This window comes from Trueperella sp. LYQ141 (assembly GCF_046599555.1).
Classification (GTDB): domain Bacteria; phylum Actinomycetota; class Actinomycetes; order Actinomycetales; family Actinomycetaceae; genus Trueperella.
In genome coordinates, this window is the sequence record NZ_JBKIWQ010000004.1 from 57,672 (window position 1) to 115,342 (window position 57,671).

The following is a 57,671-nucleotide window of genomic DNA, read 5'->3' on the forward strand; positions in this document are numbered from 1 at the left end:
CAATCCGTTGCTAACCGCCACGATCCGCCCTCAGCAAGAACGTGATGGACGGTTCGAGCAAATTCTGGATTCACAATGCGCCGTTTATGATGCCGCTTCTTACGCCACGGATCCGGGAAGAAGGTCCACACCTGCGCAACCTGTGGGCGGGGTGCCCTTTGATGCGCACCGAATAATACGGGCAAGCCTTGCGCCGCATCTAGCTCCATCATGCGCACATTCGATACCCCAGCACGCACGATAGCACTGACGCATCGAGCCACCCCCGGCCCCCACGCCTCAAGCCCTAAGAAGTTCCACTCCGGATGCTGCTGTGCAGCACTGATGAGCTGTTCTCCCGATCCTGGGCCGACTTCAATAATCATGGGAGCTTGGGTACCGAACTGTGCTGAGAGGTCAATCTGTGCGTCGGGAGCAATCGCCGCAACCGCCGCCCCAGCCGGATAATCAATAACGAACTGTTCTCGATATTGCTCCATAAGATCTCGGTATTTATCTCCAAGCCGAGAACCACGACGTGAAAACGAGACAATCCGACCGTAGTGAATATTGCGACCAGTGATCGACTCACCATCTGCTGCCGAAATGACGTGCGAGTCATTTTCGCATCCGGACCCGCTATCCGATGTTACTTGTGAATCATCAGCACAATCCACAACAGGTAGAGCATCCTCAGAAGCCGCTTTCACTGCATCGGCGGATACGCCCACTGAGCTTGTGCTGTGGCGCACCTGCGCCTGATCCTGATTCTCACTGCTCATTTCGCCCTACTTTCGCGCTCTGCCTACCCAGCCGGCAACGACTTAGTTATTCCCAGCCATCCATGCACCTAGCTACCCGCTGAGCGTGTGCTACGCATTATCGGCTAGCTGTTATTTCTTCTTCGCCGTCGGCATATCCGAGGAGAGCGCCGCCACAAAGGCCTCCTGTGGAACGTCCACCCGACCAATCGACTTCATCCGCTTCTTTCCCTCTTTCTGCTTCTCCAATAGCTTGCGCTTACGGGTAATATCGCCGCCGTAACACTTCGCGAGCATATCTTTACGCAGGGCCTTGATCGTCTCACGCGCAATCACACGCGAACCGATAGCGGCCTGAACTGGAATTTCAAACTGCTGACGCGGAATGAGCCCCTTGAGTTTCGTCGTCATTTCTACGCCATAGTGGTACGCATTATCGCGATGCACAATGGCAGAAAAGGCATCCACTTGCTCATGGTTGAGAAGAATATCGACTTTAACCAAATCAGCCTCTTGCGAGCCTTCCTCTTTGTAATCCAGCGAGGCATAGCCTTTCGTCCGAGATTTCAACTGATCGAAGAAATCCGTCACGATCTCTGCCAACGGCAGACGATAACGCAGCTCTACCCGATCCTCAGACAGATAATCCATCCCCTGCAAGGCCCCTCGGCGTTGCTGGCACAGTTCCATCACCGCTCCGACGTAATCTGTTGGCGCCAGAATCGTCGCATTGACCATCGGCTCGTAGATCGCTCGGACTTTCCCTTCCGGGAATTCTGACGGGTTAGACACCACCAGCTCTTCCCCAGATTCGCTTACCACTCGGAAAACAACCGACGGCGCTGTGGCAATTAAATCTAGATCGAATTCACGTTGCAGCCGCTCAGTAATAATCTCCAAATGCAATAGCCCCAAGAAACCACACCGGAAACCGAAGCCTAAAGCGAGCGAATTCTCCGGCTCATACGTCAAAGCCGCATCGTTGAGCTTGAGTTTATCGAGAGCGTCACGCAGCGCCGGATAATCTGAACCATCAATCGGATAAAGGCCAGAAAACACCATCGGTTTCGGATCGCGATACCCAGCTAACGCAACCTTCGCCGGGACCTTCAAATCTGTAACCGTATCACCGACTCGCGACTGGCGAACGTCCTTCACGCCAGTAATCAAATATCCCACTTCACCAGCCGATAAACCCGCAGAGGGCCGTGGCTCCGGAGAAATAATGCCAATCTCTAATAACTCATGAGCCGCGCCGGTAGACATCATTTGTACGCGCTGACGAGGACTGAGCACACCGTCAACCACTCGCACGTAGGTCACTACGCCACGGTAGGAATCGTAGACCGAATCAAAAATCATGGCGCGAGCGCATCCACTCGGATCACCCGTCGGCGCCGGAATCTCCCGCACAATCCGATCGAGAAGCTGCTCGACTCCCTCGCCCGTCTTGCCGGATACCCGCAAACAATCTTCTGGCTCACAGCCAATCAAACTCGCCAGCTCGGCCGCAAATTTATCGGGATTGGCGGCCGGCAGATCAATCTTGTTGAGCACCGGAATAATCGTCAGATCGTTTTCTAAAGCCATATAGAGATTCGCTAGCGTCTGCGCTTCAATCCCCTGAGCCGCATCCACAAGAAGGATTGCCCCCTCACAGGCAGCCAGAGAGCGGGAGACTTCGTAAGCGAAATCCACATGCCCCGGAGTGTCAATCATATTTAGCGCGTATGCACTGCCCGCGACCGTCCACGGCATTCGGACGGCTTGCGATTTAATGGTGATACCGCGCTCGCGTTCAATATCCATTCGATCAAGATATTGGGCGCGCATATCACGTTCACTCACCACATTGGTCAGTTGTAACATGCGGTCAGCAAGCGTCGATTTGCCGTGGTCAATATGGGCAATAATGCAGAAGTTGCGGATACGATCCTGCGGCGTTGTAGCCGGTTGGATCTCTGCTAACTCGGTGGCGGTCGATACGGGCACGGAACTCCTTTTCACATAATCTGCATTAACGATACCAGCGTGCCGTTCTTCCTTCGACGCCGCACGTCTTTTGGCGGGGCGTGCCACACTTGAGATATGACATATCGACATGTGATCTGGGATCTCGGCGGCACTCTGGTAGACACCTATCCAGAGGTCGATATGGCTTTAGCTCATGCCACATTCTCCTCCCATCCCACCGATACGCAGCTCCATGAGGTACGCCAGCTGCGCGCTATCTCCATCCGCCATGCGATAATCACGCTAACTCAGCGCTACCACCTGCATCCCGATATTCTCAATCGGGCATATCACGAGGTATTAGAGCGGTGGGAGCATACCCCCGCCCCATTAATGCCGGGCGCCCGCCAGGTACTTGACGCGGTTCATCGTGGCAATGGACTCAACCTCATCGTCACCCATCGGGATTCCTCCAGCGCTCAGCTTCTGCTGGACGGATTACGTATCGACGCGAGCATTGACGATATGATCTGTGCCCCATCCGGCTGGCCCCGCAAGCCAGATCCGACGATGTTGTGCGAATTACTGGCTCGCCATCATATCGACCCCTCACAGACGATAGGGGTCGGCGATCGACTGATTGATGGGCAGGCCGCCCGAGCTGCTGGGTGCCGTGGAATTCTTTTCGATCCTGATAGTTCCTCCGATTCGCCCGACGCTATCAGAGAACTTAGTGCCCTATTACCCCTCATGACTCGTTAGGATGGCGCCATGAATCGTGCGACTGGATCACTACGTCATTACTTACCCATTGCTGAGCGCGTGGCACGCTTACCTGGCCGAGCACTCATTGCATTGGCGGGAATAACTGACGGGTTACTCTTGCTTGTCGGCTTTCTCTCCGCACGCTCTCACCGTTCCTTCGTCGGCTGGTTTCCGTTTTCCTGCGGGGTGGTTCTCAGCGTCATCCTGATTATCTTTGCGGTTCGCTGGTATCGCCTGAGCAGCGCTATAACCGCAACATACGGAGCAGCTATAGATCGTTTTACTGCACGAGGGGCAAGACCAGGATCGCACGTACCTCATACCTATACTGAGCGCTCTACCAGTTCCACATCCCAGCAACCGACGGAAACAGGCACAGATTTTGCAACGCAATCTGCCGCACACTCCACTGCAGATTCTGCCGAATATCCGCCGCAGTATTCCGACGCAGAACCCACGTCAGATAATACCGGAGCCGGTATTGTTATTGATGAAGACGGCAATATCCTCAATGGGCTTCACGGGCCAGACCCGGAGGGATTACAACGGGAAGCCGCACGCCTTGCCGCTAAAGAACGCGCTGCCGCCGCACAACGAGAAGCCGCTATCCGCAAAGACACATTCTTCCCGCGCATTGAGCAAGCCCAACGGGTAGCGATTGCGGCTGCTGGCGGGGTGGATAAGGTTCCCTATCTACGTGATGATCTACGCTGGACTCTGCTCAGCGGAATTATCACTCTCGCCGCGATCCCATTGACAGCTTTCCTCATCCTGTGGGCGCTGCTGATGTGGGCGTAGCTCTCACACAATCGAGTAGATAAAAATCCGCTACTGAATCACAATAGGCTTCGCTACAGATCAGCCCGTTGGAGTTACTGTAGATCAGTCATAATGGCGCCTTTGCTAGCAACTCCGCTATTACCGCAAACCTTTAGCCGGCGTTATTTGGCAGGCATACGCCCTCATACCACACAGCAGCATAAAGGTATCGGCTCATTGTTTTGCCTGCCTACGGCATTATACGTTCACCTTTTGGCACCACTACATGTACATATCTCCTGCCTCAGCTACATATATCCTGCCTCAGCCGGCGCAGGATCCCTCAGCCTCCCCAGGTACATCCGTTCTGTGGACCATTCGCGCTCCTTAGATGCAGTGCATCGCCCAGTCATCTCGGTACATACTCTCAGAGCATCCAAGACAACACGAGAGCGCCTCTGGTTTCCGTCGGGCTCACCTTACCTGGAGTTACCGCCCGAATCAGGGCTAACCTTTCTCGTTCCGTCAGATTCCCATTAGCTTCGCGCCTCACAGCACTGTAACTCGTATCCTTGCCATTCCAAGCCTGAGAGTACCGAAACTACCTGCTACACCATTAGCCCCGCTTCGGCAATCTTCGGCTTTGGCGTTATTTTCAATGGGTTTTCGTCAGCTTCAGGAAAATATGACGACACACTGCGAGGGCTAATATATGGCAAAATAACCCCATGGGTTTCTCACAGTCTCTTCTCGGTCGTGATGAATACGTCGTCCGACACATGCATGAACATCCTAAAGCGCTCATTAGCAACGTACTTGGGCTCATTGTGGTGCTAGCCGGAATGATTGCCGCGCTCATTTTCTTACCGGATTCATTCTCCCCGTGGGGGCATTGGGCAGTCGTGATTCTCGCCCTGATTCTCATTATTTTGGTTTTCGTCTATCCCTACCTACAGTGGTGGACCTCCACATATACCGTTACCAACCGGCGGATCATCACCCGTCAGGGAATCTTCGCCAAAACGGGTCACGATATCCCCTTGGCGCGTATCTCCAACGTCTCCTACGATCTCGACCTCATTGATCGTATTTTCCGGTGCGGCACTCTCATTCTAGAAACCTCCGCAAGCGATCCGTTGATTCTTAAAGATATTCCCGACGTCGAACGGATGCACGTTGAGCTAACTGAGCTACTCAACGATAGCTCCGCAGCGCCTACCGCATAATCTGTATCCCTTAGTATTTAGGTATTCCCTATGGCCTTGTCAGATTTTCTTCAACGTACCGTTCGCTCTGTTGCTCGCGCAGTTGGGCGGGATCTCAGCCGCCAATTGCGCCGCTCTGCAGGGGCATCCGCACCTGCTTCCAGGTCATCTTCCAGGCGCTCATCCACGTCGTCATCACCAGAGCATCCACATCACCCAGGCCCTGGCAAATCTTCTAATCACACCTCCGGGCATATCCCAAACGCGAATGAACCTGCGACAGAATACGACGTCGAAACTTTTGGATTACCCACTTTTAGGTATAGTCCGGCAGATAACGGAATGCCAGATCCAGGGGAAGTCGTGTGGACCTGGGTTCCGTTCGAGGAGCACGACGGGCGAGGTAAAGATCGTCCAGTGCTCGTCCTCGCCCACCGCGACCGCCACATCATTTTTATCCAGATGACCTCGCAAGATAATACCCGCGATGCCGCGCATGAAGCCCATTGGGGACGCTATTGGATGGATGTTGGTAGCGGAGATTGGGATCCGAAAGGGCGCCCATCTGAGGTGCGGCTAGATCGCCTACTTATCGCACATGAGAGTGTGATCCGGCGCGAAGGGTCATTCCTCGATCGCGCTATCTATGACAAAGTGTGCCAGGCAGTGCGAGAAATCCATCGTCGTTAACGCGTGTTTCCGTCAGTTTCTTCAAACCATATTTGCCTGCCGATTTACCTCATATATAGCTAAAACCTTCGATATGCTCGCGCCATACGAGCTACCAGCTATCAGGCACGGTCATGCGCAGAAGCAGAACCAGAGCAACAGTGCCGCACTACCTTGGATTTGCGCGTTGAGCATAACGCAATTGAATCGAATAACGCGCGCTTTAGCGTCCTGCCCTCTATAGTGAGTCAGGTAAGGGCTTCGGTAATCACTGAAGCCAACAGTCAACGAAAGGAGGCTCATAATGGGTTTCACTGACGATATCAAGCATGGTGCCGAAGATCTGGCTGGCAAGGCAAAGGAATTTGCTGGCAAGGCAACCGACGACAAGGGCTTGGAAGCCGAAGGCAAGGCCGATCAGGCCTCGGCCAGCCTCAAGGATAAGCTCTCCGATTTGGGCGATAAGGCCAAGGAGACCTTCGACAACATCAAGGATAAGCTGACCGACTAGAATCTTCTTTCGGACAGCAATCGCGTTAATCGCGTGAAACTCCTGCTCGACCCCATGAACGTGATCTGATCCACCTCCACGGTGGCGATGAAAACTAACATGGGGTCGAGTGCTTTGCTAGACTAACCAATTGGACTTTGAACACCTGGTCGGGTGAAAAGGTCCAGCCATCCTCCTCGCACGGGTGCCCCACGCCTTACAGTCCGGAGATGGCACGCCCTCACCGACCGACGGCCGTTCACCGGCCACCATTCAAACGAAAGAGTTACCAGTGGCAAATATTAAGTCCCAGATCAAGCGGAACAAGACCAACGAGAAGCGCCGGCTGCGCAACAAGGCCTACAAGTCTGAATTGAAGACTTTGGTGCGTAAGACTCGGGAAGCGGTTGAGGCTGGCGAGGCAGCGGAGGCTACCCAGGCTCTGCGCATTGCAAGCCGCAAGCTCGATAAGGCTGTTTCCAAGGGAATTATTCACCGCAACCAGGCAGCGAATCGCAAGTCGAAGCTCGCCAAGCTGGTTGCAAAACTGGGCGACTAAGTCGCGAGAATCCCTCAGCCCCCGGATGATCTATCATTCGGGGGCTGTTTTATTATGCCTATTAGAGTTATAGGACACGAGGTGTTGCTGTTTTTCGGGTTTTTCGTTGTTCTGGTGTGGGGAAAGTCGGTGTGTTAGTTGGTGGTGGTCAACTAACTGGTTGGACAGAATGTGTTGTTGATGTCTCGGGTTTTTGGTGTTGTGACAGGGAAAATGGGTGTTGTAGTTGGTGTTTGTGAAGGGTTTGGCAGTCTGTGGTGAATGACGACTTTGAAAAGCCCTCATAGACAGGATTACCACTCAACGCCTGGCGGCATAGAAAAATAAACAAGGAATTAACAAATCAACGAGCAACAGAAAATGTCCTATAACCCTCGTATTATGCCGCCGCCGGCCTATAACTCTTTCTTCCTCCTTTTTTCCCCCCCCGCAAAAAGCAGTACACCGCTACGTGATCTAATCCCGCCTGCCACCTTCCACCATTAGCGACGCAGAATATTGAGATGACAAAGGCGCTGATGGGTGCCTGTGTGTATCGCACAAGACACCCATCAGCGCCTATACAGCCAGACTTATCGAGACGTTCTACTATCGCAACGATCTGCCACCGCGCGGCTATCCCGTCTCGCCATTAATACAGCTTAAGCAATAGCCGCGTTGATTTGATCGACGGAATCCTTCGCATCCCCCAACAACATGTAGGTGTTGTCATTGAAGAACAAGGGGTTTTGCACGCCGGCATAGCCAGCATTGCCCATTGAGCGTTTGAATACCACGACGGTTTCCGCTTCCCAGACCTTAATCACCGGCATACCGGCAATCGGCGATCCGGGTTCTTCCGCAGCCGGATTCACCGTATCATTTGCGCCAATTACCAGGACAACATCAACGCTACCGAAATCCTCATTGACCTCATCCATCTCAAAGACGATATCGTAAGGAACTTTCGCCTCAGCCAGGAGCACATTCATATGCCCAGGCAATCGCCCAGCTACCGGATGAATCGCGAAAGAGACGTCAACCCCGCGCTCACGCAACCGCTTCGTCAACTCAGCAACCGGATATTGTGCCTGTGCCACCGCCATACCATAACCCGGTGTGATGACCACTTTCTTCGCATCGAGCAGCATCTGAGCAACCTCCTGCGCATTTGCTTCCCGATGTTCGCCATAATCACGCGCCTGCGCTACTGTCCCGTCGGATCCAAAACCACCAAGAATGACCGAAATAAACGACCGATTCATGGCCTTGCACATGATGTACGACAGGTAAGCACCCGAAGAACCGACAAGCGCTCCGGTAATAATCAACAAATCATTCGACAACGTAAAGCCAGCCATTGCCGCCGCCCAGCCAGAATAGGAATTCAGCATAGAGACGACCACCGGCATATCGCCACCGCCAATCGCGGCAACCAAATGGAACCCCAAAGCCAAGGCAATAAGGGTGAGCAATACCAGCGGAATCATGCCCGCACCCAAGGAACGAGTCCGAATCAACCAGGCAATCAAACCAATCGAAACCACTATTGCGGCAAGATTAAGCCAATTTCGCCCAGGAATAACCAGGGGCCGCCCACTCATCTTTCCGGCAAGCTTCAAGAACGCCACAATCGACCCAGTTAAAGTCACTGCGCCAATGAAAATCGCCAAACCAACTTCACCCAAATGGAAGGTGTTATAAATCGAATTCTCGCCCGGAGTGATAATGAAAGAGTTAAAGCCAACAATCACAGCCGCCGCACCGACAAAAGAGTGCAACATAGCGATAAGCTGCGGCATCTCCGTCATTTCTACTTTGCGAGCCAACGGGATCCCAACACCAGCCCCGATTGCCAAAGCAAAAACGATCAGGCACACCGGCACAACCTTTTGCCCCTGTGCGAAAGCGACGACAACCCACACAGTAGCCAACAAGGCCAGGACCATGCCGATCATGCCGAGTTTATTCCCACGCGCCGCCGTCGTTTGCCGAGATAACCCTGCTAACGCCAAAATGAACAGCAAAGCTGCTGCGATATACGCCAAAGACTGGAATCGAACCTCAATCGAGGACACATAATTCACGACATCAGACACGTCTTAACTCCTCTGGAACATCTTGAGCATACGGGCTGTAACCGTAAAGCCGCCAAAGATATTGATCGACGCAACAGCTAGGGCGATAAACGACAGCACTTGAACCGCAACATTATGTGACGTTACTTGGATTAACGCCCCGACGACGATAATTCCCGAAACAGCATTCGTCACCGACATCAACGGGGTGTGCAAAGAATGAGTCACTGCAGTAATAACATAGAAGCCCACCACAACAGAGAGCGCAAAAACAATGAAATGCGTACTCATTCCAGGCGGTGCAAGCATAATGAGCGCCGCAAACAAGGCAACCGCTGCGAGTTTCCACCAGTGCCGCAATATCGAGCCAGACGGAGCATTCCCCGCCTCCACGGCCGAATCTGCAGGCTTATCGTGAATCGTGCGTAGTCTATCGGGCGCCCCAGCACCGGCAGCAGGCACAGGCGCCGCTGATACCCGAACTGGTGGTGGCGGATAGAGGACCTCGCCATTCAAAGTCACGATCATCTGACGAACAATCTCGTCATCCAAATCGAGAACGAGCAAGCCATCCTTCGCAGGCGTGGTTAGTTTGAAGAAATTGACAATATTCTGCCCGTAGAGCTGGGAAGACTGGGCGGGAAGCCGACCGGCAAGCTCGGTGTACCCGATAATCGTTACCCCGTTTTCCGTGACCACTACTTCGTCTGGACGCGAACCAACGACGTTTCCTCCGTTAGCAGCCCCCATATCCACCACAACAGATCCTGGCTTCATCCCTGCCACTGCCTGTTCATCAAGCAAAATAGGAGAACGCCGCCCGGGGATAGCAGCGGTAGTAATGACAATATCGGCTTGCGCTGCCTGCTGGGCGTACAGTGCCGCTGCCGCGCGAGCCTGTTCTTGCCCCATCTCTTTGGCGTAGCCGTCAGAGGATTCCTGAGCTGCCACAGGTATCGGGATGAACTGCGCTCCCATAGATTCAACTTGTTCGGCCGTCTCTGCCCGGACGTCGGTCGCCGTCACCACAGCACCCATTGAGTTCGCTGTTCCGATTGCTGCCAGGCCTGCCACGCCCGCGCCAATAACATAGACCCGAGCTGGCGGGAACTTCCCTGCCGCAGTCACTTGCCCGCTAAACAATCGCCCAAAAGCGTTGGCCGCCTCAATAACAGCGCGATAGCCAGCAACATTGGCCTGCGAGGATAGAACGTCCATAGACTGCGCGCGCGAGATTCGCGGCACCATATCCATCGCTAATCCAGTAATACCGCGATCTCGTAATGCGTCAATGGTTTCGGGATGACGTCCCGGTGCCATACGTGAGATCAGTGTGGCGCCCTGCTGCATCATGTCCAAGACGTCATTCGGTGGAGTGTCCAGAGAAATAACAATGTCACTCCCCCACGCTTCCTGCGTGCTAACGATACGCGCCCCACTCTTCTCGTACAGAGAGTCGGGAAAACTCGCCTGATCTCCAGCGCCGCCTTCGACCAAGACGTCATAGCCAAGCTGAATGAGTTTTCCGACAGTATCGGGGGTCGCTGCTACGAGAGCCTGTTTATCCGACGGCTCGCGCGGTACACCTATGCGCAACTTAACTCCTCTGTTATGTCACCTGATTCAGAAGATCATGGCCCGCGACGATGCGGGTCAGTACCGTCTTAAGCATAGCCGAGGTGAACGATCTTCTGGATATGTGCACGCTATCACATCACACAATTATTTCCCTACGAACCGAGAGATCCCCATATAGAGGCAATAGGCAATAACTCCGATACGACACGTGCCATTTTCGTAGCACAACGATTAGCAAGGACGTAAGGTAGAGACATGACACAGCTCACGATGAATGCACAACTCTCCGCGCTTGAGGACCTGCGTCGCCGCCCAGATGACGTTGATATTCTCACACTGACCCGCGAAGATATACCCACTCTCGCCTCGCTCTATCTGGTGGCCTACAATTCACCAGAAATTGCTGAGAACCTGATTGAAGCTGTTGAAGAGATGCAGATGAGTTTCGATGGCGCTTTCGGCGATCCTATGAAGGATGGTTTTATCGGAGCCTGGCGTTCTGGCAAACTCGTTGGAGCTATTTTGGTTACGACGAATACCCCGTGGGAAGACGTTGATGACGGACCATTCATCATTGATCTCATGGTTGATCCCGAACATCGAGGTCAAGGGATCGCTACTGCGTTAATCGGCAAGGCGGCTCGTCGTGCCGGTCGGCAGGGCTTTGATAATATCGGTCTGCGCGTTGATCTTCGGCAAGCTAAAGCTGCTGCTCGACTCTACGATTATCTTGGTTTTGCTGAAGTAGATTAAAAACAGTAGCGCCAGTTGCACCGATTGCGAGTCGGGTTATGAGTCGTGTTGCGTTGCGTATTGCGTTTTCCTGCAGGCACGTTTTGTCGTGCATCCGCCTTGCTACTACGCCTTGCTACTACGCTTTGCTACTGCCTGTCACATTGCACCTCGCACGCCGTGCGTTATTCATTATTGCGGGCTGTCTTTTTACTACGAAGCGCGCATTGTTTATGGTTCTTACACTGCTCATACCGCAAACGCGTACTCAGGAACAACAGATATGAACCCGACGTTTAAACCGGCACTTGCCTGCATAGCGATATGATCCCGTACTACTCGCCTACCGTCAGCACATCTTTCAGGGAATAGACCTGGCTAATTCGGGTAATACGCCTAGCTAATTAGAATAATACGTTCGACCAAATTGCCCCTAGCTTACCGCTCCGATTGGCAGCTACTCCCCATTCCCGTTATCTAACGTTCCTACGTGCCGCTTTAATACCTGCTACCTAACAGTTCTCATTCTCTCATTCCGTTTTCCAAAGCCGGTAGGAGCACAGAGCACCTACCGGCTGCGGGGAGAGCATACTGCTAAGATTGCTCGCTCTAGAGCATAATTCGGATCTCGGGAGCCACCTTTCACATCCGCATCGCTTTGCGCCATGATCTCCACAGCCCGTTCAATCTCTGGCGCCTTCCAACGAGCTAAATCCCGCTTTGCTCGGTCTACCTGCCAGGAACTGAGTTTTGTTTTTGCTGGAATTCTTCCCGAGCGCTGCCCCAGCACTTGAGTCATAGCCCGCAGTTTTGCTGCAATAGCGGCATTGATAGCGACAGCGCTACATCCCGTGGCAAGGGCATGACGCATTAGTTCTACTGCGCGGGCTGCATTCTTTGCGATCACCGCATCCGCCACTTGAAAAGCATTCGCCTCAACTCGTCCAGAAAAATACGTGTACACATGGGCGTCTGTAATCATCCCGGGGATGTCATCCAGTAACTGCGTCGTACTCGCAATCAGCTCTCGCAGATCCGAACCACAGGCATCGACCAATCCGGCAACTGCTTCGCTCGTTATCTTACGCCGAGCAGATCGCACAATATCTTGCACTATCCGCGCTTTTTCATTTGGATAGCTCACTTTTGCAATGTTGTGTGTAGGGAGTTTGTACCGACGCGCAGCTTCGAGGATCTTTTTTCCTCCATTCCCCCCGTTATGCCGCAAAATCAGTACGGAAGCCGGATCAGGGTGGGCCATATACTCCACAATCTCATCTCGAAAAGCAATATTCGACCGCTCGACATTGCGGGCAATTACTGCACGCGACTCATCAAACAGCGAGGGCGAAAGCAACACCGCAAGTTGCCCAGGCATATAATTGGCACAATCCAAATCCACAATATCCACATGCGGATCTCGACGACGCAGCTCTTGACGAAGCTGGTCAATCAGACGATCCCCCAAGGCTGGCTCGGCACACGTCATGACAAGAATAGGTGCTAGTTCAATTCCCGACGGCATAGTTGCCATTATTCCACCTCTCGGCTCGGAAGCCAGTTTGCCGATATGCCAATTATCAACGAAGGATCACACCTTATGTTACGGGCACCGTGAGAGAACGTCCGTATCAGTTATAACGATGTCTGAGCATTGATCGGTGCGCTGTTGAATTGGGGCCTGCCAGATTCGCAACGCGTCAGGATGCGGATGCCCATAAGTGTTGGTTGCACCTACCGAAAAAATAGTGATCTGCGCCCGCAGCTCATCAGCAAGTTCCTGACTTTGATCGCGCGCCCCATGATGCCCAGCAACCACAATATCCACCTCTCCTACCTGCCCGCGCAAAAGGCGCTGACGCTGGGCGGGAGCATCAGCCAAAATCAGCACAGAGTGATCGGCTGTATGTGCCAAAACAACAAGCGAATCATCGTTAGTGCTCTGCGCATCGCCCGTTATGACTAATGGGCCGACAATACGTAACCATTTCTCTCCGGAAATATCCGCTAGCTCTTCTCCCACAACGACTTCTCGCCCAGGAATACCGTATGAACTGAGCAAGTAGGTGATCCACTGGGAGTTACGATACGGATACATATTCGGCGAATACCAGACCTGGCCGATGTGCGTTTCACGCGCCAACTCATCAAAACCGCGAACATGATCTGAATCGAAATGACTCAAGATAACGAGATCCAATTTGGTGACACCAGCCTGAGTCACACAATCTCCAATATGCCCGTCTGCCGGACCGACATCAACGAGAACAATTTGCTCCTTATGCCGCAGCAGCATCGCCGATCCTTGCCCCACATCGCATTGCACAATCTGCCAATCATCAGCAAAAACAGTGGCAGTATTGGGGCGGGAAACAGCCATAACGCCAAAGACACTCAGACCTGCGACAGCCCCAACCGCACATATCCATGCCCGATCAAAATAAATAAAGACGCATATTCCCGCCACAAGACCAGCATTGACTGCTAATGCCAGCGGAGTTGGGAGATGCGATCCAGGCAAATGTGCCAGATGGATAACCACCTCATATATCCACGCGGTACAACAGCGGCAGACGAGGAGACACAGCTGCGCCACCGGAACAGCCCAAGGAGCGCATATAGCTGCCATCATCCCGAAAATCGTAATCGGCGCTATGACTGGCGAAATAATAATGTTGGCCAGACATAACCACACCGAACTTTCCGGCTGAATCCGAACGACAATCGGACCCGTCGCTAAACTGGCCACCAGTGAAATTGCCAGTATTTGCGCTAATGCTCGTGGCATTCCACGAGCCAACCATCGCGATAGCGGCGGACCAGCCAAAACAATAGCTAATGTGGCACATACCGATAGTTGAAATCCGATCCGGTTTGCCAATTGCGGAGCAAGCAAACACACCGTCATAATGCAAATATTGATAAGCGGCATGGCACTGCTCGGGCGCCGCATCCCGACCGCAATACAGACAAACACTCCCATGATTGCCGCTCGGACAACGGACGGCTCAAGACCAACAAGAAACACTAAATCAGCTAATGTCGCAATGCTCAATACGGCCGCACATCGATTCCTTCGCCGGCCAATAATCAGAAAAATTACCGATAACAAGATGGAGATATGAGCGCCAGAAACCGCGGTAATATGAGATAGTCCTTCTTGGCGCATAGCTGTAACAAGTTCGGCTGGTATCTGCGAATCGTCGCCTAATACAATCCCAGGAACAAGCTGTAGATGTTGCGGTCCAGAAGCGATGAGATCGCCAAGGGCCGAACGAATCCTTGCCGGAAGCGCTGCTCCCGATTGCACGTCAATGTCTTGAGCGATCAACCGCGCCGCAACGTAGTCAGAGCTCTGTGCCGAGATCAATCGGCCGTGCGCACGGATACGATCTCCTCGCTGTACTTTCTGGTTAAACCAGCTAATACGAATACGTTGAGTAGATCCTTGTTCGTAATCACCGCGCCGAAAACTCCTCACCTGAGCGATAGCCGATCCCTGTTCACCGCGATATTCCGGATAGCTCTGCACATCAGCCACAACCATTATCGAATCGGACGGTATAGCTCGGATAAGCGGATCAGAATCATGGGCATAACGGTGTAGGCTTCCCGAAATACAACCCGCCAGGATAACCGAACCCAGCACAATGGCAAGACCGCAATGCCGGAGCGTGGCAACAATTAGTATGCCCACTGCGAGCAGCACATAAGGGAAATAACTAGACGGGTCAACTATGACCATAAGCCATAACACGCCAGCTGGTAACGTCAAACGGTAGTCATGCATCGAAAACGTGCCTGCAATTTATCGGACTGTCACGCTATCGCGGATGCGGTTAAGCGTCCGTTCTCCAATACCGTCGATTTCCACTAGCTGGTCCACTGAAGTAAAGCGACCGTGGGCTTGACGCCACGCCACAATAGCTTGTGCAGTCACTGGCCGATTCCGCTGATTTGTTGCAGATCAGTTGCACTAGCGTGATTGAGGTCAATTGGATGCTTTGCCGCACCTGGCTGTGCCGTAGCTCCGCCGGAATTACCAGAAGCATTATTTGGTGCTGCCACAGGCGCTTCCCCCACTGCTGGAACATGGATATGGGCACCATCCACAAGAAAATCAGCTAGGTTAATCGCCGATAAATCTGCCGCACTATTGGCTCCGCCCGCAGCCGCAATCGCATCGTTAACCCGACGCGAGGTATCCAGCTCAACGATACCGGGCGCATTGACTTGCCCCGAGACGTGCACGATAACCTTCTCTTTTGTTGCACCTGCCGTCGTTTCATCAAAGTTTTGAGTTCCTATTTCGCTATGTGACAACCGCCCAATTCGCGCACCCGTCGTATCTGGCGTAGATTGCGAACCGTGCGCTGTCCCCTCGCGATTTTTCGTTTCTTTTTCTCCTGACGCCGGATCAGATACGTCGGCAATAGAGCGACACTGCGGCTGAGTAGCTATCATGCGCGAGTGTTGTAGGTAGACACCAATACCTGCAAAAACAACTAATACGAGGACAAAGACGATAACAACCCGCTGGGCACTAGGGTTGATACGATAGCGATTCTTTCTTCCGCTTACCGTCAGCGCTGAAATATCTTCCCCCGCCCCCATACGTAATGCAGACTGAATAAATGAACGACTCGGATCAGATGAGTGGGGACGCGTGCGTGGCGAACGCCGACTCGGCAAGCGGCGCGGTGGCGGGTTAACATGCGATTCCGTATTCATACCGGCATTATTAAGTGCTTGCTATTCGCTGCGTATCAGAGCAGGAAAACTAGTGGAAAATCCCGACAAGAACACGGTTGTGGAAAGCTTTTTCGTCAGAACCTATCCACTGTCCCGCTCCATGTTTATCTTGGGGAAATATCAACCTCACTGCCCACGGCGCGGCGTAAGATGTCCCCATGGATAATGAGATTGCACGGTTAAAGGCAGAAGCACTTCGAGCTCAAGCAGCCGCAGCAGAAGCACGCGCGGCCGCTGCACAGGCCGAATTAGAGGCCGCCCTTGCAGCCCAAGAAGGCACACATGATTCGGAGGCTACCCGCACAACACAGCCAGCTTCTGAGGCCTCAACTACTCGCGCTTCAGCAGATGCTGTACCGGATCAAGAATCCCACTCTGCACCATCCGCGAGCAGTACCTCTGATACGGCAACAAATAGCACTGCCACTTCACCTGCCCCCTCAGCTTCTCCAGAGCAAGCCAGTGCCAAGCAATCCGAAGCACACTCCGAAGCATACTCTTCCCATGCCTCTCCTTGTGAATTACCGCCACTAGCTCTCAGTATTCGCGAAGCCTACAATCTGCCTGATCCAACAATCACCGTTGGCTCGTATATGGATGATTCGGGAGTGTATCCCGAGGTTCCCATTAAGCTGTCATTGGGCATGCTGAATCGTCATGCCCTCGTCACCGGAGCTACCGGCACGGGAAAAACTCGCACCTTACAGTTACTCGCTGAAGGGCTATCTGACCACGGAGTTCCCTGCTTCGTCACAGATATTAAAGGCGATCTTTCCGGCCTTATGGAGCCCGGGGCTTCTTCTGAAAAGCTACTAGCCCGCACCACAGAACAGGGGCAACAGTGGCAGAGTTCCGCATTCCCCACCGAGCTATACGCCCTAGGCGGTGTCGGTAATGGCACCCCCATTCGCACTACCGTCACCGATTTCGGTCCCATCCTGCTCGCAAAAGTCCTCGGTCTTAACAGCACTCAAGAATCAGCGCTCTCTCTAATATTCAACTGGGCCGACACTAATAAACTAGCCTTGATTGATCTCACTGATCTGCGAGCAGTTATCCAATACCTCTCCGATGAAGGCAAAGACGAACTCGCTGAAATTGGCGGCGTTGCACCGGCTACCGCAGGTGTTATTCTGCGCAAGGTTGCCGAATTACAGTCTCAAGGTGGAGCAGAATTCTTCGGAGAAACAGCCTTTAACGTCAGCGAGTTTCTCCAAACTCGCGATTCTCGCGGCGTGATCTCCGCTCTGGAATTACCAGACGTTCAAGCACGCCCAGCACTATTCTCCACTTTTATCATGTGGCTACTGGCAGATCTTTTCCATGAGCTACCTGAAGTTGGCGATCTAGATAAACCCAAACTCGTCTTTTTCTTTGATGAGGCACATCTCCTCTTTGCCGACGCCTCACCAGAATTCCTCACCCAGGTTATTCAAACAGTGCGGTTGATCCGGTCAAAAGGGGTAGGCATCGTGTTTATCACGCAGACCCCTAAAGACATTCCCGACGATGTGCTGGCACAACTAGGATCACGCATCCAGCATGCTTTGCGCGCACATACACCAAATGACGCCAAGAAACTCAAGGCAACTATTGCTACTTTCCCCACCACCGAGCTACCTCTGGCAGAGATTATTCCAGCACTTGGTACCGGCGAAGCAGTCGTCACTGTTACCGATCCCAAAGGGCGCCCATCGCCGGTAGCTCCAACGCGAATCTGGGCACCGGCAGCCGTCATGGGCCCAGCTTCCGCACAAAAAGTAGCTGAATCCATACAGTCCTCCCAGATCTACCCGAAATACTGCGAGGCTGTTGACCCAGAATCAGCCGCTGAATTACTCGAGGCACGCATTGCCGCCGAGCAGGAAGCCAAAGCCGCTGCCGAAGAGGCACAGCGGGTAGCCAAAGAGCAAGAAGCAAAAGAAAAAGCTGAACAGAAAGCAGCAGAGAAAGAAATAGAGCAAGCCCGACGGGTAGCCCAAAAAGAACAAGAACGCCTCGAACGTCAAGCTGAACGCGAGGAAGAACGGGCTAGCCGACGCAAGGAACGCCTCATGGATTCTATCCTAGCTACCGCGGGGCGCACGATCAGCCGCGAAATTACTCGATCTATCTTTGGCATACGGCGTCGCTAGCACGCTCATAGCACCTATGGACAGGCATACCACGCTGACACATTCGATGAATCGAGCAACTGCCCGATTCATCGAATAATTGCGAGCAGTAACCCCTCAATTAATTACCGATTGATAGTGAGCGCGCGTCATCGTACCGGCAGATATGCGGTGTAGCGCCACGCTATTTTGCTTCTTAGCAGGATAGCGCGTATCTCCTTTTTCGCCCCCGTCAGTCATACTGTCTTAACATCGCTATGTTGTGCTATGCCTACTTCCTGCCGAAGCTACCTGCCTACTTCCGCTTTATACGTCACAACAATAAGCGGGAGATTGCCCTACCCAATCCCCCGCCATTAGGCCTTTTCTCCTGACTTAACTATTGACGCGATAGGTCAACGTCGCTGTCATCTGACGAAGTTGCCCAGGAGCAACACAGACATCACCAGCCGAATCTGGCCGATTGAACGCGTCGGGCACATGCGACATCGGGGCTAAAGCCAATGCGCTACGCGGTTCGCGTTCGAGATTATCACCGGAATAAACGTGAACAACCGGCGCTTCGCCGGGCTCTTGCGTCAGTTCAATTGAAGCCGACGATGCCGGATCACTCACTCGCGTTGTCACCACCCCATAGCTATCCGGGACGAGATCACGGTAGAAATCATCCAAACGTCGCGCACCAATATAATCAATTTCCACAGGATTGCTAACGCCAGACTGAGCTGACTCCCCCGGCAGCGGCACCCCAAAATGATCGGTCAAGATCTTGGTACGCGCCGGAACCCGCACCGCCAAATTAGAGATGCTCGCACGTGCCGGCAGATTGATATATGGATGCCACCCCAAGGTTATTGGCGCAGGTCGATCCGAGGTATTGCGCGCCCACACGGTCAACGATAAATGCTCTTCACCATCTGACCCAGAATCCAAGGAATAATGCGCAGAGATCTCACACGACCACGGATACGCATCCGTCGGTTCAATACTCGTTGTCAAACTTAACGTCGAATCCGTTGCCGTGGCATGAAAATCATGAGCATACGCCAACCCATTCGTACATGCCTCAACGGGAACACTATAGCTCTGCCCATCAAAACGATATGACGCCCACGTCATCGCCCCAGCCCACGGCGCCATCACAATACCGCGAGCGCCAACACCGGCAAAAAGTTCTTCCGCTGTCGCATATCCGCGAATCAACTCCGCTTCTGGCGTCGGCTGCCAGGAAAGAAGAGCTGCACCGCGCTCCGAGATCAATGCCTGCGCTCCAGTCGGCGACGTCAGTTGCCATGCCGGAAGCCCCAATGCACTCGTAGCCGTGATCTCAGTTTTTACCATGCTGCCTCTCCTCATTTAGTTCTCCATGAAGTATTAACCCGACGCCGGCAAAATAAAACATCCGTCCATCATCCGGACGGATTGCTGTGATACAGATAATCAGAAGCGTGATATGTGCGTGTATTACCCGAGGAATACACTGTGCAAGCTACCATCTACATCGCGCTCAATCATCCGCGCTGAGATCATCCATCTGTGCAACACTGAGGTATATTGCGTTCATTTATCTGCTCGGCAAAGCGCACACGCAGATGTGCCTCGGCTACGTATTTCTTTTCGATTCGGCTCCCGCCCGCAGGCACACATTCAGTAGTAATGACGGAAAACGCTCCCACGCTTAACCGCTTAACACTGGGGAGAATCGCCGAATATATGTACGACGGGCACCCACATTAGCTCATTGCGGTGCCCGTCGTGCATGCGGTCGCTCACGTGCTAGGGAACGATATTAACCAAGTTCGGCTCGCGAACAATAACCTTCCGCGGCTCACCCGACAAAAACTTGGTGATACGCTCTGAAGCTAAGGCACGTTTCTCCAGCTCCTCAGCCGAAATATTCGCTGGAACGTCCAAACGATCACGTACTTTTCCTTGGACCTGCACAACGCACGTAACCGTATCATCTACGAGAAGGGATTCATCAGTTACGACGGGGAATGGTTCGTATGCAATAGATTCCGTATGCCCCAACCGAGTCCACAGCTCTTCAGCAATATGTGGAGCGACAGGGTTGACCATCTTAACTAAAATCTCTGCGACCTCTCGCGTGACCGGGCGGGTCGTCAGATGGTTGTTCAATACAATCATCTTCGCAATCGCCGTATTAATACGCAGATTGTCGTAGTCTTCTGTCACGCCAGCGATCGTCCGGGCAACCAATTTCTCTGTTTCTGGATCAACGGCCTCATCAACAACGACCAGCTCGCCCGTCTGCTCATCAATGATGTTACGCCATAACCGCTGCAAGAACCGATAGGACCCAACAATAGCCCGAACTTCCCACGGACGGTCTACATCGAGTGGTCCCATCGACATTTCGTAGACTCGGAACGTATCTGCGCCGTACTCGTCAGCAACATCATCAGGGCTGATGATATTCTTCAGCGATTTCCCAATCTTGCCGTACTCACGGTTCACCACCTGCCCGTTCCACTCATACGTCACCCGATGTGAGCCATCAGCAGCCGGGACTTCCACTACCTCATCAGCCGGTACATACTGCCCGCGCGAATCGGTGTAGGCGTATGCCTGGACGTACCCCTGGTTATACAGCTTGTGGAATGGTTCGCTGGACGATAGATAGCCCAAATCGAACAGGACTTTGTGCCAGAATCGAGCGTAAAGCAGATGCAAAACCGCATGTTCCACCCCGCCGACGTACAGATCCACGCCACCGAGTTTCTTACTCTCGCACGGCCCCATCCAATACTCTTCCACCTGCGGGTCAACGAAGGCTTCATCGTTATCTGGATCAAGATAACGCAGCTCGTACCAACACGATCCAGCCCAATTCGGCATCGTATTCATTTCACGCGTATATGGACGCAGACCGTCGCCCAAATCCAACTCCAGGTTCACCCAGTCTTGCAGACGACCCAACGGCGGTTCTGGATTAGAGTTAGCGTCGTGCGGATCAAAGGATCGCGGCAAATAATCCGGGGTATCCGGTAGCTCGACAGGTAACATCGTCTCCGGCAAACCACGAGCACGCCCCTCGTCGTCATAAACAATCGGGAACGGCTCACCCCAATAGCGTTGCCGAGCAAAAAGCCAATCGCGCAAACGGTACGACACTGCCTCACGCCCAAAACCACGCTCAGAGAGCCACTGAGTCATCCGCGATTTAGCTTCACCTTTGAAAAGACCATTGAGCGAGATCTCGTCATTTGCGGAATCAATAACCTCGCCATCCTCAACCCATGCTGATGACCAATCAAAACCATCGGCCGGTTTCATCGTCGGGACAATATCAAGATCGTATGCCTGGGCGAAATCGAAATCTCGCTGATCGTGCGCCGGAACAGCCATAATTGCGCCAGTTCCGTATCCCATCATGACGTAATCAGCAGTGAACACCGGAATTCGCTTATCGTTGACCGGATTCACAGCATAAATGCCCGTGAAAACGCCCGTCTTTACTCGCTCAGTATCCGCACGGTCCATTTCTGACTTCAGCGCTGCCGCCGCTTGGTACTCTCGCACTGCCTGAACTGGCGTCTGTGCGCCTCCCGTCCAACTATCCTTAGTTCCGCTCGGCCATTGCGCCGGAATCGCCGTTTCGTCCAGCATGGGATGCTCAGGCGAAACAACCATAAACGTCGCCCCAAATAGGGTATCTGGACGTGTGGTAAAGACCGTTAACAGGTGTTCCCCGCACTCGGTTTGTGCTCGGAAATCAACTTTCGCACCTACCGAACGGCCAATCCAATGCCGTTGCATAAGACGGACTTTCTCCGGCCAATCAACCGCATCGAGATCGCGTGCGAGGCGCTCACCATAAGCGGTAATACGCATCATCCATTGGCGCAATTTACGGGAAAATACCGGGAAGTTCCCTCGTTCAGATTTACCTTCCGACGTCACTTCCTCATTTGCCAAAACAGTACCGAGCCCCGGGCACCAATTCACCGGCGCATAGTCAACATAGGCTAGGCGACGCGCATTAACGGCTTCATCTTGTTCAGCCGCACTCAGCTCCGCCCACGCACGCCCATCCGGGGTTGGAATCGTCCCATCTTCGTATCCGGCAATAAGCTCAGAGATGTGGCGCGCCCGCCCCGTCGTTCCGGCAATGCGCCCGGGAGCAGTTTCGTCATACCAGGCATTGAAGATTTGTAGGAAAATCCACTGCGTCCACCGCACAAATTCATCATCGGTGGTTGCCAATGAACGCCGACGCTCGTGCGACATCCCCAGACGGCGCAATTGCCGACGCATATTCGCAATGTTCTTTTCCGTGGTCACTCGCGGATGCGTACCTGTTTCGATGGCATATTGTTCAGCCGGAAGACCGAAGGCGTCATAGCCCATGGTGTACAGTACGTTTTTCCCGCGCATCCGCTGGAAACGAGCCACGGTATCGGTTGCGATATACCCTAATGGATGCCCAACGTGCAGCCCTTTTCCTGATGGATAGGGGAACATATCCGCGACGTAGAAGGACTCACGCGGAAGCTCTTCGCCAGATGACGGAGCAAATTTTCCAACCGGATTCGGCGCGCGGAACGTCTCGCGCTCATCCCATGCATCTTGCCATTTTGATTCGATTTTATTGGCGAGTGCAGCATCGTAGCGATAGGGAAAACTTTCCGGCACATGAGTGGTCATGATTCTCCTTCCACACTTTCTCCCTGCCATCCTAGCTGACAAAACCGAACAATCTCAGGTGCGCACACTGTGAGAGAGAACGCCTATGCTGGAGATATGGCTAGTATTTTTTCTCAGATTATCGCCGGGCAGATCCCCGGAACTTTTGTGTGGGCTGACGAGGTATGCGTCGCAATGGCAACAATTTGCCCGTCACGTCCTGGGCACGTAATGGTTATCCCACGAGCAGAGGTCGCCAAATTTACGGATGTCCACCCTGACACTTTCGCTCATGTAATGAAAGTTGCACAGATTATCGGGCATGCACAGGAGCAGGCTTTCGGTGTTCCTCGATCAATTCTTGCAATTTTGGGCTTTGAAGTACCCCACACCCATATTCACGTCGTTCCTGCAGATAGCGAAGAGGCCGCCAACTTCCACGATATTCCGCAAGCTAGCGGAGCCGAGATCGACGCAGCGATGGAGAAATTGCGCGCCGCTCTTAGCGATTTGGGTCATAGTGACCACATCCCCGAGCTACACAGATTGCCAGAGATGAGCTAGACCTGCTCCTGCCCTGCCGGTACGCAGACCGTTACCGACATCGCATAGCCGCGTAGAGCGTTCGCAGGCAATGATCACATAACTCAACCGCCTATCACGTCTATCTACTTTGTTATTCGAAAACATCACTGCTACGCACTAAAAACACCACCTGCTATTGACCTTTGTTTCTATAGCAGGTGGTGTTTTTATATGTTCTTTACAGATAAAACGAACGGCTCATGCCGCCCAGGCACAGTTTCTCACAACACTAGTGCCCATGAATCCCAAAACCATACGACCGTAAAAATAATGAGCAACGCATAGATCAGACCAATAATCAGCCAACGGTTACGCACCAAAACTGATCCTGCACTCATCGCCCCGCGCCCTATATGACCGGCTTGGAGCGTTCGAGCAAGAAGGTGAACAAACAACGGGATCGTCACACACCATACAACGACGCAGTACGGGCATAGCGACCCTTCTACCAGGTAAGACTGATACGCAAACCACAATACCCAGATAATTCCACAGCTTGCACCCGCGAGCGCCGCTACCCAGAGATATCGTGATAGCCGGCTGCCAGTCAAGAGCACACATCCCAAAGTAGCTATCGCCGCAAAGAAGAGCGCCCCCAATAGCGCATTAGGAATTCCAAAGAATACCTCGCTTTGCCAACGCCCCATCCATTTTGAACAGCCAATTAATGGGTTAATATCGCATACCAGGTGCGAATCAGGGTAGGCGAGATGATGCCGCTCGGATAAGATAAGCCCCGAGGACGCAAGTACTCCTATTACCCCGCTACCTAACAGTACTCCTGCGGTCTCTTTTCCAGCTCCACCTGCACGTTCATGCTCATTGGCTCGCGCTTCATATCGCGATATTTTACGATCCATGCGGGCTAGTTCTTCCTCGCTTGGGAGGTCGCCGTCATCTTCACTAATAGGATCTGACATATTCGCCGCCTCATAGTCATGATCGGGGGTCTCGTCAGCCCTATCTACGTCATGGTGCGGGCGGTGTGCCGAACGCTTCATGTTATACCCTCCTCAGCATTGACCGTCAGGAAGAAATGATTCTCCCCGCACGATTCCATCTCAGATCTCTGTAGTGACGACGAGCCTCAAACGAAATCCGTGTTCGACGAACGCGTTTCTGCCCGCCTTCTCGGTTTCGTTGCTCGCCATAAGCTCTTGCTCCTTCACCCCATCGCAACTGGCGCTCAGGCGCTATCTTCCGATGGAACGATCACTGATGTTCCCGAACATACATTTCGATGAAATTTGCAGTATCTTCCCAGTCTCTCACTGCATGAGTGTCAATTCCTAGTCGAGTGACCGGATAATCATTTCCGCCTTCATCTAAACGATCCCCAATAAAGAGCATCTGTGAGATACGGATGCCTGTGGCGTGTGCGAGCTTCTCTATTCCGTATGCTTTATCAACGCCTTTAAGAGTGATATCCACTGACGTTGACCCACCTGAACGTACCTCTAGATCAGGGATCAACTGTGCCACGGCAGCTCGTAGCTGTTCTTTCTTTTCCCCGTTAGGATCCCAGGCTTTCTTTGCAGTTAGCGGTGCCTGCTGGCCGAGGGCTGAAAAAGTAATTTGGGAGCCACGGTCTTCAATAATCTCACCATACGGGTGGCTTTCCCACAGGCCTAAACGTTTCGCTTCTTCTTCTAGGCATGTTATCGCGTGCCTGCGCTGCGCTTCGCTAAGGTCATGCACATATTCCGCGTTCCATCTGCCATCACGATAACGCATATATCGCGTGCCACAGGTCGGCATGAGATGTAGCCGCTCTAAATGAACGCCAGGATCAGTTAATCCAGCAAGTAACTGGGTCGTGAACTGTTCAAAATTTCCTCCGGAAATCACGCATACATCGTGGAGTGCTAACAACTGCGTTAATGCTGCTGCCATCCGAGACGGTAAGGGTGATTTTGATGGTGCCAGGGTGTCATCAAGATCAAAGGCAATCAAACGATATGTCATCATCTTTTCCATCATAAATATACAAACTGAGCGGCTGCGAAGAGCTTTTCTGAGCACGCGGCGCTTCTAACGATAGATACCTCTAGGTGAGAATGGATACTCTGCCGCACCGTAATACGTACTGACGTTATCTCCGTGATACGCCAGGGCTATGCCCAACAACGCACATCAAAACAATCTACCGTTTATATAACATGGCACATTGCCGATTGATTGAGGCGGTATTCCGTTCCTTGCAGCATCCGACACAGTGCCTTGACAGTGGTGGGGTGCCACCTTAGGCGACACCCCACCTGTTAGAGTCAAGAAGTCTTCTCAGACATCCGGTAACTTACTTATCTTCTTTCTGGGATTGACCAACGAAGTATTCCAGCATGACCCGCGAAGCGCCCATAATCAACAGACCCATCGAGATCTTGACAACTGTATCGAACAAGCTACCGATGATAACCATTGCCGACGGGGAGGAGTATTCCGTACCCGAAGCCAGGACGATGAATCCCCATACCGAGGTGACGCAAAAACCGATGCCGACGATAATGGCAACGATCTGAACGAGCTTAGCTAATACTGGGGTGAAGGTGCGCTTGAAATCCACAGAGAATAAGGCGCCAAAAGCCGAAGGAGCGGCCGGTTGCTGTTGCGGATACCCATAACCGGGCTGCGGCGGATACGGCTGCTGGTAAGCACCAGGCTGCGCAGTGGGCTGCTGCCCGCCCTGAGGCATCGGCTGTTCGTTATTTTCAGGCTGATACATGAAAGCAAACCTTTCCTAAATGCATTGACACATGTAACCCTGTTATTATCCCTCATTCCACCGCCTGTGCCTAGTTTGCTTCAGATTCTTGCGTGTCATCAGCCTATTTCCACAGGCTATTTCTCATATCGACGTAACCATACGGGTCGCGATGCGCTATCTCATGAGTTATCAGGTGTGGATCGCTGTTTTCTCCGTCATACCACGTCAAATATGATCCGTATTTCCTGCCCGACATAGGAACATCGATATTTTTTTCTTACAGAGCTATCTACTGACGGTAGTTTTAGACAATAATAGCTAAGTAACACTGAACGATGACAAAGGAGTTTTCATGGCAACCCCGCACATTAACGCTGAAAATGGCGCGTTCGCACCGGCCGTAATCATGCCTGGCGATCCTAAGCGCGCTGAGCGTATGGCCCAGTTACTTATGCCAGATGCGAAAGTTGTTTCAGATGTGCGTGGCATCAAAGCATATACCGGAACCGTTGACGGAAAACCGCTATCTATCATGGCTTCTGGAATGGGGCAGCCCTCGCTCTCGATTTACGTCAGCGAGCTGTTCATGCATTTTGGTGTCGAGCGCATTATCCGAGTGGGGACGTGTGGTGGCTTATCACCGCGAGTTGCTATCGGTGATGTCATCATTGCCAATGGTGCGCACTATGAGGGCGTCATCAATACCTACCTCATTCCTGAGACTCACTTCTCCGCAGTTGCCTCGCATAATTTAGTACAGGCAGCTTTCGCTGCTGCCGATGGCGATGATCGCGTAGTCGTCGCTCCGGTTATCTCTCGCGATCGTTTCTATGACGTTCCACAGGAAGTCAACGAAGCTGCTGCTCGCGTCGGAACTGCAGGTGCAGAGATGGAAGCTGGCGCTCTTTATGGCCTCGCTGCCCGCCACGGAAAGGAAGCCCTGGCAGTGCTAACTGTGTCGGATCACATCACTGTTCCGTCAGAGGATATGAGCCCCGAAGATCGCGAGACAAACTTCCAGCGCGCTCTCAAGCTCGCAGTAGCTGCTGCTCTTTCCTAATCGCATTACGATGGAGAACCTCTCACAACCAGCAGAGGATTATCTCAAGTCCATCTGGCTCATCTCGGAGTGGGACGGAAAGGATGCCGTCCCAACCGAGTTGGCCAGACGGATGGGCTTGAGCCCCTCAACCGTCACTGAAGCGATCAAAAAACTTGCTAACGCAGGTTACGTGACGCATCGCCGCTATGGTCCAATTTTCCTCACTGAAGCAGGACGCCGCCAGGCGGTACGTATTGTGCGTAAACATCGCCTCATTGAAACGTTCTTACACGTGACGTTGGGATATTCCTGGGAAGATCTCCACGCAGAAGCAGAAGCATTAGAGCATAGCGTCTCCGATCAATTTATTGAGGCAATCGATAAAATTCTCGAACACCCGCATTATGATCCGCACGGTGATCCGATCCCCCAAGCTGACGGTTCTATCCCTGAATTACATTTATTACTGCTCACCGAGACGACTCCCGGCCAAAGAATTCGCATCTGCCAAGTGGATGACAACGCCGAAATTTTAGTGTTTTTAGCTGAGAACAATATTGGCCTGCATGCGCAAGGCACAGTTATCTCCCATACCCCCACGCTTGGTCTTACGATGGTCCAGCTCGCGGAACATCCCGTAGCGATCCCGCAACTCGTAGCACAACGTATTCGGGTTCAAGTTCTGACATAACGCCGTATGGCATGCCATTAACGATTTCGCCATCGGTGGGCGAGATCATTGCCTCTCGCCACGAAAAGCGTTGTAGGTGACGCACTAACCATCTTAGAGAAGGTAGGGCGCAAGGGTATCGCGTAAAACCAGGAAGAGAATGTGTTGTAGACATATTTCTAGTATGACCACACCGTCATTAAGGAATAATTACTGCAGAAAACAGCTTCGCGTTTGTGGAAAGTTCCCAGCTATAACCGAACTCTCAATCTCGTATTAACTACAAGCTCTCCGGCTTTCCGTATCCCCCTCCTCAACACCCACCCAAGACCCCATATTTCAGCACACCGCACTTGCATAATCCCAGATCAATCAGCATTTTCCCAATATTTCTGCGTTACACCCAGCGGCTACCTCGTCGTTTCCTATACCGATAGCAAAACGCTGCACACCACCAGCGCATTATCCTTCTCTATACATCCCGCTAATCTCACAGGAGATATTGCATGGCAAGAATCGTCATCGGAATACCCGCAAATGCAAAAATTGTTGAAACAATTGTTCCTTTTGCCGCCAACTTTCCATCCAACCCAAAACGATCAACAAAAGGACCAGCCATTGACCCCACGGGCATAATGCACATCATCGCAAAGATATGAATAACCGCCACATCTAATCCATATAGCTTCAACAGAATGACACATGCTAATGGCAGCACAAAGAATCTCAATACGATGAAAGGATAAAGCCGCAGCTCCCCTAACAGTTCACGCAACGACAAGCGCGACATCATCGCTCCAACACACATCATCGCAATCGGAGCAGTCGGCGTCCCTAACATGTCACACGCATCATTGATAATAGGCGGCAAAGATATTTGACAGTACAACATACCAATAGCAGCAAGTGACGCTAAAACTGGCATATTTACTGCGCGGCGCAAAGATCGAAACAGCCGAGAAGCCCTACTACCCCGTGGCGTAACATCCATACCCGCCCGCGCAAGTAAGGCGAAGCCGAGAGAATACATGAAAAATGACAGCACCATGACGAATACAGAGGCCAAAACAACCCCATCAAACCCATACAGTGCCCGAGATACTGGAATACCAATAAAACTGACATTCGTACACAGGCTCATAAAGACGTATATCGCCCGATGGGACGGCCGCACGCGAGCACAGCAGACAAAGATATAGCCAAAAACGAGCATGATAACGAACGCTAATACTGCCAAACAACCGGCAGTCGGGATGCGTTGACGCCCTAATTGCGGGTCAACATGCGCCACAGCAGCAATAATCATTGCCGGCATAGTGATATGCACAATGAGATGAATCAGTCGAGTGATGGTTTGCCGATCAAGGATGCCGATCCTGCCAGCGATAACGCCTACCGCGGTAATGATCCCAAAAATAGTCATCTGCGCATTCGCACTCGCCACAGCACTCATTTCTTACCTAATTTCATTGTTTCCACCGACGCGACGATCACCGTGGTTATTATCTCGCCTCACGCTATCTAGCACAGCCCACATAGCACATATACGCAGTTATCTACCCGATAAAGAACCAGACGGCAACGGCTCCTATCTCTACTTAGTGAGATACGGCAATGACGCAGAACAAGCCTCGTCAGCCTAAGCCGCACCAGGAATGACGACGATGTGGCACTGCTAACCATTGACCAGAGGGCAACAATCCATGCGACAACTTACCGATCATCTCTCCGCCTGAGCAGCCATTTTCACAAATACGCCACCCATGCAAGACAAAGCACCACCCTTGCCCGTCTTAGGTAAACTAAGCGCCTTCTTCTCTTACGCCCGCATACCGTCAGTTCATAACATCACTTACCACAACCGCTGACGCGCCACGGAAATTTCACATTCGTGACCGATATGCGCAGAGCGCGAATCACAAACGCGCCACGTATGGTACTGCTCAACATTGAGATGTGGATTTTCTGACCACCCACGCCTCACCTAATCCTCACCGTCACCATATTTTCCCGTCACTATATCTTCCTACTGAGGCATATATTCATCCCGAATCCGCTGTGCAAATGGGGCATATTCCAACGCTGCCAGATACGCCGAACACATCGTCGCATGGCTCGCCACCGCTTTACCCGCAATATCAAATGCAGTCCCATGATCGACGGAGGTGCGCAAGATTGGCAAACCCACCGTCACCGAAATGGTGCCATCAAAATCATACGTCTTGGACGCGATATGCCCTTGATCGTGATACTGCGAGAGCACCCCGTCATATCGCCCTTGTAATCCCTGGTGAAATACCGAATCCGAGGGAATTGGACCAGCAATTTCAATGCCATATTCCCTCCGCACCCGCTCAATAGCTGGAGTCAGCACCTGGATCTCTTCGTCACCAAAATGCCCGCCTTCACCGCCGTGCGGATTAATGGCAGCAACGGCTAACCGCGGGTTGCGCACCCCAAACACCTGTAAGGCTCGATACGCCCGCATAATTGAGCCCACTTGCGAATCGACGGTGATAGCATCCAGCGCATTTCGTAGCGATAAATGCCGCGTGGCAAAGAAAATACGCAGTGAATGGTGCGGATTTTCCCGATTCCGGCAGACGAACATCGTATCTTGCTTAGTGACCCCTGTGAGCGCACCCAGCATTTCTGTGTGTCCAAGAAATTGTGAACCGGACGCCCAGATTGCTTCTTTATTGATTGGGCCGGTAACAATACCCGCAACTTTTTGTTCCATCGCCGCCGACGTAGCAATCTCAATGGCTCTCACCGCAGCATGACCAGCACGAGCGTCTACATTCCCCCATGCTGGTATATCATCGCCCAACACCCCAATATCAAAGATATTTAATGTATTTGGGTCATCAACCACGTTCGCAAAATCGGTGACAACATTAAGAGGCGCTTTCAATCCCAGCACGTCCATTGCCCGAACAATCGCTCCCGTATCGCCGACGATTACACCGGTACCTCGCGGATCAGCGGCACATTCTCGTAAGGTCAGCACCGAAATCTCTGGCCCAATTCCTACCGGATCACCGATCGTCATTACTAATACCGGCTTAGCCATCTTTTCACTCCGTTCTGTTCAACCTCTCAAATCTACCGCGTTCCCTGCTAAATTATTCTTTCTCTTTCGGTATCACCGCAGGAATTCTGGGCTTTACTCTTCACTCTGCAAAATTTTACGGCGGGCGCTACTCACCCAGGATCCATTCCGATTGTCATTCCAATCATCATTCCTTTTCCTGCCACCAGAACCCATACTTTGCTGCGCCGAGAGCCGCTTAGTTTTCCTTTCACCGCATGCGCAAATCGGATACCCTGGGCACGCCTCGAAGAAGCCACGTCTTCTATCTATCCAGCCCCTCCCTGATCAACGCCAGCACAGATCATAAAATACTCAAACTATCAATAACACCTGGGAATCTACATACTATTCTTTATTCGCATATAAACCTGCCCTACTGCCGCACCTCAAGCGATCACATGCCCGCTATTCAGCCGTAAAACAGGTATTTGCAGGAGGGCATTCCCTATCCACAGCCCCCCCCTATCCACCTTTATCTGCATACGCCTCAGCGCAGGAAGATGTGCACATACGAACCCCTGCTGAAAAGAACGCAACAAAGAAGCCACCGAGCAATATTCTTACCGCCTATCAGCGAAGAACAGCACAGCCTTTGATCCTCAGCTAAAATTCTGCTCGGGGTCCTATCTCCCCATCACACGAGACTGCGCTATTCCAGCGCCAAAGCGCACGCTGCAGAGAGGAATCCACATGGCTAAGCTCTACTTCCGCTACGGAACAATGAACTCCGGAAAAACGGCTGGTCTTCTCATGGCGGCACACAATTTCGAAGAATCCGGGCAACGCGTGTTTATCGTCAAACCAGCCCTGGATTCCAAAGCTGGCGCGAATCTCTCTACCCGACTTGGCATCGAACGCGAAGCCGATTTCTTAGCCCAACCCGCTGACGATCTATGCGCCACTATTCGCCATTGGATTGGCACCGAAATGGGATCAACCATCGGCGGAGTGCTGGTAGACGAAGCCCAATTCCTCACCCGCGAACACGTCAATCAGCTCCTTGACGTTGCCCTTGAGCTCGATATTCCAGTCCTGTGCTATGGGTTACGAACAGACTTTTCTACGTCAGTATTCCCAGGCTCAGCTCGACTCCTTGAAGTGGCCCACACTCTCGAAGAGCTCAAGACGATGTGCGGCGCTGGCTGCCGACGCAAAGCAAACTTCAACGCCCGCAAGGTGGATGGGGATTTTGTTCAGCACGGAGATCAAGTCTCTATCGACAATCAGACGAACGTTGAATATGTTGCGCTATGCGGGCAGTGCTACACCAAACTCGTCGGGCATATTTCCTGAGTATTCTGCCACTACCACTACCAGGTACTGCAGATCCATAGCCATATCCGCAATTCCATAACTTATTTGCCTACCCTCTAGGGAATTCTTTTTCCTCATTAGATATGGCTCACAGCTATAGATCGCTCCATAGTTGCGCCTACCGCTCTCGTATCCCCGACCACTATTACAACGCACTACATACGGGCAGCTCTAACCCGCTGCGCTGCGCTAACAAGCAGTAATAACGCGAGAGGGCATTGAGGCGAGCTATGTGAGCATGATAGAATGAGAACGTTCCCAACGACGGGAATATCTCCCTAAGGGGAGATGACGGGCCGCTGAGAGCACGCGGAAGGAGGATTCACAGTCCGCACACGCGGGAAATCTGACGCTCCTGGCAGGTCTCACACGTGGATACGTCTTTTCCTTCGTACCCCACATGGTTCACACAACAGTATGTGACGTTCAGTGTCGCGCACACATGTTAACGTTCGCATATATACGCGGGCTTTCGGAGAGTCTCGGGTAACCTCCACCTCACCGAAAGCGATAGTGCTGAGATATTTCCCGTACATATCTGAGCACTATCTGGTACATCACGTGCCACCACGAGCCATATTGACCATCGTTCACGTGTGACGGTCAGCCAACTGTCAGCCATTTATTGCGTTGTGCGCCTTCCGCTTCTCACACCCGCCACGGGACGCTTTAACGCTCTCAGAGACGAGGGCATTCTGGACGCGAGAAGGAGGATACTTTGCAACCAGAACATCATATCGGTTCCGAATCGGAATACGATCATTCCCACACAACGCACACGTCTGGTTTTAGCCGCCGACGTTTTATGGAAGGCGCGCTCCTCGCCGGAGCCGCATTCAGTAGCATTGGGCTCTTTGGACCAGGGGCAAACTCCGCACATGCCACCGCTAGCGCTCCGGCTCACATCCCGCATGCGCTGAGAAGCCGGATCAAGCCTGCCACGCACGTCTCCGCACGGCAGATCCGACGCCCCTTCGAACTCAGCGCCGTCAATATCACTGGCGGAGTATTCAAACGGGGCTTAGATCAAGGTCTTGAGCTTGCTCGGGCTTATCCAATTGATCGCCTCTTGGCTATATTTCGTCGCAACGCCGGACTCGACACGCGCGGCGCCAATCCCCCTGGCGGCTGGGAAGAATACGGCCCCAATCCAGAAGCACAACGCTGGGGTCCAGCCGAATACACAAAAGGGCAGAACCGTGGAGCAGGCGGATTATTACGCGGCCACTATGCCGGGCATTTCCTTTCCCAGCTCGCCCTTGCCTATGAAAACACCGGCGAAAGCGCCCTATATGATCGGGTTGTCGAATTCGTTAAGGGGCTGAAAGAATGTCAAGAAGCTCTTGCCAAGCAAACTTACAACGGCAAGCCTCGTTACTCCCACCCTGGCTTCCTCTCTGCCTATGGAGAGTGGCAGTTCTCCGTTCTTGAAGAATATGCACCCTACGGCGAGATCTGGGCTCCGTACTACACCTTGCACAAGATCCTTGATGGGCTTTTGCATGCCTATCATGCAACCGGCGAACCTGCAGCACTAGAGGTCGCCGAAGGAATCGGTCGCTGGGTACACTCCCGCCTGTCGAAATGCACCCAAGCCCAGCTCGATAAGATGTGGAAAATCTACATTGGTGGCGAGTATGGCGGTATGAACGACGTCCTCATCGAGCTGTACTGGGCCTCTTCCGCAGCCGATAAGGCAATCTTCCTGCAAGCCGCAAAATTCTTCGATATGAACGATCTGCTCGATGCCTGCGCTCGTGGAGAAGATACCCTGACGGATAAGCACGCTAACCAGCACATCCCCCAGTTCGTCGGTTATGCCAAGATGTATGCCGAAACCGGAGAAGAACGCTATCTCAACGCTGTTAAAGGCTTCTTCGATATGATCGTTCCCGGCCGCATGTATCCGCACGGCGGAACAGGTGAAGGCGAGATGTGGGGGCCACCGCATAAGGTAGCTGGAGATATTGGTCCGCGCAATGCCGAATCCTGCGCTGCCTACAATATGGTTAAAGTTGCCTGGCAGCTCTATCAGCTCACTGGCGAGCAGCGCTACGCCAATTATTGTGAGCGCACGGTACTCAACCATATTCTTGGCGGGCATCGCGATGCTTCCTCCAAAGAAAGCCCCGAAAACCTCTATATGTTCCCAGTTAATGCTGGTGCACGTAAGGAGTACGGCGACGGAAACATCGGAACCTGCTGTGGTGGAACAGGGCTAGAATCCCCGATGCGATACCAAGAAACGGTGTATGCGGCTGCCGACGACGGGAAGACCCTCTACGTCAACACCTACGTCCCCTCCACTCTCACGTGGGAAGAACAAGCCACGACGGTTCGCGTCGCTACCGAATACCCCTATCAGGGGCGCGTCACGATCACTTTCGATAAAGCCCCCAGCGGAGAGTTCACGCTCGCTTTGCGTATCCCAGAATGGGTTTCCAGCACCCCGATGATCACAGTTAATGGCACGCCGAGTTCTGCAGCAGCAGGCGCAAACTCGTATGCAACCATCACTCGCTCCTGGGCATCTGGCGATAGCGTTGTGCTTGACATCTCCCTGCCGGCATGGATCGAATCCGCTCCGGATAACGCCAAACTTCAGACCTTGCGCTACGGCCCTATGGTTCTGTCTGTTGCCGGAGACGCACCGCGATTCCCCGTCATGGCCCTAGGTGGACTATTCAACCTATCCGGTACCCTCAACGACGCCATCGAATGGAAAGATGGTCAAATCCGCCTGGGTGGACGCGACTTCGACCCCGCTCATGCTGGGCATGACATCACCTACTCGATGTATTTCGAACGTAAGGATAAGACGGTTGTTTTCCGCTCGGTAGATTCTGGAGTGATTAATCCCGTATCAGCCAGCGATCCAACAACAACCTTGGTTGACGACATTTGGAAGGCCGCACCTTTCGCTAACCGTGACGCTTTCCTTGAGCAGGTCCGTCAAATCACCAAGAAGTACCAAGACCAAGGCTCAATTTCCGCGCGTGATCGGCAACGTATCTTGGTTGCGGCTGGACGCGCGCGCATGGGAGGAAAATAAATGACACGCATATTCGTCCGAAAGATTCGCACTACCCGATGGGCTTTCGTCGGTATTTTCGCCCTCTTGTGTGCGCTTCTTACCCCACTGGCAAGCCCTTTCGCTGTCGCGGAAGACGCTGCGGAACAACCCCGCAATATCTCCTCGCAGTCCAATGAGGATAATGCCCCTACCGTATCCGTCTCGTACGTTCCCTCGTGGAATCACAAGGATGCGCTCAATGATGACATCACTGACAAAGCCGACCACGGTTCTGTGTGGGGAACCTACGGTGATTTTGCCGCGCAGCATTGGGCACAATACGAGTGGCCAACCGAAGTAACCGCCTCCTCGTCGTCCCTGTGGCTGTGGAATGACAAAGGCGTTGACGGCGCCGATAACGTCCATCATCCTGCGTCCTGGCTGCTTCAGTATTGGGATAACAACACTCAAGCCTGGGTGCCGATCACCGCTCAATATCCTGTGCCTGAAGAGAAGGGGCAGATTGTTGGGCCGACGACAGTTACCTTCGATCCTGTGACCACCACAAAAATGCGCTTGATCCTCAATGCGAATAAGCGCGACAACGAACAGATGCCGTACTACTCCGTTGCTTCAACCGAATGGCAGGTATTCGGCACGATGAAAACTGCCGAACCCGAGCCGGGCGATTCCCTCTCTGACGTATCTATCGAAGAGGTTAGCCTTCGCACTGCAGTTGGTGTCATGCCCACCCTGCCACCAAAGGTGTGGGTGCTGCCAGAAAATGGACCTCTGGCATATCATGACGTCACCTGGGATCCAGTCGATGCCAGCAAGCTAAATACACCAGGAGAAGTTGAAATTACTGGTCACGTTGGCGATAAGCCCGTTAAGGGCACAATCTTCGTCCTTGCCTCCCCCGCTGCTGGCACGCTCGAGCACCTCGATAATGCCTCCACAGTGACAACTGCCGGGGTCGCTCCGGTATGCCCCAACACGGTCGTGGCACAATACTCCGACGGGAGCGCCGACTCGACCTTGCCAGTGACCTGGGATCCGGTTGATCCGTCGGCCTATGCGAAGGCAGAAACCTTCGGGGATATTCTCGGAACGGTAGCGGCCAGCTCTGAGCGTGCAGTGTGTACTTTCTGGGTTGTTGAACCATTCGATTCCAGCAAGCTGCCCCCACATGTGAGTGTGAGCATTGCAGAGTCCCCTGCCGCCAGTGGCTGGTTTACCACCACTCCGCATTTCACCATCACCACCGAACAGCGTGCACATCCAATCGCCACTGTGGAATATTCCTTCGATAACGGTGCCACCTGGACCGCATACCCGCAGGCACCCGTTGCAGTGGATAAGGAAGGCAGCCTGACGATTCTAGCCCGTGCCACGGATGACGCCGGGCAAAGCGCGACCGCCCAACAAGACGTCATGGTAGATACCAAGGCGCCAACTGCCGATATTGGCAAATGGGAAGATTCTGACCCGAATGTTCACTGGTTTAGTATCACCGGCAGTGACGGGGAAAATGGCTCCGGAGTTCAGCGCATCATCTACAGCTCTGGTCCATCGCAAGATCCAGAATCTACCGCGAACGATATGTGGGCAACCTACGAGGAAGAATTCTCGCTGCGCGTGACAGACGCTCCGGTATATCTCCATGTTCGTGTTCAAGACGCTGCAGGTCACCAGTCACAGACCTATACAGTCAAGCTGGATCCGGTTACTCCGGAACCGCAGCCAGAACCAACGCCCGAGCCAAATCCGCAACCAGAACCGCAACCGGAACCAAATCCAGTGCCGAATCCGAACCCGGTACCCACGCCTGGGGCGCCGAGCGATCCCAGCTCGCCAGTAGCTCCAGCGCCGGTTCCCGCTGACGGAGAACCGGAAGGAACGATTCTGGCACACAGTGGTGCAGCTATCGGTACAACCCTGCTAGCTATGCTTGGTCTGCTTGGCGTAGGTAGCGCATGTGTTGCCGTGCGTCATTCTCGACGCTAAGGCCCGCTCTGCGATCCACGCTCCTTGCTGCGGTTCATGCCGCGCACGCTAAGGAATCGCAGTAGCACCCGATGTGTTCCTCGATGACGTACCCATCACGAACACATCCAGACTGTGGGGAGTTCCAGCAACGGACTCCCCACAGTTTTTATATACATATACACCTTTGTACAAGCAATCGGCGGCATTCTATACACGGGTGGATTTATGCAGCCTATCCAGCGATGTCATTTCGCGTAGCGTGACGACGATTCGCCATGATCCTCTGCAGATACCGGCGCTGCCCTGCCGTAGAAAATAGCTGCGCGCCCCAACACTCGCCATCACTCGCAGACCGTGATTGCGCACAGCTTTGGATTCGCACAGCGCATTATCTGCCATATACCGGAGAAACTACTGCCATATCTGGCACTGCTGCACACCGCTATCTCTGGGCAAAAAATACCGTCTTTTCCTAGCTAACAAGCTAGAATATGATCCGGGTCATGCGCCAAGCGATCAGAACACGAGTCAGAAAACGAGAGAAAATTCTTTAGCTATTTCCGCTCAGTTAGACATCTTGTGCGAGCTTCCATCCTATTTGCGTGTTTCTCTAAGCGTATTAACCCTTTAACGGCGAAACAGAGCAGACAGTGGAAAAACCACCCGCAAAACGATAGGCGAGCCCCACAATAACTGTAGGACTCGCCTATTGTGTATCCTCAGGTGCTTACGGCTTTATATCTCGCCGCGCACACTCCGGATTGTAGTATTACGCAGTTATGCCACTAGCTGGCAATCTCGTAATACTGTGCAACAATTACCACTGCTGACGACGCGAGGCAACCAATGCGCCACTTCCGGCTAGCAACATCGCAAGCGCGAGAATGGCAATTGGCATGACGTCTGCACCAGTATTCGACAGCGTGCCTGTGTGCCCAGCATGTGCGCCCGGAGCTGGCTTAGCCGGCGTCGGCTGTGGAGCAGGCTGCGGAGCTGGTTCAGGCGTGGGCTGCGGTGCCGGTTGTGGCGCCACGTACGCCGACGTGGACACCTCCCAGTTCTTCACGAAGAAAGTCGCCGGATCAATGACCTTGTTTGCTTGCGCCCAATCGATCATCAATTCGCGAATTTCCTTCTGGTCGTTGTAGACCACCGGAGCGGTCGTCACATGCGGATAGCCAGATCCACCTGACCAACGGTAATTATTCACCGCGAGGATGAAGTGCATATCGTCGGTGATTGGGGTACCATCCGGCATGGTCAGCATGTCGATGCGCTCGCCCACCGGCTTCGAGATATTGATGTGGTAGTTAATACCGCTCATCTCGTCGTATGAGTAATCCGGAATGCCGCGTGTCATTCCGTCATACTGCGCGTTGGTGACGTCCTCCCAGTTAGTGACAACTGCGTTGGGTTCCTGCTGCTTGTAGTAGCGCGCCGAGAACTCGAGGTAGTCACGCAACTGAGCACCCGTTAGTTCAATGCCGTACAGCGTATTGTCGTAGATGTACAGACCTGCCATATCAGCAATGGTCACATCACCCTTGTGGAAGATAGCACTACGAGAGAATGGAGAAGCCTGCGAAATCACCGGCAAGTTCTCATACTTCGTGCCCTTCATTGCCTTCTTCAGTTCGTCGGTTTGAACCATATTGATGAAGTCAACGATCGGAGTATCCTCCCACGGCGACGTCGCTGCGGGCATCTCTTCCTTGGACTGAGCGATAACCGTCTTAACCCAGGCTACCGTCTCATCGTGCCACGGCTGGATCTCCTTCAGAACGCCGTCATCGGCCGGATAATCCTTTGCCTGTACTGCAACAGCCGTCGGTTTGGTCGCGCCCTCCCAGTTCACTGACTTCTTGCCATCAGCGTTCTTCACAATCGGCAACGTCACCTGAGAAAGTGAACGAGCCCAGTAGTACGGCTGAGTGAAGAGAACCGGCTTGCCCTCAGCATTCGTAAAGACCACGTCTGCCTTGTTCATGACGTGCGAGTGCCCACCAATGATGAGATCAACGCCGGAGGTCTGGGTCGCGATTGAGGTTGCGATATTTTCCGTCAGATCAGCCGGATTCCAAGTGTAGCCTTCAGCGTCAAGACCAGTATGTGCCAAAACAACAACCACGTCAGCCCCGGCCTTGCGAACTTCCGGAACCCACTGCTTCACTGCTTCAACACAATCCTGAAAACGCAGAACGCCTTCCACATTTGCCTTATCCCATACTCGAACGCCGGGCGTTACTACGCCGATCACGCCGATCTTCACATCCTCACCACCGATTTGGCGGGTCAGCATGGTGTACGGCTCAAGATAGGGCTTGTTGGTGGAAACATCAATGACGTTAGCCCCCAGCAATGGCATCTTAAGATTGCCACGAAGCTGGCGGAGATTATCCATCCCGTAGTTGAACTCGTGATTTCCCACAACACCGACATCGTACTTCAGGTAGTTCAGCACCTTTGCCATTGGGTCTACCGAATCCGGTTTGCGGTTATTCTGATAGTACGTATTGATTGGGGATCCTTGAATAAGATCGCCGTTATCCATCAATACGACTGTGCCGTCACCCTTTTCAGTGCGAATCTTCTTAATCGCTGTCGCCAGGTGATCCATACCCAAAGCCTTCTCTGGCTTCTGAGCACCGAAAGCCTCACCTGTAAAGTAGTCATAATCTACCGCATGGCCATGAACGTCCGTCGTTGCTAAAACCGTTAAATCGCCAAGTGGCGTCGCCGTGGAATCAGCAACAGCAGGAACGGTTAATGAGGCAATGGCAAGCGCAGATAGGCTTGCCATCATGCGTAATGATTTGCGCATGACTCTCCCTTCCTTCTGTATTAAAGAGGTACAAATATAGTACCGTTATATCGCGGCATTATCAGCACAAAAAAGAAAATCTCACCAGATGACCTGCTGGATCATCACAGACAGACCCCTACAAACGCTTTACTTCACACCTTGCCAGCTCATTTTTCATCGCATTATTAAGGTGAGCTACCACTCACAACACCGCCGATAGCAGTAGAAATACTGCTAAAAAGGCGAGGTTCCACATAGTAAATATGCCGATAAAACGCTTCGACTGGGCCGATAAATTTGCCGCAATAAAACGGTATGAGATGAGCGAGGCCATTGAAGCAATCAGCGTCCCCAATCCCCCAATATTCACCCCAATGAGGAGATCTTCGTAGTCATGGGTGAAACCAGAGAGCAACAGTGTAGCTGGCACATTGGAAATAATCTGCGACGCCCCCAACGCAGCCATTCGTACTGAACGATCAGCCATTGAGGTAATCACGTCATGTATTGCGGGAACTCGCCCCATATTCCCGACAAACACAAACAAGACGAGGAAGGTCGCCAACAGAGAATAATCCACTTTAGTCAAGTAGTACGGATTATCGTATAGTACGACGCAGATTGAACTACCGAGCACAAACCACAGTGGGATAACACCCGCTACCGTACCCACAGCTAATACGAACAACACACCATACGCAGCAGCTCTGCGTGGATGCACCCGCTTAGTCGGGCGCTGCAGGGGAACAACTGGCTCCCCACCTCGAGTAGTCGCCACAATAGCCAAAGCCAAGCACACTCCCGCAGCCAGAACATACGGTAGAGTCATCCGCCCAATATCGAGGAAAGAGAAAGGTGCTGCATGGCTGAGATATAGATTTTGCGGCGAGCCAAGCGGAGTGAGCATTGCGCCAGTATTTGCAGCAATCGTCTGCAGAACAACAACTCCCGGAATCGCACGATCATCACCTTGCGCATGCAAAGTAAATAAGGCTAGCGGAACGAAAGTTATCAGGGCGACGTCATTCGTTAACAGCATAGAGCTGAAAAAACAGAGAAAAACTAAGGAGAATACCAGCCCTCGCCTACTGGTCGATATGCGGATAAGTGCGCGCCCGACCAGGGCAAAGATCCCAATTTCCTTCCCAGCAGCTAAAATGAGTAGCAGGGCAAACAGCACTCCCAGGGTATGCCAATCAACGTAGTCCCGATACCCGCTATCCGGTGGGACAACGACGAGTGAACACAGAGCCGCAATTGTGGCGATAATTAGGACCGCTTGCCCACGCAGAATCTGCTTCCATCGCGACCCGTTACTGTGTGGAGTATGCTCACTGCCAGGCGTATGCCGACGGTTCACCCGCGCCTCCACGATGTTCCCGGCAATACTTTCCCCCAGGATCGCATAGGGGCGTGGGATGGCATACGGCTACTCGCTTTCCTCACAGAGTTCCTGGCGGCGCACTGCGCACCATAGCTACTTTCCGCAGATATGCTACACCCGCCCCAATGCGACCTGCAGTTTTCGTGGCGTATCTGGCTTTGCTTTAATCTCCCATACACGTCCCGACGTGACGCGCAGCGTTAATCCATGAATGATCAAGCGGAACCGTCTTTAAGTTGCCAGCAACATCAGCCAGCGGCACAGGAACAGCATTTTGCCCCTGAGCAGCAACAGTGAATCCCCACTGCCCGCTAGCAACGAGATCAGCTCCCGTCCCGCCTAATAGCGTACCCAGCAGACGATCCTGCGCGTCCGGCGTCCCGCCACGTTGGACGTATCCCAAAACAGTCACTCGCGCTTCTAGCCCAGTTGCTTCCTCAAGATCTTCCGCGAGTTTGAATGCATTACGCCGATGGTTGGACTCGAGCATATCGCGATGCTTTTTGGCAGCCGACTTCGATATTTCGTCATTCGCCCGCTCGATGAGCGCTTCAGCAGCCGCCATATCCGCTGAATCTGCCACGTCTCGTGCCCCCTCAGCGATAGCTACCACAGAGAACATATGGCCTTTCTTGGCGCGTTCTTTCACCGAGGCAGCAATTGATTCGATGGTATAGGGAATCTCTGGCAAAAGAATAATATCTGCCCCACCAGCGATACCTGCTCCCAACGCCAGCCATCCAGCTTTATGCCCCATAATTTCACAAACAATGATGCGGTGATGTGAGTGCGCCGTGGAATGCAGCCGATCAATGGCTTCTGTGGCGATCCCTAATGCCGTGGAGAAACCGAAACTCGTATCTGTGTGCGCAATATCGTTATCAATCGTCTTTGGTAGATGCATGACGTTAAGACCAGCTTTTTGCAACCGACGCGCATTCTTCGCAGTCCCGCCTCCCCCGATGCAGATCAGACCGTCTAGCTGGTTCTTTTCACAGTTCTCTAAAATCGTGGGGATCATATCGCGCTTTTCACCGTCAACGATCATCCGATGCACCTTATCGCGCGACGTCCCCAAAATTGTGCCACCGACGGTCAAAATGCCAGATAGCGCACTGGAATCCAATTCCACGAAACGGTTTTCTGCTAACCCACGAATTCCATCGCGGAAGCCAATGAGTTCCATCCCGTAGTGCCCTAAGGCAGCTTTGCCAAATCCTCGAATTGCCGCGTTCAGCCCAGGGCTATCTCCACCAGCAGTGAGGATTCCGACGCGCATCTTTTTCTTTGCCATAGCTCATCCTTGAGGTCAGGGGCATACGCCCGATTGGTGTGGCACCGTGCCGCGCAGACACGACCTAAATTCATCTTCGTATCACGCCCTGAGCCTGTCAACCGGCACACTAGATCTGATACGCCTTATCAGCAGTGCTCGTAAATCCCGCAGTGCGCTATAGCCCTCGTAGAGCATCATCGGGCAATCGCATACCCACAGTGCAGCCCCACAAAGAGGAGCAAACAGCATCCCATTGCCATTATGCATATATGCACAGCGGCAGAAATCGCATGTTTCCACAGAGAAATCTGCCGTTCCATCCGCCAATTATGATGGGCGTGAGTAATAAAGGGGCGGCAGGCATCGACCATCGCAGTTGAATAGGTTGAATACCCGCCCGTGAAACCGACAAGCGCATAGCTCATAACCAGTTGCACCGTCGATCCCGATTCAGCCAACGCAAGCCCGGTCACTAATCCAAGGATGAATGATCCGAGCAAATTCACGACGAAAGTCGCTACTGGCCAGGACGCCGGCCAATATTTCTTCCCGATAGGAATTAGCGATCGCTCACGTCGAGTTGCAATGCCACGACCGGAACAAGGCGCCGATTTCTGTGCCGGAGAAGGCACAGTTGCACAATACGTAGCCACCGATGCAGTGCTCTCACCTGCGAAAACCGTCAGTTCCGAAGCCGCCTGTCCTTCGCACCTTTCGAGTTCTGCTACTCGGGTCGCTACCTGAGTATGCGAACCGCCTTTGTTATCCTTTCGGCTTGCTATATAGCTTTCCGTCACCGCGCGTGCAACGGCTCCACATACGGCCCCAGCTATTGACGAAACTGCCATTACCCAGTCAGGAATCATGACGAGATCCCACTTTCCGATAGGCGATCTCACATCCGAGAAGCAGCCCGAGCATTACTGCGAGCGCACCGCCAAGGAGTGTGGCTATCAGGTACCCCCAACCGCCCTGATGATTAACGCTGAGGAGAGCTAAAGTCGAATACGTCGTCAAAGTACCGAGCAGACCCGTACAGAGTAATCGGCGGGGGTAGCTCGTCGCCCCTAAGACGGGTACGAGGATTCCCAGGAGAAAACAGCCAACGAGATTACACATCAGCACAGCATGCGGCGTTTCCCACCAGTTACTCAGGCATAATCGGATCGCGCCACCGCATGCAGCCCCACACCCAACAGCCAGTAGCCCTCCAAGGTCTTGATGTAATGGGCGTGATTCTGGACCAGAGTTATCATGTTTTTGGCTTTGCGGAGCTGTATTGGGAGATGACGAAGACGGACGCACCATAATCTTCCCTTCTCTCTATCCTGCTCAATATCGGCTACGCAAACCATCGAATCGGTTCGCCTAGCTTATATTTTCCTTGCTACCACGTATATCACTCTGAGGCCGGCACTGCTGAACCGATAATGCGAGGTTGCGTTTTGGGTCGCGTATTTCCCTACACAGATCGTATTCCCTCCAGGGCAAGCAATGCGCGTTTTCGGTATTCGCCCGCCGCGTATCCACCAAGCTGATGATTCGTAGCAATGACGCGATGGCAGGGGATCATAAGAAGTATCGGATTACGGCTAAGGGCATTGCCCACCGCTTGAGCGCTCATTGGTGTGCCTCGTTCTTGCGCTATACGTCGAGCAAGTTCACCATAACTTTGGCTCTGACCCCAGGAAATCTCCTGAGTAAGCTGCCATACCCGTTGTTGGAAAGCTGTTCCAGCAGGCACGAGAGGCAGCGTATGCGATGGTTCAATGCCAGAAAAATATTGGTCAAGCCAGCGCTTTCCAGCAATGAGCACTGGGCAGAGTGGAGCTGTCAGGTTATCAGCACTAGCAAGCAAACTGCGGCTATTAACCAACGGATAATCTACTACATTGTTTCGTTGCAGGCCGTCATACATTATGGGTTCTTGCCGGTGGCTCTCGTTTGCCGTTAAGGTCTGCGTCTGTGTACATATTTGACCATGACGATCGCTGCGATGATGGTGCGGGAATTCGTCAATAAAAGCAATACGCGTAATCGCAATACCATTGCTCTGTATCTGGAGTGTTCCCAGGGGCGAGCTATATTCCATCGTCAATATGCTCATGTGTTCGTTTCTCCCCTGCCCTATCAGGTATCTATCTACCCATCATTATCCCTCCTCATTAGGCAATAGATAGCAGTGATCGTGCCGGCAGTAAACCTACCGGCACGATCACCGTTGAGTTATTCAGGCGTATTGCCCATGCGAGTTCTACAGTATTTAGTTTCCCAATCTGCAGATCACGCCGAGCAATACTGCCAGTTATATGGCTAGCGGATTAGCTAGCGTCGCGCTTGCCTTTCCGAGAACCGATAACTGCACACATGCCCAGAAGCGTCAAGACGAATGCCCACAGAGCAGCACCAACACTTGATGCACCCGTATGCGGAAGCTTACCGTTTCCGTTACCGCCCCCGTTATTACCGGGCTTGGCAGGCTTGGTCGGAGCAATCGGATCTGGCTTAGCCGGAACATTTCCACCGTTACCCGGAACTGGCTTAGGATCAGCCGTTACCGTGGTCGAATCGGAAGGAACGTCGCCATTCGTGACGGTTACCGTGATTGGATCGCCAGCCTTGAACTTCGTCGGATCAACCGGAATAACCAGCTTACCGTCCTCGCCCTTCGTCACTGGCGTACCACCAACACTCCACGTGCCATCGTTACCACGAGTAACCTCAACCGTGCCGCCACCATTGGGATACTCAATCGTAATCTTGTCACCGACGAGCGGTTCTCCAACCTTAACCGAGTTATCCCCCTCAGTGATCTTATCCACCGACGGAGCTTCCGGTTTCTTCGGCTCGACCTTCTTCTCGGTTGTGGACGTACCGCCCTTACCGTCTTCAGCGGTTACAGTGATGACATCACCCTTCTTCACCTTTTCTGGCGCAACCGGAATGACTAAGTGACCCTTATCATCAACGGTGACTGGGGTATCGCCAACCTTCCAGGTATCGCCATCCTTAATCACAACGATCGGATCATTGCCAGGAATGGTGATCGTAATCGTAGTTGCACCTGCCGGTGGACCAACCAAGATCGATCCGTCACCTTCGGTGATCTTCTCGACTGTCGGCGGCTGTAGCGTTGACCCGCCAGCATTCTTAAAGATGGCCTTAGCAACCGTACCGTCGGCAACGGGAGCATCCGTCTTCGGCAACGCCGGATCCCACTTATCGAAAGTGAAATTCTCCTTGGCAATCGTACCTGGAATCAGATCCTGAACCTCATTAAAGGTCTTCGTCTTCTTCACCAAGAACGAAAGCGCAGGAACACCCGCCGTATCATCCGCCTTCTGCTTCAACGAACCATTGCCATCAGTGGTGAAGCCAATGACGACGTATTCATCACGGTTGATCTTCTTACCCGTATTATCCTCCGACGGAGTCTTCGGATCCTTCGGATCAGCCGGATTCTTCGGATCGGTTGGGATAAATGGAATGATATCTTCCTTCGAGAATTCCGGAGTCGGCTTAGGCTGAACCTCAGTGGTTTCTTCACTCTTGCCGCCCTTGCCGTCTTCGGCGGTTACGGTGATGACGTCACCCTTCTTCACCTTTTCTGGCGCAACCGGAATGACTAAGTGACCCTTATCATCAACGGTGACTGGGGTATCGCCAACCTTCCAGGTATCGCCATCCTTAGTCACAACGATCGGATCATTGCCAGGAATGGTGATCGTAATCGTAGTTGCACCAGTCGGCGGGCCTACCTTGAATGAATCGTCACCTTCGGTGATCTTATCAATGGTCGGCTTATCCAGCTTCGGGGTTTCGGCCGGCTTGAACTTAGCTGTCGCTACCGTGCCATCCTTCACCGTTTCATCCGTCTTCGGCAACGCCGGATCCCACTTATCGAAAGTGAAATTCTCCTTGGCAATCGTACCTGGAATCAGATCCTGAATCTCATTAAAGGTCTTCGTCTTCTTCACCAAGAACGAAAGCGCCGGAACACCCGCCGTATCATCCGCCTTCTGCTTCAACGAACCATTACCGTCGGTATTGAAACCAATCACAACATACTCGTCACGATCAATCTCATTATTCCCATCGGTCTTCGGCGTATGAGGATCCTTCGGATCAGCCGGATTCTTCGGATCAGCCGGAACGAATGGAATCACATCCCCCGTAACTGGCTTATCAGCAAAGTTAGCTGTTGCTACCGTGCCATCCTTCACCGTTTCATCCGTCTTCGGCAAAGCCGGCTTCCATTCCTTAAACACTTTGCCCTTATTGGCAATCGTGCCTGGGATTAGATCCTGAATCTCATTAAAGGTCTTCGTCTTCTTCACCAAGAACGAAAGCGCCGGAACACCCGCCGTATCATCCGCCTTCTGCTTCAACGAACCATTACCGTCGGTATTGAAACCAATGACGACGTATTCATCACGGTTGATCTTCTTACCCGTATTATCCTCCGACGGAGTCTTCGGGTCCTTTGGATCAGCCGGATTCTTCGGATCGGTTGGGATAAACGGAATCACGTCTTCCTTCGAGAATTCTGGCTCGCCAGGCGTCTTGCCTTCAACCTTTTTAACGACTGGATCAGAGGTTAGCGAACCGTTCGTGACGGTTACCGTGATTGGATCGCCAGCCTTGAACTTCGTCGGATCAACCGGAATAACCAGCTTACCGTCCTCGCCCTTCGTCACCGGCGTACCACCAACACTCCACGTGCCATCGTTACCACGAGTAACCTCAACCGTGCCACCACCATTGGGATACTCAATCGTAATCTTGTCACCGTAAGCAGGCTCACCAACCTTAACCGAGTTATCCCCCTCAGTGATCTTATCCACCGACGGAGCATCCGGTTTCTTCGGTTGAACTTCCTTCGTTGTTGGCGGGGTCTGGGTTGCTCCCTTCGATCCATGAACGGTGACAACCTCACCCTTCTTGAACTTCGTCGGATCAACCGGAATAACCAGCTTGCCCTTATCGTCAACAGTTACCGGAGTATCACCGAGCTTCCAGGTGCCATCTGGCCCCTTCGTTAGCTCAATGGTCCCGCCATTATTCGGGTACGTGACGACGATCTTATCGAGATCAGTGCCGTCTGGAATGGTTACCTTAATAGAGGTATCCCCTTCGGTAATGTCATCAACTGGCAATGCTGGCAATTTCACTGCCTCATACACAGCCGTGTAGGTCGCAGTACTTACTGCAGCAGCATCGTCCGTAGGCAAAGCTGGATCCCAGCCAGTGTGACGCATACCCGCAGGCGGTGTCACCTTCGGCTCATTGGACTTGAATTCGCCCCATGAGGTGCCTTCGTAGACGTCATATGCTTTACTCTTGACGTTTTCACCGAAGGTACCGTCACCAGCCTTGAATATAACCCGCACATAACCCGGGGTTACTTCATCGGTTTCGTTCTTCTCGATGACCTTCTCCACCACCGTCACTTCCACAGGGAAGTCATTGATCGTGGATTTATCAGCGAAAGTCACCTTGCCGGTAGTCGATAGCGGAGCACCCGGAGGGGTGGGCTTGGAAGTATCCAAGCTCTTGTCATTCATTTCGGTAAATGACGCGCCATCGGGTAGCTGAGGAGTAACCTTAACCTTCTTAGGATCGGGCTGCGCCCCAACCGGAACTGTTACCGTCCCCTTACCGTTCTTGTTGTCGTTGAGGTACTTCTCTGCATCCGTGCGAACGATGATATTTCCAGGAACAATCTCAGAGGAGTTATCTGGATACGTTACCTTGATCTTGACTGGAATCTTCCCAGCAGTCGAGGTATCCGGAGTTACTGGAGTGCCGTTGTCATCGACAAAGGTAAAGCTGGTCCCCTTCGGCAACTTCGGCTGATCGGTCTGATCGCCATCCTTATTACTAATCAGCTGATCCGGCGTCACCGTAGCACCCTTATCAACAGTAATATCCTGCGGAATCGGGGTGTACTTGTGAGCGTCAGTTTCGGTAGCTTGCGCTACAGCAGTCACATCAGTAGTGATCTTCGCCGTGTCATCAAGTGCCTTATCGCTGACCTTCCATGCCGGATCGCCAGCCTTGTATCCTTCATCGAAAGTGACTTTTGGCTTTTGCAATGAGCCCAGCTCAATATTCGCGTTAGGATCAACGTAGTACTTTACGGTTTCCTTAGCGGTATCAATCGAGGTATTCGGACCAGGAGTAAACTCAACCGTCACGAAGCCTTCTGGCTTAGGCGGATTCGTCCCCGGAGTAACCGGAATAACGGATTGCGAGTATGCAGCCGTGTACGTTGCGGTAGTGACCTTAGCAGCATCGTCTGCAGGCAATGCCGGCGACCAGCCAATATGGCGATTACCGGCTGGCGGATTGACCTGCTGCGGCACCTTGGACTTGAAATCACCCCAGGTTACTTGATCCTTGAGTACATCATAAGCGGTGCCCTTGACGCCGTTGCCGAAGTCGCCGTCACCAGCTTTGAACTCCACGCGATCATATCCTGGCGTTACCGGATCACCAGGCTTCTTCGCAATGATCTTGTCATTTAAGAAAGCGGTGTATGTAACCGGTCCCGTCACTGTTTCTGACGCCAGCTTAGCGTCAGTGAGCTTGGAATTATCTGTAGACTTCTGCCAATATCCAAAAGACTTATCCGCATTCGTCACATTGACCGTTGGGACTGCACCCGGATTCTCACCGTTGAAGGTATTTTCCTTCGCCGTATTGAGCGTGGTGCCTTCCTTAAGGAAGTATGGTCCTGATGGTGTGGACAAATTGGAGTTCGTCGCATCGTTAACCGCATACGTAACCTTGTGGTACTTATCCACATTTACGATCACATCGGTATCAGCAGTGAATTCTTTAGCTGCCAATTCCGCAGCCGTGAAGGTTTCAGCACCGACGGTGTACGTCGTAGCCTTGAACTTCGTTGTAGCCTCAGCCGTCGGATCAGCCAATGCCGGAATCTTCGAGGTATCGCCTAAGGTCTTGCCGGTTAGCGGCACCACAACGGCATCTTTTGCCTTGTTTGAGTCAGCAGCATCCTTGAGCTGAGTAGCTGAGTCCTTAACCTTGAAGGTCAGCTTATTGCCACTGGTGTACTCAATAGCAAAGGTGCTGCCCGCTTTCTCCGCTTTAAATGGTTGCCCTGCCTTGGCAGCGTCCAACGTGGACTGTACTCGGGTGTAGGTCTTACCATTCTTGACGATGGTCTTCATATCATCAGCAGCCCACTTATCGGTGTCTGACAGACCAACATAAGAACCAGGTACGGCGAAGAAGGTGCGATCGTACGAAGAATCAACCTGACCGTCAAGCTTAATGACGATCTTGCCCTTAGTCGGGTTATCTTCTGGAGTGCTTGAAAATACTGGCTTCAGCCGCATTTCGTTGACGTTTACTATACCGTTTTCTGCCAGCTTTGGCATCTTGCCCGCTGCAATCAGATCCATAATGCTGACTGATTCATACTTATCGAGTCGAACATCAGAGATCTGCTTTTCAACGCCATCTGTACCGACGTAGAAGAGGTTGTAATGCTGGAACTCCTCGCCATCCTTCTTCGGGGCATCGCCCGGAGTGAGGATCGTCTGGTTCATTTCCATATCCACTGTGCCCAAATCAGGTTTGGAAACAGTTTCGCCGTTACCGAGCACGACCTTCACTGGGACATTGTGACGAGTAGCCTGAATTCGATACGTCGATACGTTACCTACATAGGCAGTAGACTCGTCATTATCGCCTGAAGTCCAGTTGTACCACAGGTTGAGGTGTAGCTGAGATAAACCATAGCGAGGAACAGCCAGCTTTGAAGTGTAATAGTTATCAGCACCCTTGGAGATATTAACCGTCTGATTGATCAACTGCGGGACACCAGCATCATTCAATTCAAACTGCTGATACTTCGCAACCGGATCCTTGTACCCATCTTCAACCTTGAATCGAGCATCGAACCCATACTGCAAAGCCGTCCCCAAAGCATCTCGGTTCGGTGTTTGCCCCATGCCGAAGTGACGTGAATCCGGCTTAAAACCTTCGTGGTTCATCAGTTCAGAGGTGGTGTTCCCCTCAACTAGCTTTGCATGGAAGTAGGAACCATTTGCCCAATCTTGGAAATCGTAGTTATTGGGGTTGTAACGAGGCTCTGAGCTAGGCGTATGCTTCGCCTGTAAACCAGTAATACCGTTGGAGTATGCTGCCGAAATATAGCCTTGCGACATCGGGCTGATGGTCACTTCCAAGGGTACGTTTCCGTTAGAGGTCGGCGGAGCCTTATCAATACTCACCTGGTACACCAATGCCAGAGCATTGGTGTAGCCACCCATAGCACCGTTATCGCTATCAATCTTGAAATCGTCTTTATACGTATCCGTATTACTGAATGCCGGGTAGATATCGCGGATCCAGACCTTGACCGTGCATCCAGCCAACGGACCAGAGTCAAACTTGGTTTCCACAGCATTGCGCTGGCCAATCATGTTAGCTCCGCCGTCTTCAGCATATTGCTGTGCCCATAGCCAGTGATTACGGGCGGTATCCTTAGTACCCTCTGGACCCAGCACTGGTTTGACCTTGCCTTGAGCGTCAGTACGCTGACCGTAGTACTTCACGCCCAAAGCTGGAACCGCAACCGGCTGCCCCGCTACCTTCATATTCGAAATCAGGTAGTTCATAACCTCATTGTAGGGATAGGAACCATTCTTGGCGCCCTTCCAGGTAACAGTCGAAGCATTGACAATCACTGAGGTATCAATCGGGCGTCCGACATATTTCCCGCCCTGATTGACGTTGTAAACGTAACGACCTTCCTTTTGCAATTCCACCGTTTTGCCACTGCGATTATCATAAAATTTATCTCGTGGGTAAATCAGAAGGTGCTGTTCATCTGTGATGCCAGTGCCTTGAGTAGCATGATGTTGATCTTCGATGCTCTTCGTCACCGCAGCAATATGCTCAGGACTCATTGAGAAATTCGTTGACGGGCCGAGCCGCAAATCAGCAGCCAGATTAGTGGTACTTCCCTCGTTGACAGTGATCCGGTATAAACCAGAACGCAAGGTTTCCGACGAACCATCCTTGATCTTCTCAATTTTCACGCCATCGCGGGTTACCGTATCAACTCGGAACCATGCATCCGTAACATCTGCACGGGTTTTGACCCAGAACTGAAAATCGGTCGTACCGTTCTTATCAACTGCCACATCAAATGTTGAGGGCAGCTCCCGACCGGCGGTATCCGTGAAATAAATATGGTCATTATTTCCGGTATCCGACGTTGTAGAAAGATTGATCGTTGCTTTACCGCTCTTATCAACATCGTGATAGAAGGTCGGTCGGAAATCACGATCCACTAATGGCTTTGTGAAGGTTTCAATCCCAGCCTCGTTCTTATGCGCTTTTAACGTATAGCCGAGCTCACTACCTTCCTTACGCCATTTCAGAGTTTTTAGTTCATTCTCCGTTGCTCCAGTTCCCAAGGTAACCCGTTGCAACATTCGACCACTGTTGGTGTCATTCGAACCATAGTTAACATTTTCTGATTTAATTTCGCCACTATCTGTAGGAAGATAAGTTGCCGTAGCGGCTATAGAACCCGCAGTGTTAATAGGTACACGTTGAGTTGCCGCATCTGCCGGCGTACTTCCTCCTCCTACTAGACCGGAGGCTAATAAAGAGGCGGCAGCCAAAGCTACTACACCTCTCTTAAAGACTCGGTGCATGATCACACTAACCTTTCGGCAGTTGGTTGGATATATCATCACGATTCTACTGGTGTTTTAGATCGGTACTCAATCTAAATATCAATTTCCTAAGATCTCTTACCCACCCTATGCATAACATTTGTCGGTATATCTTCACACAGAATATCCCTCCTCACACTCGCGTGATTTGGCACACAACCAATGACATGCCTTATATACAAGCAGGGATATTTTCCGTCTGCCCGTTCTTTCTTTTTCCTACTTTCCAGCAAACATCACCGTAGCAAAGAACTCATCCTGTGCAGATAATCAATAATGCGGATCGTACCCAGTAACTCTAAGGAATCTTCAAAATACACAACAACGATAAAATGCCAACTTTTAAATACAGAACACACATAGCACTTATCTTTGCCAGCCAAATTGATTAGCTTGTTTCCCCTCCTCCGTCTTTTATTCCTCTAGTAGCATCCGTATTAAAAAGACTTAAAGCGGTTAGCAATCCCTTTATCGTCATCTTGTTTATGCCCCGCGTCTACAAACTATTTCTTATACCCAATAAAAATTCCCGTGTTTTCCCACTCTGACCAGGGAAAACACGGGATGTGTTGTGGAGCTAACGGGATTCGAACCCGTGACCTCTTCCATGCCATGGAAGCGCGCTACCAACTGCGCCATAGCCCCGTCGGACCAGATACATACTACCTGGATCCCCTATCGTTGCCAAACCAGCACCTAACTCCCCTGCGGTGATCCCGCTCACCAAATAAGATGGTCGCGATACCTCACACCTTATTCGCATACCTTGCCCTTATTTGGCAACTTCTATGGGGTCACCACACAGATACCTATAAATACTGGGCATATTCACTCCCCGCTGCCACGAGCGCGACTTCCATTGTTCTCATATAACAGTTATACGTATGCCCGTGATATTTCCCTTTGCGCACAGGGCGTTCTCTATTACCGCGCAGTATCCGCCAATACAGCCGGACGATAGCTCGTCTCGTTATAAGAGCACAACTTCCATCCTCCGGACGAAGGGATCAGCGTCGCCCAACGGCAGTTATCCATCCCACGGATCCCATGCCAGAGGCTTGGATTCAGCCCAAGGAGCGTGGTTATCCCGGTGCTGATCGCCGCTCCGTGGGAGACAAAAACAAGCGTTTGTTCTTCCTCATCCGCATCAAAACGTGTTACCCAGTCAGTCACTGCGGCGGCAACCCGCTGACCACATTCTTCTCGCGTTTCAATATCCAGCCCTTGCGGATCACCTGATTCCCGCCATTGCTCCCATTGCAGTGGATACGCCGCACGGATCTCCGGTGAGGTCATCCCCTCCCAGCAACCAAAACAGCGCTCCTGAATACGCTCATCACATAGCACCTCTACTCCGATGCGATGTGCTAGATATTCCGCAGTATCGCGGGCACGCACCAGCGGCGAAGAAACTATGTGGGTGATTCCAGCGAGGGCTAATTCGCCTGCCGCCTCCTGCGCTTGCGTATGACCACGATCATCTAACTCGTGATCCTGGCTTCCCTGAATACGCCGACCCACATTTAAGGCTGTCTGACCATGACGCCACAATATAATGCGTCGAACAGCCATTTACAGCTCCTCGTCCTCCCATGTAGGTGCGAAATACTGCGCAAGCGACGACGGGGCAGCCTCTTCGACAGTAACGTCATCTGGCAAGGCAATCTCCGGGCAGTCACCCCACAGCTTTTCCAAGGCATAGAATTCACGATCCTCGTCTTGTTGCACGTGGACCATGACATCTCCAAAATCAAGAAGCACCCAATGCGCTTCTGAATCTAAGCCTTCACGGCGTAGCCGACGATGCCCCGCTTTATGCATGGCCTCCTCTACATCGTCAACCAATGCACGCACTTGACGTTCAGATGAGCCGGAGATCACCAGAAAAACATCAGTCAGCACGAGACGCTCAGAGACGTCAATCGCGCAAATAGAGGTTGCTTTACCAGCCGAAGCAGCCCGGGCAGCAACAATAGTTGCCTCGATCGCATGTTGTGTTGCGCTCATATACAGCCTAAAACCTATAACAATTGAACCGTCGTCGTTACCGCCGACTCCACACCGTGAGCAGACAGGATATTGGCGTTAATCCACGATCCACCCAAGTAGCCGATAAGAGCCGCAATCAATACCGCGATCAACCAATTCAGCCACATGCGCCACGGGGCTTCAACTTCGCTCTCTTCGTCAGCATCAACAGCGTTAGCAATCGTTTCAGTATCGGCTTTCGCGGTTGCTGAAAGGCTGGCTTCTTCTTCAGCACTCGCCTCAGATTTCGCGGTATCCACATCGGAAGACGCCGTCGCTGGGGACGCTGCTTCTGCTGCTCCATCACTCTCACGAACACCAGAGCGATCTTCTTTGCTCGTCATCGCCAAGAAACGCTCCCGTAACGGGATTTCGTCCTCGTCTGTATCTTCCTCATCCTCGCTGAGGTCATCATCGCTATGAGGTTCGCTCTTTTCCGTAGCGTCGTGGCTCTCACCCGAATCCGCTACTGCGTGCGCTTCTGCCGCTGCAGAGGGGTTATCCTCCGCTTCTGCCACATCGTTATCCTCAGACGGCAGCGGTGCTGACAGCATAGCTTCTTTATCGTCCAACTCGCCCGAATCCGACGCATCACCATCACCAGATTCGTTCGAATCCTGATCGGCAAATAGATCAAATACTGATTTACGCTCCGGTGCGGCCGCTTCGGCGGTTGCACCCTGCTCAGAGGCCATAGCCGATTCCGGCAGAGTGGATACGTCACTCGCTGGCGTAAAGGCGACCGTCTGCTCCAACTCCCCAGTCTGAACGTCAACTGGTGATCCATCAAAGGTCGAATCGGAGGAAACACCGCCCAAATCACTATTTTCTGTGGAATCATCACCATCCGAGGTACGCGATTCATCGCCATCCGAAACTGTACCGGCAGCGGAAGAAATAACTGGTGACGGCGTATCGGGATCCCCTGATACGCCAACAGACTCTTGCTTCGCCTCGCCAAAGGCTGATTCCTCGGCAGAACGCTCACTGCTAATCTCGCCGCCCTCGCCAGCGGTGCTCTCCACTGGGGTCGAAGTTGGTTCCGCCTGCTCTACCAGGGCAGCCTGCCGTTCGCGCTCAGCCCGTTCCAGCTCACGAAGCTCTTTACGCGACGGACGGCGCAAACGAATCTCGGACGTCTCCGTCAACGACGAGGAATCTGATGGGCGCGCTTGTAGCTTTCCCATCTCGCGCAGCTCACGACGCGATAAGCGCGGAGTGTCACTCATTCAGTCTCCTCCCCAGCTTTCCCACTAACGGCATATTCACCGTCAGGCTCACGGCCGGTCACATTCTCCGGTGGTACATATAGATGATACTTGTTTATGTATTGTACAACCCCATCAGGAACGAGATACCACACTGGAACCCCACGATCTGCCCGCTGACGAATACCCGTTGAGGAAATTGCCATAGCGGGAATCTCCACAACACTAACCGATTCGCGGGGCAACGCACTAATATCCAGCACATGACCAGGGCGATTAACCCCTACAAAATGGGCTAAAGACCATAGCTCTTCAGGATCTTTCCAATGCAAAATTTGCGGTAAGACGTCTGCGCCGGTAATAAAATATAAATCCGCATCCGGGTATAACTCGCGTAAATCCCGCAGAGTATCAATGGTATATGTCACTCCACCTCGGTCAATATCCACCCGCGACACCGTGAAACGTGGATTCGACGCCGTTGCAATCACCGTCATTAAATATCGATGCTCCGCGTGAGTGACCTTACGATCCTTCTTAAACGGCTGCTCCCCCGTCGGTACAAAAATCACTTCGTCAAGATCGAAGTAGTATTGCACCTCTGAGGCGGCAACCAAATGCCCGTGATGGATCGGATCGAATGTGCCACCCATAATCCCGATACGCTGCCGGCGCACTCCCTGACGCCCTTCCCCACGCGGCACGACGTGGAGCGCTTCGCGATCCCAATTATGCTCGGACATGCCCGTCTCCCTGTACAATCCACGTCGTCGTCGTCAATTCGGTTAATCCCATCGGACCGCGCGCATGCAATTTCTGGGTGGAAATGCCGATCTCTGCCCCCAGGCCCAACTGCCCACCGTCAGTAAAACGAGTCGAGGCATTAATCATGACAGCTGCCGAATCCATCGAATCCGTAAACCGATTAATCGCTGCCCAATCTTGCGCCACAATCGCTTCGGTATGCCCAGAAGAATACCGACGAATATGCCCAATCGCCGCGGATAAATCAGCCACCACACCGAGAGCAAGATCCAAAGAATTGTACTCCGTTTCCCAATCTTCCTCAGTGGCCAGATCATAGTTTTCCAGATAAGCCCCCGCTTGCGAATCGGCATGCAAGCGCACACCAGCTTCCTGTAGCCGACGACCAATTCGCGGCAGGAAATCCGCAGCAATATCCTGATGCACCAGCACGGTTTCTACCGCGTTACACACCCCAGGGCGTTGAACCTTTGCATTAAGAATGATTGCCTCGGCCTTATCCAGATCGGCGCTGCGGTCCACATAAATGTGGCAGTTGCCAACTCCCGTTTCAATCGTCGGCACCGTTGCTTCTCGCACTACCATCTGGATCAACCCGGCACCACCACGCGGGATAACCACGTCCACGAAACCGCGCGCCTGCAGCAGAGCCTGCGCCCCAGCTCTCCCGTACTCATCAATCGTAATAACCGCATCCGCGCATAATCCCTCACCCGTTAGAGCCCGACGGATAACGGCGACCAGTGCCTGATTCGATTCACGGGCCGCACTCCCGCCGCGCAACAGCACTGCATTGCCTGATTTAATCGCGAGCGCCGCAGCATCAACCGTGACGTTTGGGCGCGCTTCGTAGATCATGCCCAAGACGCCTAAAGGAACGCGCTTGCAAATCAGCCGCAAACCGTTAGGTAACGTTCGACCATTAATCACTTCACCGACGGGATCTGGCAAGGCCGCGACCTCGCGAACAGCCTGAGCGATTCCGGCGATGCGTTCCGACGTCAACAACAGACGATCCAGGAGCGATTCACGCATTCCACCGGCACGCTCCCGCTCC

At 52.6% G+C, this 57,671-nt stretch carries 41 protein-coding genes and 1 tRNA gene (2 of these 42 cut by a window edge); 14 read left to right on the forward strand and 28 right to left on the reverse strand.

Annotated elements, in window-relative coordinates; all coding sequences use genetic code 11:
• Together trmB and lepA are read right to left on the reverse strand one after the other, a co-directional pair.
• Positions 1-761: the 5' portion of a tRNA (guanosine(46)-N7)-methyltransferase TrmB gene (gene trmB, locus ACLHIJ_RS03980; RefSeq protein WP_411298517.1), read on the reverse strand. 229 nt of this gene lie to the left of the window's left edge; 761 of the gene's 990 nt are visible here — the first part of the coding sequence; the start codon lies at positions 759-761; the stop codon falls past the left edge of the window.
• Between the two features lie 111 nt (positions 762-872).
• Entirely contained in the window at positions 873-2,732 is a 1,860-nt protein-coding gene (lepA, locus tag ACLHIJ_RS03985) for a translation elongation factor 4 (protein WP_411297039.1), read from the reverse strand.
• Positions 2,733-2,828: 96 nt separating this feature from the next.
• Between lepA and ACLHIJ_RS03990 the strand changes: the two genes are divergently transcribed.
• The 6 genes from ACLHIJ_RS03990 to rpsT all read left to right on the forward strand — a co-directional run bounded on the left by ACLHIJ_RS03990 (position 2,829) and on the right by rpsT (position 7,140).
• Positions 2,829-3,455: an HAD-IA family hydrolase gene (locus tag ACLHIJ_RS03990; protein WP_411297038.1), complete on the forward strand. Its 627-nt coding sequence runs from the start codon at positions 2,829-2,831 to the stop codon at positions 3,453-3,455.
• Positions 3,456-3,464: 9 nt separating this feature from the next.
• Entirely contained in the window at positions 3,465-4,256 is a 792-nt protein-coding gene (locus tag ACLHIJ_RS03995; protein WP_411297037.1) for a hypothetical protein, read from the forward strand.
• A 689-nt stretch (positions 4,257-4,945) separates the two neighbouring features.
• The gene (locus ACLHIJ_RS04000) at positions 4,946-5,443 is read left to right on the forward strand and encodes a PH domain-containing protein (protein ID WP_411297036.1); all 498 of its coding nucleotides are present in this window, start codon (positions 4,946-4,948) and stop codon (positions 5,441-5,443) included.
• 30 nt (positions 5,444-5,473) lie between these two features.
• Positions 5,474-6,112 carry a type II toxin-antitoxin system PemK/MazF family toxin gene (locus ACLHIJ_RS04005; protein ID WP_411297035.1) on the forward strand — a complete coding sequence of 213 codons (639 nt, stop codon included), beginning with the start codon at positions 5,474-5,476 and terminating at the stop codon, positions 6,110-6,112.
• 283 nt (positions 6,113-6,395) lie between these two features.
• On the forward strand, positions 6,396-6,602 hold the full coding sequence (locus ACLHIJ_RS04010) for a CsbD family protein (RefSeq protein ID WP_411297034.1): 207 nt from the start codon (positions 6,396-6,398) through the stop codon (positions 6,600-6,602).
• Positions 6,603-6,873: 271 nt separating this feature from the next.
• Positions 6,874-7,140 carry a 30S ribosomal protein S20 gene (gene rpsT, locus ACLHIJ_RS04015; protein WP_411297033.1) on the forward strand — a complete coding sequence of 89 codons (267 nt, stop codon included), beginning with the start codon at positions 6,874-6,876 and terminating at the stop codon, positions 7,138-7,140.
• A 641-nt stretch (positions 7,141-7,781) separates the two neighbouring features.
• On the opposite strand, the gene pntB is transcribed toward rpsT, so the two are convergent.
• Positions 7,782-9,218 carry a Re/Si-specific NAD(P)(+) transhydrogenase subunit beta gene (gene pntB / locus ACLHIJ_RS04020; protein ID WP_411297032.1) on the reverse strand — a complete coding sequence of 479 codons (1,437 nt, stop codon included), beginning with the start codon at positions 9,216-9,218 and terminating at the stop codon, positions 7,782-7,784.
• Positions 9,219-9,221: 3 nt separating this feature from the next.
• Positions 9,222-10,793 carry a Re/Si-specific NAD(P)(+) transhydrogenase subunit alpha gene (locus ACLHIJ_RS04025; RefSeq protein ID WP_411297031.1) on the reverse strand — a complete coding sequence of 524 codons (1,572 nt, stop codon included), beginning with the start codon at positions 10,791-10,793 and terminating at the stop codon, positions 9,222-9,224.
• Between the two features lie 237 nt (positions 10,794-11,030).
• On the opposite strand from ACLHIJ_RS04025, the gene ACLHIJ_RS04030 reads away from it, so the two are divergent.
• Positions 11,031-11,528, forward strand: a complete 498-nt coding sequence (locus ACLHIJ_RS04030) for a GNAT family N-acetyltransferase (RefSeq protein ID WP_411297030.1) — start codon at positions 11,031-11,033, stop codon at positions 11,526-11,528.
• Between the two features lie 547 nt (positions 11,529-12,075).
• On the opposite strand, the gene holA is transcribed toward ACLHIJ_RS04030, so the two are convergent.
• The 4 genes from holA to ACLHIJ_RS04050 all read right to left on the reverse strand — a co-directional run bounded on the left by holA (position 12,076) and on the right by ACLHIJ_RS04050 (position 16,238).
• Positions 12,076-13,041: a DNA polymerase III subunit delta gene (gene holA / locus ACLHIJ_RS04035; protein WP_411297029.1), complete on the reverse strand. Its 966-nt coding sequence runs from the start codon at positions 13,039-13,041 to the stop codon at positions 12,076-12,078.
• 69 nt (positions 13,042-13,110) lie between these two features.
• The gene (locus ACLHIJ_RS04040) at positions 13,111-15,297 is read right to left on the reverse strand and encodes a ComEC/Rec2 family competence protein (RefSeq protein WP_411298518.1); all 2,187 of its coding nucleotides are present in this window, start codon (positions 15,295-15,297) and stop codon (positions 13,111-13,113) included.
• 18 nt (positions 15,298-15,315) lie between these two features.
• The gene (locus ACLHIJ_RS04045; protein ID WP_411298519.1) at positions 15,316-15,447 is read right to left on the reverse strand and encodes a ComEA family DNA-binding protein; all 132 of its coding nucleotides are present in this window, start codon (positions 15,445-15,447) and stop codon (positions 15,316-15,318) included.
• Entirely contained in the window at positions 15,444-16,238 is a 795-nt protein-coding gene (locus ACLHIJ_RS04050) for an SLBB domain-containing protein (protein WP_411298520.1), read from the reverse strand. Before ACLHIJ_RS04050 ends, ACLHIJ_RS04045 begins: the two co-directional genes overlap by 4 nt.
• A 179-nt stretch (positions 16,239-16,417) precedes the next feature.
• On the opposite strand from ACLHIJ_RS04050, the gene ACLHIJ_RS04055 reads away from it, so the two are divergent.
• Positions 16,418-18,394: a helicase HerA-like domain-containing protein gene (locus ACLHIJ_RS04055; protein WP_411297026.1), complete on the forward strand. Its 1,977-nt coding sequence runs from the start codon at positions 16,418-16,420 to the stop codon at positions 18,392-18,394.
• A 354-nt stretch (positions 18,395-18,748) separates the two neighbouring features.
• On the opposite strand, the gene ACLHIJ_RS04060 is transcribed toward ACLHIJ_RS04055, so the two are convergent.
• Both ACLHIJ_RS04060 and leuS read right to left on the reverse strand, forming a co-directional pair.
• Complete coding sequence (locus ACLHIJ_RS04060; RefSeq protein WP_411297025.1) at positions 18,749-19,714, reverse strand: aldose 1-epimerase; 966 nt, start codon at positions 19,712-19,714, stop codon at positions 18,749-18,751.
• A 435-nt stretch (positions 19,715-20,149) separates the two neighbouring features.
• Positions 20,150-23,041, reverse strand: coding sequence for a leucine--tRNA ligase (gene leuS / locus ACLHIJ_RS04065; RefSeq protein WP_411297024.1), 2,892 nt, complete (start codon positions 23,039-23,041; stop codon positions 20,150-20,152).
• A gap of 96 nt (positions 23,042-23,137) precedes the next feature.
• Here leuS and ACLHIJ_RS04070 point away from each other — a divergent pair, with 96 nt between their 5' ends.
• Positions 23,138-23,584, forward strand: coding sequence for an HIT family protein (locus tag ACLHIJ_RS04070; RefSeq protein ID WP_411297023.1), 447 nt, complete (start codon positions 23,138-23,140; stop codon positions 23,582-23,584).
• Between the two features lie 242 nt (positions 23,585-23,826).
• Here the strand turns inward: ACLHIJ_RS04070 and ACLHIJ_RS04075 are convergent, their stop codons facing one another.
• The 3 genes from ACLHIJ_RS04075 to ACLHIJ_RS04085 form a co-directional block, all read right to left on the reverse strand.
• Complete coding sequence (locus tag ACLHIJ_RS04075) at positions 23,827-24,606, reverse strand: vitamin K epoxide reductase family protein (RefSeq protein ID WP_411297022.1); 780 nt, start codon at positions 24,604-24,606, stop codon at positions 23,827-23,829.
• Between the two features lie 211 nt (positions 24,607-24,817).
• Complete coding sequence (locus tag ACLHIJ_RS04080; RefSeq protein WP_411297021.1) at positions 24,818-25,573, reverse strand: HAD-IIB family hydrolase; 756 nt, start codon at positions 25,571-25,573, stop codon at positions 24,818-24,820.
• A 328-nt stretch (positions 25,574-25,901) separates the two neighbouring features.
• Positions 25,902-26,327 (reverse strand): hypothetical protein, encoded by a 426-nt coding sequence (locus ACLHIJ_RS04085; RefSeq protein ID WP_411298521.1) that lies wholly within the window; start codon positions 26,325-26,327, stop codon positions 25,902-25,904.
• A gap of 334 nt (positions 26,328-26,661) precedes the next feature.
• Here ACLHIJ_RS04085 and ACLHIJ_RS04090 point away from each other — a divergent pair, with 334 nt between their 5' ends.
• Entirely contained in the window at positions 26,662-27,369 is a 708-nt protein-coding gene (locus tag ACLHIJ_RS04090) for a DeoD-type purine-nucleoside phosphorylase (protein WP_411297019.1), read from the forward strand.
• Between the two features lie 10 nt (positions 27,370-27,379).
• Positions 27,380-28,042: an iron dependent repressor, metal binding and dimerization domain protein gene (locus ACLHIJ_RS04095; protein WP_411297018.1), complete on the forward strand. Its 663-nt coding sequence runs from the start codon at positions 27,380-27,382 to the stop codon at positions 28,040-28,042.
• A gap of 469 nt (positions 28,043-28,511) precedes the next feature.
• On the opposite strand, the gene ACLHIJ_RS04100 is transcribed toward ACLHIJ_RS04095, so the two are convergent.
• Positions 28,512-29,444: an AEC family transporter gene (locus ACLHIJ_RS04100; RefSeq protein ID WP_411297017.1), complete on the reverse strand. Its 933-nt coding sequence runs from the start codon at positions 29,442-29,444 to the stop codon at positions 28,512-28,514.
• Between the two features lie 603 nt (positions 29,445-30,047).
• Entirely contained in the window at positions 30,048-31,094 is a 1,047-nt protein-coding gene (gene pdxA / locus ACLHIJ_RS04105) for a 4-hydroxythreonine-4-phosphate dehydrogenase PdxA (protein ID WP_411297016.1), read from the reverse strand.
• A gap of 711 nt (positions 31,095-31,805) precedes the next feature.
• On the opposite strand from pdxA, the gene ACLHIJ_RS04110 reads away from it, so the two are divergent.
• The 3 genes from ACLHIJ_RS04110 (at position 31,806) to ACLHIJ_RS04120 (ending at position 37,449) form a co-directional block, all read left to right on the forward strand.
• A complete protein-coding gene (locus ACLHIJ_RS04110; protein ID WP_411297015.1) occupies positions 31,806-32,408 on the forward strand; it encodes a thymidine kinase in 603 nt (200 codons plus the stop codon).
• A 739-nt stretch (positions 32,409-33,147) separates the two neighbouring features.
• Positions 33,148-35,481: a beta-L-arabinofuranosidase domain-containing protein gene (locus ACLHIJ_RS04115; protein ID WP_411297014.1), complete on the forward strand. Its 2,334-nt coding sequence runs from the start codon at positions 33,148-33,150 to the stop codon at positions 35,479-35,481.
• On the forward strand, positions 35,482-37,449 hold the full coding sequence (locus ACLHIJ_RS04120) for an Ig-like domain-containing protein (protein WP_411297013.1): 1,968 nt from the start codon (positions 35,482-35,484) through the stop codon (positions 37,447-37,449).
• A gap of 799 nt (positions 37,450-38,248) precedes the next feature.
• Here the strand turns inward: ACLHIJ_RS04120 and ACLHIJ_RS04125 are convergent.
• The 13 genes from ACLHIJ_RS04125 to ACLHIJ_RS04185 form a co-directional block, all read right to left on the reverse strand.
• A complete protein-coding gene (locus ACLHIJ_RS04125) occupies positions 38,249-40,252 on the reverse strand; it encodes a bifunctional metallophosphatase/5'-nucleotidase (RefSeq protein ID WP_411297012.1) in 2,004 nt (667 codons plus the stop codon).
• A gap of 184 nt (positions 40,253-40,436) precedes the next feature.
• Positions 40,437-41,594 carry an SLC13 family permease gene (locus ACLHIJ_RS04130; protein ID WP_411297011.1) on the reverse strand — a complete coding sequence of 386 codons (1,158 nt, stop codon included), beginning with the start codon at positions 41,592-41,594 and terminating at the stop codon, positions 40,437-40,439.
• Positions 41,595-41,781: 187 nt separating this feature from the next.
• Entirely contained in the window at positions 41,782-42,912 is a 1,131-nt protein-coding gene (locus tag ACLHIJ_RS04135; protein WP_411297010.1) for a 6-phosphofructokinase, read from the reverse strand.
• A 176-nt stretch (positions 42,913-43,088) separates the two neighbouring features.
• Positions 43,089-43,793: a fluoride efflux transporter FluC gene (locus ACLHIJ_RS04140; RefSeq protein ID WP_411297009.1), complete on the reverse strand. Its 705-nt coding sequence runs from the start codon at positions 43,791-43,793 to the stop codon at positions 43,089-43,091.
• Positions 43,750-44,202: a CrcB family protein gene (locus tag ACLHIJ_RS04145; protein WP_411297008.1), complete on the reverse strand. Its 453-nt coding sequence runs from the start codon at positions 44,200-44,202 to the stop codon at positions 43,750-43,752. The genes ACLHIJ_RS04140 and ACLHIJ_RS04145 overlap by 44 nt, the downstream gene beginning before the upstream one ends.
• A gap of 154 nt (positions 44,203-44,356) precedes the next feature.
• On the reverse strand, positions 44,357-45,001 hold the full coding sequence (locus ACLHIJ_RS04150) for a methylated-DNA--[protein]-cysteine S-methyltransferase (protein WP_411298522.1): 645 nt from the start codon (positions 44,999-45,001) through the stop codon (positions 44,357-44,359).
• Between the two features lie 214 nt (positions 45,002-45,215).
• Complete coding sequence (locus tag ACLHIJ_RS04155) at positions 45,216-52,559, reverse strand: Rib/alpha-like domain-containing protein (RefSeq protein WP_411298523.1); 7,344 nt, start codon at positions 52,557-52,559, stop codon at positions 45,216-45,218.
• A gap of 626 nt (positions 52,560-53,185) precedes the next feature.
• A tRNA-Ala gene (locus ACLHIJ_RS04160) sits at positions 53,186-53,258 on the reverse strand.
• 279 nt (positions 53,259-53,537) lie between these two features.
• Entirely contained in the window at positions 53,538-54,185 is a 648-nt protein-coding gene (locus tag ACLHIJ_RS04165) for a histidine phosphatase family protein (protein WP_411297467.1), read from the reverse strand.
• Positions 54,186-54,620 carry a ribosome silencing factor gene (rsfS, locus tag ACLHIJ_RS04170; RefSeq protein ID WP_411297468.1) on the reverse strand — a complete coding sequence of 145 codons (435 nt, stop codon included), beginning with the start codon at positions 54,618-54,620 and terminating at the stop codon, positions 54,186-54,188.
• A gap of 14 nt (positions 54,621-54,634) precedes the next feature.
• Positions 54,635-55,870 carry a hypothetical protein gene (locus ACLHIJ_RS04175; protein ID WP_411297469.1) on the reverse strand — a complete coding sequence of 412 codons (1,236 nt, stop codon included), beginning with the start codon at positions 55,868-55,870 and terminating at the stop codon, positions 54,635-54,637.
• Positions 55,867-56,592 (reverse strand): nicotinate-nucleotide adenylyltransferase, encoded by a 726-nt coding sequence (gene nadD / locus ACLHIJ_RS04180; protein ID WP_411297470.1) that lies wholly within the window; start codon positions 56,590-56,592, stop codon positions 55,867-55,869. The genes ACLHIJ_RS04175 and nadD overlap by 4 nt, the downstream gene beginning before the upstream one ends.
• Positions 56,579-57,671 carry the 3' portion of a glutamate-5-semialdehyde dehydrogenase gene (locus ACLHIJ_RS04185; protein WP_411297471.1) on the reverse strand. The gene runs 167 nt beyond the window's last position, so only the last 1,093 of its 1,260 coding nucleotides appear in the window; the start codon falls outside the window, past its right edge — the gene reads right to left on this strand; its stop codon occupies positions 56,579-56,581. Before ACLHIJ_RS04185 ends, nadD begins: the two co-directional genes overlap by 14 nt.

Excerpts from the sequence above, each read along its gene's own strand:
- ACLHIJ_RS03990 (WP_411297038.1), top strand. The coding sequence starts at position 2,829 with ATGACATATCGACATGTGATCTGGGATCTCGGCGGCACTCTGGTAGAC.
- ACLHIJ_RS03995 (WP_411297037.1), top strand. The coding sequence starts at position 3,465 with ATGAATCGTGCGACTGGATCACTACGTCATTACTTACCCATTGCTGAG.
- ACLHIJ_RS04000 (WP_411297036.1), top strand. The coding sequence starts at position 4,946 with ATGGGTTTCTCACAGTCTCTTCTCGGTCGTGATGAATACGTCGTCCGA.
- ACLHIJ_RS04005 (WP_411297035.1), top strand. The coding sequence starts at position 5,474 with ATGGCCTTGTCAGATTTTCTTCAACGTACCGTTCGCTCTGTTGCTCGC.
- ACLHIJ_RS04010 (WP_411297034.1), top strand. The coding sequence starts at position 6,396 with ATGGGTTTCACTGACGATATCAAGCATGGTGCCGAAGATCTGGCTGGC.
- ACLHIJ_RS04030 (WP_411297030.1), top strand. The coding sequence starts at position 11,031 with ATGACACAGCTCACGATGAATGCACAACTCTCCGCGCTTGAGGACCTG.
- holA (WP_411297029.1), bottom strand. The coding sequence starts at position 13,041 with ATGGCAACTATGCCGTCGGGAATTGAACTAGCACCTATTCTTGTCATG.
- ACLHIJ_RS04040 (WP_411298518.1), bottom strand. The coding sequence starts at position 15,297 with ATGCATGACTACCGTTTGACGTTACCAGCTGGCGTGTTATGGCTTATG.
- ACLHIJ_RS04050 (WP_411298520.1), bottom strand. The coding sequence starts at position 16,238 with ATGAATACGGAATCGCATGTTAACCCGCCACCGCGCCGCTTGCCGAGT.
- ACLHIJ_RS04055 (WP_411297026.1), top strand. The coding sequence starts at position 16,418 with ATGGATAATGAGATTGCACGGTTAAAGGCAGAAGCACTTCGAGCTCAA.
- ACLHIJ_RS04060 (WP_411297025.1), bottom strand. The coding sequence starts at position 19,714 with ATGGTAAAAACTGAGATCACGGCTACGAGTGCATTGGGGCTTCCGGCA.
- leuS (WP_411297024.1), bottom strand. The coding sequence starts at position 23,041 with ATGACCACTCATGTGCCGGAAAGTTTTCCCTATCGCTACGATGCTGCA.
- ACLHIJ_RS04070 (WP_411297023.1), top strand. The coding sequence starts at position 23,138 with ATGGCTAGTATTTTTTCTCAGATTATCGCCGGGCAGATCCCCGGAACT.
- ACLHIJ_RS04075 (WP_411297022.1), bottom strand. The coding sequence starts at position 24,606 with ATGAAGCGTTCGGCACACCGCCCGCACCATGACGTAGATAGGGCTGAC.
- ACLHIJ_RS04080 (WP_411297021.1), bottom strand. The coding sequence starts at position 25,573 with ATGATGACATATCGTTTGATTGCCTTTGATCTTGATGACACCCTGGCA.
- ACLHIJ_RS04085 (WP_411298521.1), bottom strand. The coding sequence starts at position 26,327 with ATGTATCAGCCTGAAAATAACGAACAGCCGATGCCTCAGGGCGGGCAG.
- ACLHIJ_RS04090 (WP_411297019.1), top strand. The coding sequence starts at position 26,662 with ATGGCAACCCCGCACATTAACGCTGAAAATGGCGCGTTCGCACCGGCC.
- ACLHIJ_RS04095 (WP_411297018.1), top strand. The coding sequence starts at position 27,380 with ATGGAGAACCTCTCACAACCAGCAGAGGATTATCTCAAGTCCATCTGG.
- ACLHIJ_RS04100 (WP_411297017.1), bottom strand. The coding sequence starts at position 29,444 with ATGACTATTTTTGGGATCATTACCGCGGTAGGCGTTATCGCTGGCAGG.
- pdxA (WP_411297016.1), bottom strand. The coding sequence starts at position 31,094 with ATGGCTAAGCCGGTATTAGTAATGACGATCGGTGATCCGGTAGGAATT.
- ACLHIJ_RS04110 (WP_411297015.1), top strand. The coding sequence starts at position 31,806 with ATGGCTAAGCTCTACTTCCGCTACGGAACAATGAACTCCGGAAAAACG.
- ACLHIJ_RS04120 (WP_411297013.1), top strand. The coding sequence starts at position 35,482 with ATGACACGCATATTCGTCCGAAAGATTCGCACTACCCGATGGGCTTTC.
- ACLHIJ_RS04125 (WP_411297012.1), bottom strand. The coding sequence starts at position 40,252 with ATGCGCAAATCATTACGCATGATGGCAAGCCTATCTGCGCTTGCCATT.
- ACLHIJ_RS04135 (WP_411297010.1), bottom strand. The coding sequence starts at position 42,912 with ATGGCAAAGAAAAAGATGCGCGTCGGAATCCTCACTGCTGGTGGAGAT.
- ACLHIJ_RS04145 (WP_411297008.1), bottom strand. The coding sequence starts at position 44,202 with ATGGTGCGTCCGTCTTCGTCATCTCCCAATACAGCTCCGCAAAGCCAA.
- ACLHIJ_RS04150 (WP_411298522.1), bottom strand. The coding sequence starts at position 45,001 with ATGAGCATATTGACGATGGAATATAGCTCGCCCCTGGGAACACTCCAG.
- ACLHIJ_RS04165 (WP_411297467.1), bottom strand. The coding sequence starts at position 54,185 with ATGGCTGTTCGACGCATTATATTGTGGCGTCATGGTCAGACAGCCTTA.
- rsfS (WP_411297468.1), bottom strand. The coding sequence starts at position 54,620 with ATGAGCGCAACACAACATGCGATCGAGGCAACTATTGTTGCTGCCCGG.
- ACLHIJ_RS04175 (WP_411297469.1), bottom strand. The coding sequence starts at position 55,870 with ATGAGTGACACTCCGCGCTTATCGCGTCGTGAGCTGCGCGAGATGGGA.
- nadD (WP_411297470.1), bottom strand. The coding sequence starts at position 56,592 with ATGTCCGAGCATAATTGGGATCGCGAAGCGCTCCACGTCGTGCCGCGT.